Origin of the sequence: Fictibacillus halophilus (assembly GCF_016401385.1) — a bacterium.
GTDB classification, from domain to species: domain Bacteria; phylum Bacillota; class Bacilli; order Bacillales; family Fictibacillaceae; genus Fictibacillus; species Fictibacillus halophilus.
This window is the reverse complement of sequence record NZ_JAEACF010000001.1, coordinates 288357-346027: the sequence shown is the minus strand read 5'-3', so window position 1 is coordinate 346027 and position 57671 is coordinate 288357. Positions and strand designations below refer to the sequence as shown.

The window sequence follows — 57671 nt, the reverse complement described above, 5'->3', positions numbered from 1 at the left end:
CCTTTTTGAACAATGATCTTGTCTTTGTAGATCATCGTCTCAATTTCAGCTTGAAATAAATATAACGCGCCACTAATAGCAAGTAAGATTAAAAAAGGTGCAAAGATAATCCCACCATAAAAATGCCATCTCCAAAACGTCTGGTAGAGACTGTTAGATGTCTTTGATGGATTTTCATTGCTTTCTGGTAGCTTGTAAGCTGTTGCTTGCATATTTATATTCTCCTTATTCGTACTCAATATGGAAAAGTATAAACAACAAGCATGAAATGGTAATCACTCTAAAGGGTGATTACGAAAATAAAAATGTGTCCATTGTATGACGCTTTAAATTAAACGATACCGTTATCGTAAGCATAGCTTGCTAATTGGACACGATTTTCTAGATGCAGTTTTCCTAAAATATTCTTCATATGGGTTTTGACAGTATTCTCAGAAATATTGAGTACTTTCGAGATTTCCTTATTCGAATGCCCCTTTGCTACCAGTTGTAATACATCCTGTTCCCTGGCAGAAAGTGTTTGCTCAGCTTGTCCATCCTTCTTGAATTCTTTCCATATTCGAAAAGCCATCTCTTTCGACATCGGAATTTCATCCATAGCATATGCTTTCAAACCGTTCAGCATATCTTCTGTGTTCAAATTTTTGAGAAGGTATCCTTGTGCACCACGCTTTAAAGCTTCAAACCAGTCCGTAATGTCATAAGAAACCGTCATAATCACTACTTTTACGTTTGGAAACTGCTTCTTAATTTCTTTAGTTGCCTCAAAACCATTCATCTTCGGCATCGATATATCCATAAGAACAAGATCTGGCATAAGAGCTTTAGTCTTCTCTACTGCTTGTAAACCATTAGATGCTTCACCTACTATCTCAAACTCGGTCTGACACTCAAGAATCTCTTTGACACCTTCTCGAGCAAGATGATGATCATCGACAATCAATAAACGAATAGGCTGCGTCATGCATTTTCCTCCTTCTCTACCGTAACCGTCGTTTTCCCTTCCGTGCTGGCGATTTTTAATTTCCAGTCCATAGAATACGCTCTGTCTTGTAAAATTTTTAGTCCGAATCCATCTGTAGGCTTTTGAGAATCAAATCCTGATCCTTGATCCTCAACGGTACATATCCATCCTTTTGGAGTAGTTGTCGTATTCAACCATATTTCGTTCGTATCAGCGTGTTTGATAACATTGATGATTGCTTCACGTACACAAGCAAACAACTCGATTTTTTCCTTTGAAGTTAGATCATCGTCATTCAAACTCCACTCGCGATGTATCTTGAAGTCATGCTGACTCTCCATTTCATTGAAGAATGCATTTAATGATCGTGTCCACGAAATATCAGCTTGAGCTGGTACGTTTCGAAGATTTTGAATGGCACTTCGCGTATCATCGTGAATGTGCTGCAAGGTTTTTTTTAGTTTATGATACGATTTATCATCTCTACTAAACTCACTTTCTAGCTTATTCACTTGAACAGAGAGAAAAAATAAAGACTGAGCGATACCATCATGCAGCTCTTTCGCAATTTTCTCCCGTTCTTCTAAGACCGCCTTCTCAGAACGTTCTCTCTGAAGCTCTTGCTGCATGCGCTCTAATCTTCCAAACAAGATATTCAAAAAATAAAGCGTAACAAGAAATACGATGATGGCAGACAGCCAGTTTCCCGTGTTCATGGATATATAAGGCAATAGAACCGTATGTCTAACGTATTCCCATAAACCAACGGAAATCGTTGGAATGAGCAGGATCAACCACTTAATTTGTCTGTACGTCATCTGCCGGACTTCCCTTCATTTCTCACAAATTCTATAAACATAATAAATCATACCATAAAAAAAACCGACGCAAGGTACGCCGGTCGATCAACTTATTCCTGCATTTTTCTTCAGTCTTTCAGCAATCTGCATAAAATCTTCATGAGAGATACCTGGCGCGAACTCTTCTGATATGGAGCGTAATTCAGGCATTGGAGCACCTGCTGGAGCACCGATTACAGTCTCAAGCGGCCCTCCTAACGGATGCTGACCAGCCCAGATTAAAGCGATATCTCGATAATCGGTATCACTGAACGTATATAACTTTCGGTGTACTCCTTCTGCTTCAAATTTTCGTGTTGTTTCAAATGCTGAGTTCTCTAGATCAGGAACTGGAAGCATCTTCTTAATATCAACTCCTGTTACCATCTCAATCGCTTTTGCATATGCCAAAACGTGCACACCACCGCGTACAAGAAGATAACCAATCATCTCTCTGGCAACAGGGTTACTCGTCATCTCATAAACTCTCATCTTATGGGTTCTGGCTCCACACTCTAAGAAGAAGTTGTGAAGGAGATCAAGAAGTAGATTCCCACTGCTGAATACATAATCTCCGTTCCAAGCTTTTCCCATTGAATCAAACGGGAACGATGTTTGTGCTGTTCCAATAAAATGCTGTGTGTTCCTCTTATCGGTAGCTGCTGCCATCGGTGCGTCGTTGACATCTCCAGGATGTGTCGTACCATAGATCATCATATTAATCGTATGTGAAACAAGCTCGACATGCCCAAATTCTTCTGCCGTAATACTCGAGACGAGATCAAAAAAAGGTTTTAATTTTCCTCTTTTTCTAAAGTTAAAAGATTGATACATATAGTTATTAAGTGTCGACATCTCACCAAAACGACCGCCTAGCAATTCTTGAACTGCAGCAGCGGCATTCGCATCAGGATTCGTAGGTGTTGGCAGTTCGATCGCCAGCCGGTTAAAGCGTTTAAACATGAAATTCCCTCCTCACGATTGCATGTCGTTTAAGGGTATGTGATGTCAAGATTGTACTATACCAATTATCTCATGAGTAGTTATTGATGAGACGAAGCAGATGGAAAGGCTGGATAGAGTTCATCACCATTCCATGATGTAGATAAAATCACAATAATTATTTCAAATAGTATTTAAAATTTAAAGGATAGTATTTCATGCGTACCGAAAAGTAAATAACAGAAGATTATGAATGATTTCGTTGCTCTCTGTCGAAATACCTACATCATTTTCACAATTTAATGAAAAATTTGTAAACTGCATATGGCATTTCGTCTATATTTCCATTACTATATGTAGTATAAATACTTTTATATATCAAACGTTGGCTGATTCATTTTTTATTCTTTCCATGATTTTAATGTTGAAAGAGGTGCGAGCGGTGGACATAACAGAAAGTCTAATCACATATATGGATGATAACTTGCCTACTTACTTACATGATTGGCACCAGAGAATCGTGATATCGAATCATGATGTACATAAAGAAAAAGTTATAGATAATGCCCTGCATATGGTTGAGCTAGTTAAACAGTCCTTACGACGTAAACTATCTCCCGAAGAAATTATGCGCCTCGCACATGAAGTAGCTGTACAGCGGTTGGAAGCTAAGATCAATATAGGTGAATTTGTATACAATGTAAACCTTGGAAGAAGTGAGATTGTCCGTTTCGTGACGGGCTCTGGCATATCCATTGAACAGTTACAACCTGTAATTGAAACGATCAATTCCCTTTTTGATGAGTTTTTATATCATGCGGTTAAGAAGTATACTCAGCTAAAGGATATTGAGATTGAGGAAAAAACAGTATTCATTGACCAAAGTCACAAAGAACGTTTAACCATTTTAGGACAAATGTCATCGAGTTTTGTACATGAGTTCAGAAATCCATTGACAGCTGTAATGGGATTTGTAAAGCTCATGCAGCAAGAAGATCCAAACATGAAATACATTGATATCATCAGTCATGAATTAACACAATTAAACTTTCGTATCTCTCAATTTCTTCACGCCTCAAGAAAAGGAGTACAAGAACGAGAAGCGGAGGATTTTGCTTTAGAAGATTTGTTCACAGATATTCTAGATTTTATGTACCCGAGTTTAGTGGATGCAGATGTGACAGTAATTCCCCGCATTGATCCTACGATTACGCTGCGGGCACACAAGGACGAGTTGAAACAAGTTCTGCTTAATCTCATCATGAACTCGATCGATGCGTTGCGCCAAATGAGACAGAATCGACGAATCATGATTTTTAGTAAGATCGAAAATAACGATAACGTACATATTACTATTTCTAATAACGGCCCAGCTATTCCACCCGAAACAATCAGTACGATTTTTGAGCCGTTCTTTACAACAAAAGAATTAGGTACAGGTATTGGACTATTTGTATGTAAAAAAATTATTGAAAAACATAACGGGTCCATCAGTTGTTCATCCGATGATAACATAACGACCTTCACTATCGTTCTTCCCCTTCAAGGTACTGATACCACACTGGCAGAAGAAAACTCACAAATAGAAATATAGAAAGGAACTTGGCCATCCAAGTTCCTTATTTAGTTTCATGCAACTAAGGCTTTAGGACAACCTTTATACATTCATCTTCGTGTTTGTTAAACTTCTTATCCGCTTTTTCTAAAGGTACTTTGTGCGTAATCATTTCGGTGGGGTCAAACGTATCAAGAAAAGTAATAGCTCTCTTTAAATTGCCTCCTAGGTCAAAGAATAGTACTCTTTACCCTGCAGCATTAAAAATACGTCTAAAACAGACAGTTTAAAGCTTAGCACCTACAAAGGTTGATCTTCAGCCAATAAAAATAGCCTTTTGCCGCTGGCAAAGACTATTTAAACACTATTTAATGCATCTCTTCCCGATATAACGGCATCGAACAGCATCGGAAAGAACCACCTGATTTTATGATTTCAGAAATATCCACTTCTAAAACTTCATACCCTCTTTCACGAAGTGCTGTATTAACGTTCTTATTAACAGGAAGGCTCAAAACCTTCTTGTTTCCGATAGATAATACGTTCGTACCCATCGTAAATTGTTCCTCTTTCTCTACTTCAATCACATTAAATTTTGAAGCAAGCATTTGATAGTCTTTTTCTCCAAAAGCATGTCTATAGATCAAGGCATCTTTCTCAGACAAAATGTTAAATACACAATCCAGATGCAAAAAGATGGGATCAAATGGTACAGCCACGACATTCAAATGAGGCAGCTGTGATTGAAGTTCTTGAATGGTTTCCTCAGACGTTCTTCCACTCACACCGATATAAACGGTATCGCCATGGACGATTACATCTCCGCCCTCAATCCGGTCTCCATCAATCAAAGAAAGATTAATCTGGTGTTCTAATAACCAGTTTCGCAAGACCTTCTCTTCTCCATCTCGAATATTGCTTCCCATACGTGATACGAAAACCGTTTCACCGATCGTAAATCCTATATCACGAGTGAAAACTTGTTCAGGAAACTTTTCCATCGCAGGCAGTTTATAAACGTCTACACCGTTTGCTTTCATCGTCTCCACAAAATGCTGATGCTGTTTCATTGCTCGTTTCATGTTGATGTTATCTTTTGCAAAATGACGCTGCGTTTCATTAATAATTTCATCGATCTTCATATATCTCGGTTCACACACAATTACTTTCTTTAATGTGCCGTATTCACTATCACAGTTCACGTGTTTGTATTCTCCTTTTATTACGGTAGCCATCTATAATCCTCCATGCGCTCATAAGGTATTTATAAGGCTCTTCCCTAAATCAATAGTCCCGTAAACGTTTTTTGCATCTTTCACTAGTTTATTTATATTTTTTCCAAAAATAGCTGAAAGTTAACTTCTTTTTAAAATATTTAAATAAAATGCAAAACAACAGCTGACCCCAAGGTACTTCGTAAGTACCTTTTTGAATCAGCTGTTGTCATTATTGCCACCACTCATCATGAAGAGAAGCGGGAAGCTGTCTTTTATGTTCTGTTTGAAGATACCGCTCTTCAATTTTCTTTGCTGCGTCATCAGAAACGGCTTTACCTTCTAGATAATCATCTAGTTCATCGTACGTTATTCCTAATTCGGTTTCATCTGCTTGCTGTGGTTTTTCATCTAAAAGGTCAGCCGTTGGTTGTTTGACATACAGTCTTTCTGGTGCCCCTAATTCTTTTAACAACATTTTACCTTGACGCTTTGTTAAACCCGCCAGTGGAAGTATGTCTGCTCCTCCATCACCGTACTTCGTAAAGAATCCTGTTATCGCTTCAGCGGCGTGATCTGTCCCGATTACTAATAAATTCCCCTGACCAGCAATTGCATACTGGGTAATCATCCTTACTCTTGCTTTAACATTACCTTTATTAAAGTCAGAAAGCGGCTGTGAAGCATTCGTTTTATAGCTTTCTGCAAAGACATCTACCGTTTTTTTAACATCAAAAGAAATTCGATCATCGGGATTAATAAAAGACAGTGCGAGCTCAGCATCCTCTTCATCTCTTTGTGTTCCATATGGCAGGCGCACGGCAACAAACTTTACGATATGACCTGATTCTCTCAACTCTTCTACTGCGATCTGCGCCAGCCGGCCTGCTAATGTAGAGTCTTGACCACCACTGATACCAAGCACGAAACCTTTTGCCTTTGATTGAATGAGGTATTGTTTTAAAAAGTTTACCCTGCTTTCTATTTCAGTCGAAGCTACAATATTTGATTTTGTATGAAGATCATTCATGATTCTTTGCTGCAAAGACATCGATAATCCCTCCTGTCATTTATACAGTTCATGTTTTTTTATATATTCATAACAAGCATCAGGTAAAAGATACCTTGGCTCGCCACCCTTAGAAAATTCATCACGGATATAAGTGCTGCTGATTTCCATAGACAGTCCTTTATCAATCAGATGAAATTTTGTGCCATCATCGTGGTTTCTTAGGATGGGCGAGCGAGAAATCGTTTTGACCATATTGATATCGTCCCTTGCCATCACAATAAATTTATTGCTCGCAATTAACTCTTCATCATACTTCCATTTACCATCTGCAATATCAACCAAAAGATCTGCTCCCATAATGAAGTAAACTTCATCATCAGGATATTTTTCTTTAAAATGTTCCATTGTGTAATACGTATACACTTCCCAAGCTTCTTGAAGCATTTCATGATCATCAGCTATAAATGTATGATTATTTGAGATTTCTAGCTGAAGCATCTCCCAGCGATGAGTATCTGAGGTTTTCATCGTTTTATCTTTTCGTTTACTTGAGCATGGCAGGAAAATCACTTTATCTAGCTTACAGCGATGTGCAACGGTACTTGCTGTCCATAGATGGACATTCGTTATAGGGTCAAAAGATGATCCATAGATTCCAATCTTACCCATTGTGAGATTCTCCTTCTCCGATTAATAACATAACTTTTGTTTGCACGTCTTGAATGTTCTTCATCTTGTTATCCCAGCATTCTTGACTGAGGTCAACTGGATATTCTTCGGGATGCATCGTCCGTTTGTATTCGTCCCATAATACTTCTAGATTTTCTTTTGCAAAGAGCTGTATCTCTTTAAGAGTGGGAGTTTCATAGACTACGTTACCTTCTACAAAAATATCCTGATGAAGCTCTTTCGCTTTAAAGTTCGTTACAAATTTACTGATAAACGTATGAACGGGATGAAACATTTTAAGTCGAGGCTCTTCTTCGGGCGTTTCATTGTCAAGTGCAATATAATCACCTTCAGATTTGTTATTCTGTGTATTGATGATTCGATAAACTTTTTTCAAACCAGGAGTTGTCACTTTTTCAGGATTCCCACTAATTTTTATCGTGTCTACCATGTCTCCTTGTTCGTCCTCAATAGAGACGAGTTTGTAGACTGCTCCTAAAGCTGGCTGGTCATAAGCTGTGATCAATTTTGTACCGATTCCCCACGAATCGATCTTTGCACCTTGCGCTTTTAGATTGATGATCGTATTCTCATCTAGATCATTCGAAGCAATAATCTTAGTATCTGTGAATCCTGCCTCGTCAAGCATCTTTCTCGCTTCTTTTGAAAGGTAAGCGAGATCTCCACTATCTAAACGAATTCCCTGAAAATTAATTTTGTTTCCTAACTCTTTAGCAACCTTAATCGCTGTAGGCACTCCAGATCGCAATGTATCATACGTATCTACTAAAAACACACAGTCTTTATGACGTCGGGCATATTTATGAAATGCCGTATATTCATCGCGGTACGTCTGAACAAGAGCATGTGCGTGAGTACCTGCGACTGGTATGCCGAATCGTTTTCCTGCTCTTACATTTGATGTGGCTTCAAAACCACCTATAAACGCAGCTCTTGTTCCCCATATCGCTGCATCCATCTCTTGTGCCCTACGTGTTCCAAATTCCATCACTCGTTCTTCCCCAACCACTTGTTTAATGCGGGATGCTTTTGTAGCGATAAGTGTCTGGTAGTTCACGATATTTAAGATAGCCGTTTCAATAAGCTGCGCTTCTGCTAATGGTGCTTCTATTCGTATGATAGGTTCGTTTGCAAAGACCAATTCTCCCTCAACCATAGAGCGAACAGTTCCCGTAAATTTTATTTGCTGCAGATACTCCAAATAATCTTCTTCGTACCCTAGTTCCTCCCGAAGGTAATCGATATCGCTTGTTGTAAACTTGAAATTCTTCAGATAATCTATGATTCTCTCTAATCCAGCAAATACAGCATATCCGTTCCCGAAAGGAAGTTTACGAAAGAAGACTTCGAAAACAGCCTTTTTATTATGAATATTGTCTTCCCAGTATGTTTCGGCCATATTAATCTGGTAAAGATCAGTGTGCAGCGCTAAACTATCATCAGCATATTTATTGTTCATTTCCATTACCTCCAAGAATGATTTAGATAACTTTTGCGTTCAAACAGCTCTTAAAATGTCCTAATGCCCACTCATGTCCTGCTTGGTTGAAGCTCGCTACTGCTTTTTCATGAACAACGATCTTAAGTCCGGCATTGTAAGCATCGACAGCTGTATGAAGACAGCAGATGTCTGTGCACACTCCTACGATGTGAACCTCTGTAATTCCACGTTCGCGAAGCTTCATTAGTAAATCTGTTCCCGCAAAGGCACTATATCGGGTCTTATCCATCCAATAAACATTTGATTTCGTTTTATGTGTTTCATATACTTTTTGTAAATTGCCATATAGCTCTCGACCTGGTGTACCTTCGATGTTGTGTGGAGGAAAAAGCTCGTTCTCCGGATGAAATTGATCATCGGTATGATGCTGATCAATGGCAAAAACAACAAAATCACCGTTCTTTATAAAGTCTTCCGTGACAGAGGTGATCTCACTTTCTATGTCCTGACCTGGTTTCCCACAAGTTAGAGCACCTTCATCTGCCACAAAATCAAATGTGTAGTCAATATTAATCAAAGCTTTTTTCATCGTAACTGCCTCCTAATATTGTTTTTTGTCTAACTATTAACAATTTGTTAATTATAAAACATAAAAAAATATGGTTAGTAACGTGCTGTATAGATCGGCTTTATAACATCCATCTCAATGAATGTATATAGTTTTGTTGCTCTCTTTGAAGTTCTTGTTGTTGTTTTTCCTTGTACTTCTTGAATAAAAGGAAGAGATTTAATCTTTCTTGAAAATGATTGATCACTTAGTATCGCCGGATCATTTGTTACTGTTTTTAAAACAGCCTGAAGTTCAGAATAAGTAAAGTACTCAGGTAGAAAGTTCTTAGCTACAGTCGTTTGCAGTAGATCGTTTGTGATTACTTGGATCGCATCTTCAATGATTTGTTTATGATCAAACGCTAGATCCAGATCCAGTACATCATTTATTGAGAACAGTTCAATATCAGCCGCATCATCTTGTGCTTTTCTTAGCGATAGATACGTATCAGGAACAATCGCATAATGTGCGTTCGAGATGATCCATCCTCTAGGATCTCGACCTGGTTTGTCGTAAACACCGAAATGTTTAATATGAATTCCAGAGATATTTGTCTCTTCTTCTAGCTCTCGTTTAGCTGCTTGAAAGCCGGTTTCATCGTCTTGCACAAAACCTCCGGGAATCGCCCACTTGTTTGCCTCAATGTTCATATTTCCTTCTGAATCAACCCCAGCTCTTTTAATCAGCATAATCTTGAGGTCCATCGTCGGAGGTTTATAGGCCTCATTTTTTTCTGAAGATATTGTAAAAACGCAAATATCGGAAGTGTAACCATCTGGTGTACGATATTTTTTGATGTCGTATTGTTTCAAAGCTTGCTTATTAGACAATGGTGCCCCTCCTTTTTAATTAACAAATTGTTTATTGTTAATTTATTTATATTCTATTTACCTCATTTTGTCAACAGTTAAACTTTATTTTTTAGAAAGGCTGTTTTCGTATTCATTGTAGCTTTTGATGGTAGTTGATTTCCGTTCCAGGTTGCTCGCTTTCCGAGGGGCAGGCGGTGAGCCACAGTTTTACGTTTCACTTTTAAGTGTCTCACCTGCCCGCCTGTCCCGCAAGGAAGGCTTCGGCAGCGACACATCGCACGAAGAAAATTTGAAGTTAAATTTTCGAGGAGTCTCGCACCTTGCACTCCAATCAACTTCTCTAGAAGCGAAAAAACCACCCGAGCAGAAAAATCCACCCGGATGGCTATTTCTATTGTGTATGCATAACCTCTTTTTTATACTTGGAATCAGCCTTTATTTTCCGGCCGAACAAAGCTCATCTTTTCTTTGTAAGCTGCTAAAAATGGAAGGTCCGGGTAATGCTTCTCTACAAGATTAAAAACTTCTTGAATCAACAGCTCTAACTCTTTTAAAGTCTCATGAACATTTTGAATTAAAATACGGGATAGTCGTTCATCCAAATTCTCGGGCTTTATTGTAAAAATCTCACTGTATTTGTGCATCCACTTAAATGACGGATGATGAATATACAATTTATTTAAACCGAATAGTGTTCCGAGAAGTTTCTTCTGTACACCAACCATCAGATCATACAACATGATCCACTCATTCCTATCCAACAGAGCATAGCGGTTGTTCCACCTGCTCCATAAAGCTAGATTTTCTTCTATCATGTTTTGTGCTAATTGATCTGGATAGACTTTAACTTCCTTTTTCAGTTCATTAATCACTCGATCTCCGTACAAACTCGCCCCATAAAACACGGATGAAGCCATGCACTGTTTGCCGTAATCCACTTCGAACTTCTCCACCACTTCTTTTATCCACTTTTTTGCTGTAGATGTTAAGAAACTGCTGATCTCAAACTTTACATTTTGAGGTGTTAAATAGCTCTCTGCCCATTCTTCTTCTTCAAAAGGATGCAATTCAATGATTGATCCACCGATTCTATCAATAGGTATCATTCTGTCTTCATCAGTTGGAGGTTCCGACCAGAAAATATTCAGTTCTATATCCGAGTGTTCGTCTTCCCAGCCTCTTGAAACAGAGCCAGCCAATAATACAGCCTGCACTTTTTTGTTTTCTTTATAAATAGCTGCCATTTTACTAGCCATATCTTTTAACTTCAAATTTTAACTCTCCTATTTTCATCTAACTTAACTTGCTCTCTGAGCCTACTAACATATGTCATTTATTGATACTATAAGATTATCATATTTTATGCAGCTATCGTTTATTAGGAGTAGATATGAAAAGTATAAAGAAATATGCTATACCTCAGGAAACATTGGAAAAATGGAGCGAAATTTTCGTACCAGATCGTGATCTATTCTATTTTAAAAGTAAACCAGACAATTTTCCTTCTCATAAAATAACGAAAATGAATCAAACTGTGTTTACACTGGACATTAGAACCTCTTTTCTTACATGGAGTATTGATCAAAAAGCTGAATATATAAGCGTGATGTCCAATGAGGAGTTCCATGCTCTACCTACGTTGGAAAGGGATCATATAATTGCGGAACAAAAAGCACTTAACAGAGGGCTTGTTTTTACAGAGGATGAATTAAAAGATTTGATGAAGAATTTAAATTCGTTAGAAGTTGATGATCATCTAAAGATATTAAAACGAGGTGCTTCGTTTCAAAATCTTGTGATTCTTCAAAAGTGCAACTGGGATCAATTGTCGAAAGATGCTCAACACGCCATCTTAATGAACTATGCAGATGAGTGGATTGGCGAACATGCCTTGAATCAAGAAATACGTGAGAACTATCAAACCCACTACCCAGAATTATACCCGTACATGGACACGTTTCCAGAAGAAAACGGTCCTAACTGTCTTGCGGCTGTCGCTTCAGCGGTCCGCTCTTCTACCGATGATATCAAGTGCTGGATGCAGATTGGACCCTTCTTAAATCTGTTAGAGGAAAATCACTATCATCTTAATGAGACTTCTTCTGTCCAATCCAGGGATGTATTAATATGGTTTAATCATCAAAATCAAGCTGTGCATGCTGCTTATCTTTTAAGTGAAGAGCATGCATTTAACAAACATGGCCAAACGATGTTTAACCCATGGCAAGTTATTCAAATTAGCGAACTTAAAAAAGCATGGGCTAACTTTACATGTAAAATATATAGAAAAGTCTAATTCAGAACGGTGTGGTGGGATGTTAAAAACAACAAGAATTCTATTTCGAGAGATGGTTGCTGAAGATTGGAAAGCGATTCACCAATATGCCTCAAAAGAGATAGTTTCTCAATACCAGCCTTGGGGACCGAATCAAGAAGATGACTCTATAGCGTACGTAAATGAAGTGATTAACGATGCAAAGAAGAAACCTCGAATACGTTATGCCTTTGCGGTCGTTGAAAAACAATCAAACATGTTGATCGGAGGTGGAGAAATACAGATCACCTCTTTAACAAATCGTGTGGGTGAGATCGGTTATGTAATTCATCCCGATTATTGGGGTAAAGGATTTGCAACAGAAACTGGACGACTATTGCTTAAGTTTGGTTTTGAAAATCTTCAGCTTCATCGCATTTTTGCAACATGCGACCCTAGAAATCAAGCATCAGAAAAGGTTTTGAAGAAACTAGACATGAAGTTAGAGGGTAAAATGCGTGAAACCATCCTACTTAAAGATGGATGGCGTGACTCTTTGCTATTCAGTATGCTGAAGCACGAATGGCTAGATAAAAAAGGACTCAATTAAGAGTCCTTTTCTACGTTTTATTTATGATGAAACGGACATTTCCCTGTTATCGGTTCTACGTCGTCTCCAATAAAGTATTGTTTCCATTCACGGTGCTCCGGGTCCCCATAATGACTGATGTTCGGATGCTTCGGGAGGTTATCCCACTTCTCGACCCGCTCTCGAACTTTTTCACGAGACATCGCTCCACCTGGTGATGTTCCCTCTAAGCCATCAAAAATTCGGCGAGGCTGAAATCCAAGAACTAAGCTGTTGCCAAGATCTCTTGTTTTTCTTTGTTTGTATGCGGGTGCGTTCCCGAATACGAAATATGGCTCATTATCAAACGAAAAAGCAAATAAGTGATGGTCAGGATCTTTCGGTATATGTTCTGGCCAAGGCTGATTGTCTGTTTCGTGCAATGACTGAAGCATCTTCCAAAAATAATCGCGATAATAAGGAATGTCTTTCTCTTCTTTCTCCGGCTCGACAAACACAAATAGTCCGTGACGAATTAATTTAGGTGCGTCAAAAAGTTTGTTAAATTCTCGAATCGCTTCAGGCAGGTTCGACCAATCATCATGCGTCACATACGCATAACGAAGCTCCCCCTTATTCTCAGCGGCCATTCCAAAATAACAAGGAAAGGTCTTATTTGTCACCGTCTCATGAAAAGTTTTATACTCTTCAATAACCCATGCTGGCACTTTTTCAGGATTCGTCATATCTTCTTTTTTCAGCAAACTTAATTGTTTCGTCTCCACTTAACCACTCCTCTAATCTGTTAGTGAGGAATTTCCCTTAAGCCACTTTGTTAAAACATAAATGTTACTTCTTCTTTTTTCCAGTTCATCATGTTTTCTAATTGCTCTAGATGACCAGCTAACCAGACCATTTCTTGTTGAAATCTTTTGGGTGGCTCTCCTTCATGAGGAATAACATCGATCCACCACGTACTTTCCATATACCAAACCAATCTTAAAGACATCACTAATCTTTCAACTGATAATTCATTTGTATTATTGTATCCTGTAAGAAATGCCTGGACAGCTTTACGATTTAGCGTATTATTTTGCAGACACGTTGAGATGATCAGTCTCCCGATATCCATTTCTAAATAGTCATAGTTCATCCGATCAAAATCCAGAATCGCCGTTATATGATTCTCCGAAAACAGCAAATTATCTACCCAAAGATCCCGATGACACCAGCCAGGAGTGAGATTTTCAAACTGCTCTATATTAAACGTTAAGGTTGCAGTCTTTTGAAAATCCATCAAAGAGCGGATTTGGTCTAATCCTTGTTCGTCACACTTATTTAATTCAGTTTGCCAATACTCCACACGTTCTTCTATAGAAGGAAGCTTAAATAACGTTTCTGATTTTGCTGATAACGTTCCATCATTTAATAAGTTATGAAGCTTTCCAACTTCTTCACCAAGAGATTGAATCTGTTCATTCGAAACATGACCAGGGGCAATTAAGCGTCCTTCCATAAAGCGCATAACCGTAAAAAGTTCACCTTCTGCTGACTTTTGTAAAAGATCACCTTTATACGACAAGAGTTCAGGACAGGCTAAACCTTTTGAAAACAATCTATTTTGAGTTTGAAGAGCAGATTGAATCGTTTGGAGATCATACAATTTTATTCGCTCTCGATTGTATTGTTTTATCAGATAAACACCTTGATTTGTTTCAATCTTCCATTTTTGATTGAGCCACCCTCGTTTAATGGGTGTGTATTTCTCCACTTCAAAACCAAAACGGGTTTCTACTTCCTCTTTTAAAGAAGTCCAAAGACTTTCATTCGTTATCCCTGTCTCCACTACAATCACTTCTTTCTCTGTATTACTGGAGCTCTTGCCATTTTGTCCAAAGCGCTTCATCTCTTTTTATGTAATTTCCTGCATCACGGTCCATGTATCCGTTCACAATGAATTCTCTGCGAATGGTACAAAAATCTTCATGATATGTTTTAATAAATTCGTTGATTTCTCGTTCCGTATAGGACTGATTCTCGTTTAGCTGCCGAACTAAATATTCTAGCACCACTAGCTTTTTCTTCTTTTGTGAAGGAATGTTCTTCAAACGTCCATCTTTGTTTAGAAATGCGTTTAAAACACTTTTTTGGTAACTTTCTAGGCTAGTTGTCATTATGGTTGTTCCTTTCTTTACATGAATTGATCGTCCATTTTTCAATGTCTTTAAATCCTAATCTCTTATAGATGCGGCCAGCTTCTGGGTTGTCATAGAATAAAGTAAGTGTCTTATTTTGTTGAAAAAGGTTATTCATCAGGTGTTCTACACAGATGCTTGCCAATCCTTTTCCCTTTTTTTCGGATAGAGTGCAAACCCCTGAAGCCATAGCTGCGACTGTTGTCTCGCAAACTGTAGATGCTGATGAGATCAACTTGTCATCTTCTTCGATAACGAATATCCTAGACCATCCATTCTTCATCTGATCAATAAAGGACTCCGGATTATACTCCCTCTTAAATTCAGGAATTTCCTGATAAAAAGAGATAAGCTGAGGAACTTCTTCTTCGCTTAAACATCTGACTAAATCAGAGTGGTGAAGATTTTGTATAGGATCACATTTTGCATAATAATAAATCTCGCGTTTCGAAAAACCGGCTGTAATCAGTGGTTCTATTTGGTTCGTTAAACTCTTTATTCCATTAACTTCTTTTTCATTTATATCTCTATTGATGATGTCTGCAAACTGCTGTAGATTACAGTCTGTTTCCCAATACGGTGTATATTTGTTCTTAAATTTACACAGCACAGCGATTAGCTCACCATCGGTACCGAACTGACCCCATAGTGTTTGAATCTTGTCTTCGTACCCATATGATTCTATACCCCACAATGTAAACAGGTTCTCTGCTGGCTTTTTGCCCAGAAGTCTCATTACTTTTTCATGATCACTTTGATTTAATTCTCTCATATCGTTACACCCTCAACTTAAACAGATTGGGATTGTCTATTCCGTTCAAAACCTAAATAACGTGTGCCTTGAAAAGTGAGTGTTCCTTTATCCTCTTCAACTAACATGCCATATTCTTGTGCCTTAACGTGGAATTCCATTCTGTCCCCACTCTCCACTTGAAAGGTCGCATAGTACCATGTTGAAGCAGACGTTTCATTAGAACCACCGCTTACTTCACTTCTTTTCGTAACGACTTCTGCCGCGACAGATAATACGGATTGCTTGTTGTTGCTATTCCACTGACTAATTCCTTTAACGATTACGATAACAAAAATACTTATAACGATCACAAATACAGCACCAATAAAAATGGGCATAATATCAAACATTAAATCTCCGCTGCCGCCAAATCCTGGTTCTCCAAAATCCTCCATATTCATCCCCCTCCTCACACCTTATTACCATAATATTACATACGAAAGTGAAAAAACAGAAGTTTCAGATTAAATGCATGCCTTTTACGGTACGTGTTCTTATTTTTGTTACACGTTCACCGGTAAATGCTGTCTTTCCACCTGAAGTAGCGACGCGACCACCGGTAACATGGTAATAACCACCTGAACAAAGTCTCTTTCCACCGATAAATTGAAACTCACCACCTAAAAGCACACAAAAAAGGACTCCCTTGGTTTAAAAGGAAGTCCTCATTTTATAGTTATTGAACAGCTGCTTCTTTATTTTGGCGTATTTCATAAAGTGCATTTCGTACTTTTCCAAACTCAGAGGCATGTGGACGGTCATCTCCATCTCCATAACCGTAATCTACCATTCTATTTCGGTTCAAACATAGCTTTGTAAGCTCTGGCTTAAAGAAATCAAATAGCTTAAAACGATCTTCTAGATGTGAAAATCTCACTTGGTAGGCTTCAATACTGTCTACCAAATGTAACCAGAACGCTTTTTCTTCTATTAAATCGTTACGCACCATAACGTTTGATAGATAACGCAGATGACAGATAAATAGTCCCGTGAAAATAAATTGAGTTAATCCTTCAGGTGGTTCACTTCGTAATACAGCGCGCAGCTCTTCTGGTACACCCTCTAATTCTTTGAAAGGCTGATCGGAGATGTTCACGTCATCTACGTAATCTTTTACTGCTAATCTCTCAGGTTGATAGTCTTTTAAAATTAGTATGGTGTTCTGACCATGTGGAGAAAATACAGTTCCATATTGATAGAGAAAATGCAGCAACGGAGGCATCACAACACTGAAGAACTTCTTCATCCAATCGTCAGCACTTAACCCAGACTTTTCAATCAGACTTTGTACATAAGGCTTTCCGTTTCCATCCACATGATGAAGTGCAGCAAGCGTGATCGGTTGTTCACCGTCTTTTAGATACGAGTAGATGCTTTCACGCCAGATTGTTCCTAGCATCTCTAAGTATTGATAAGGTGCTCCTTTTAGCTTGCTATAGTGAGGATGATCTACATTAATACTCGCTACCTCTCCCGGAAGCACCACTTCACATTCATCACGTAAAAATGAGTCACCCTCAAAAATTCCTTTAATGTGCTCTGTAACGCGCGGTGCGATCAGTGTTCGTTCTGACGGAAGTCCTCGATACACGAGCGTATTTAAAATACTCATCGGAAGCTTAACGTGTGACTTCAACGGGTTAGTTACATTTACAAACGTTCGAACAGATTGTTGAGGCAAATAATGATCGGTTCCTTCTTCTAAAGGAACAATCATGCCTGTCGCTAGATCCTCAGGAAAGTTTTGAACCAATACGTTATTCCACTGCCATTCATGTACCGGCATAAAATAATAATCTAGCGGTAACTTTCCGTTTTCCCGTAAAATCTCATTAAAGCGCTGAACAAGAACACCATCTAATTCTCTCATAATAAGTTTTTCATAATGAAGTTCCTGTACAGATTGAAACTGAGCACGATCGCGATGAACGGCAATCCAGAACAGCTTTGTTTCATTCTGATTCTCAGGAGCGTATTTGTTATAGTCATGAAATCCAAAACCGATACGACCTTTGTTATACGTGATCCATGGATGACCTGACATCTCGCCCTCTAGCTCGGCATAATCAAGATCAACTAATTGGTCAGACGTTCTTTTATGATTGTTTAAAAGATTCGCATCGGCAATAAGTGTATGGTTTAATTCCTTGATAAGGTGACCCGCTGTTTCTGAAGACATGCCGATGATCAGCTGGATATCCATCAAAAAGCGAATCGCATCCGTTGCAGGTTTCCATTCACCGTTCTCAAGCACCTCGATTGATTCTGGATCTACATCGAAGCTTTCAAAGTAACGTTTTTGGGCAGTAAAACGATATTTGCGTTCTTCAGTCACTGTAAATACATAACCCTCTTCTTTTTGCTCTGGGAAAATCATCTCTTCATACATATATTCTGCAAGCATCTTAGCTAACAAACTTTTGTTCACTTTTTCCCACGTATCTTTTTTTAACATGGATTCTGTTTCATTTATATAAAGCATGTTTTTCCTCCTTATGTAAGTGAAGTTTTTCTCTCTTTCTTTCTCTCGTGTACGTTCCCCATAAGAAAATCAGTAAGTGGAGAACGACGAACAAACTGGCATAAATAAATACATCCGAAATCGAACGTGTGTTAACGATGGATGATGCTGCAACAGGAGCCAGCAATAATCCAACATTTTGAATCGAAGAGATCTTGCTATAGTCGGCATGCATATTTTCACTCCACTTAAAAACAAATACGTCTAATTTCGCGAGACACCAAGCCGCTCCCATACCGAACATACACCGGAACGCGATCAGTCCTGCGATACTCGTTTCGATTCCTTGAAGAATCAAACCAACAATGATCATTGTTGTCGCTCCAACATAGCCGTACCATCCTAATCGCTCACTGTATTTCCGGATAAGCGGCAATGTGACAATCGCCATCAGACTAGGAATTAAATACAACGAACTGCTCATCATCGTATTCGTGCTGTATACATCTTCCGTGTATGTTGTAAAAAATGGCCGTATCATATTTACTGCGAGATGAAGTGTTAATACGATGCCGCCAAAAAACAGGAATTGAGTTAGCAAGCTTACATGATTTGTATGTTCTAATTCTGGTTCTACTACTGCGCTTTTGCTTACGTTTCTTAAGAAATATAGGCTAAAGAGTGCCATTAAACATTCAATGATTCCAACAATCCAGAAAATCAGTAAAGGATTTTCCATTCCTATAACCCATCCAGACGAAATAGTCGCTGTAACGATTGCCCCTTGCAAGACCGCATGATAGCTGGCTGCAGCTCCTGTTGTCGAATTTCGATTCTCTGTGATTAAAAGGGTATATAGCAAAAAGTAACTGCTTTTAAAGATCAACAGAAGTACACTTGCTGCTACAAACATTTCAAAGCTTTGTGAGATCCCCATCAAAAAGCAAGAAATTCCGGTTCCCCATTGTCCGATGATCAACATTGTAGAACTGTTATTTCTTTTGTGTGCAATCAAACCCCAGATGGGAGTACAGACCACAACGACGAGTCTGCACGTCATAATGTAGAACCCTGTCAGGTCCGGATCATTTATTCCATATACCTTTTTAAAAAATTGAGGATAAAAAGGCGATAGCAACATTTCTGTGCATACGAATAGAAAGACACAACACAATAAAAAAAGGTTTAACGAACGGTTGCGGGTTTCCATGAAGGTTCCGTTCCAAAGTTCTGAAACACATTTTTTGTAGTAACAGGATATATTTCCTTCTCAAACAATGTATTGATAATAACTGCGTTTCTATGTGCGCCAAGGCCAAGGTCTGGAGCACCTACACCGTGAGTATGAAGCTCGCCGTTTTGAATAAAAATATGGTTATTCGGAAGGCCTTTTGTCTCCAACCGATAATCGCTAGTAATTTGATAGCGGTTTTTGAAATCCCACTGAATCTGGTCCTGCATCTTCATTAAGAAATGCGGGAATGATGGAGCATAGCCTGTCCCTAAAATGATGACATCAGATTTCAATTCAAACACTTCTCCTGTAACGTTCTGACGTAGTGTAAGCAAGTGAGTATCCTCACACTTTTCAAGATGAACAAGTTCGGTCATCGCCTGTAGATGAATATCAGGCTTATGTTGTCCAACTGATTTTTCATAAAGAAGATCATAAATATCTGAGATCGTGTTCATGCTGATTCCTTTGTAGAGAAGATCTTGCTTTCTCAACAGTTCGTCCTTTTTAGATGGAGGCAGCTGGTAAAAGAAATTTGTATAATCCGGCGAAAAATACTCAAGACCAAGCTTCGAATATTCCATCGGGAAAAAGCCTTTTGATCGCGTAAACCAATTTAACGAATACGCATCATTATCCTGATGCTGTGCTAGATCATAAAACACTTCTGCTGCACTCTGACCAGAACCGACGACTGTCACTGAGTTTCCGTTAAGAATCTCTTCTTTTCGATCTAAGTATTGTGAAGAGTGGATGACCTTTGCACCAAGCTTCTTCTCTATATGAGAAGGTACAGAAGGAATCGTCCCGATGCCGACAGCAAGATGTCTCGTATAATACGTCTCTGTTTTTCCTGTTTCTTCAGATCTGACAATCACTTCGTACACAGAACTATCCGTATCTTCGACCGGTTGAATGTGCTCAACTCCCATACCAAAGCGGCAAGAATCAAGCTGACTGGCTGTCCAACGGCAATAGTGGTTGTATTCTTTTCTCGGGATATGAAAGTTCTCTAAGAAATAAAAGTGGTACAATCTATTATGTTTCTGTAAATAGTTTAGAAACGTGTATTTGCTTCTCACATTTGCCATGCTTACTAAATCCGCAAAGAATGGTACTTGTAATGTAGTACCATCGATCAGCATGCCACTATGCCAATTGAACTCTGTTTTCTTTTCAAAAAAGAGCGCTTTTTTGCCTTCCGTTTCATCAAGCATCGCCGCAAGTCCAAGATTGAATGGACCGATGCCGACACCGATGATGTCATATATCTCTTTATGTTGTGACGGTTTGAAAGACATCTTTCCATCTCCTCTCAAAAGTTTCTCTATGACAATACATAAGCATTCCCGTTTTATCCGGCAGCTCGATTGCTTTTACTTTTTCAAAACCGCACTTTTCAAATACATGTATCATCTTTTCATTCCGAATATCAGGTTCAGCGATTACCTTCTCAGTCCCTTTTGATAAAAATTGAAAATGCACGATCGCACGTAATAAAGGAAGTGCGTAACCCTTTCCAATAAAGGCTTCTACACCGATCAAAAGATGGATTCCCTGATCTTCAGGATGTGGCTCATAGCAATTTTCCACCACATCACCCTTGACCCAGTATGCTTCCCAATAGCTCATCGGAACTCCGTCTATTAAGCCTAGGTAAAGTGTTTGATGCTGATCTGCCAAAAAAGTTTCTAAATGCTTTCTGTATTCTTCAAACGAGACATCCAGTTTCCAGTATGGAATCACATACGGTTGCTGCTGCCACTTATGGAGAAGTGATACATCTCGCTCCAAATCTACTTTTACAAACGATAACGTCTTTTGGATGGTGAGATCATAGAAACTAAATTCTGGCTGCATCTGATTTCAACACCTTTTGTAATGGGTTTGGAATCTTCGTGTAGACAGACTGTGTTTCCAGTGAACCTACAAGCTCATCCATATCATGAAAACGAGTAAGCAAGTTCGCTTTACAAGGAAGTTCTTTTGCATCTAGTAAGCTTCTAATCAGGCTTGATTTTCCGTCAGTTAACGTATCATGGTGCATCAAGCGATGACGCAGCATGTTCATAAGTTCTTCTTCTTCGACAAGATTTGCTGCTCCAAAGCCATTAATCAAACCAAAAAGATGGTTCATGAAAAAATAATAACGGAAGCGCTCGATCGCGACCTCGTCGCTGCAGATCGTTACACTCTTACGGTTAAGGCTTGGAAGCTGTTCAACGAGCAAATCGGCTTTTGATTCGCTGTAATAGTAACCTTGATTATCACGGTAATAAAAACGCTTCGGATAGCCATTCTCCAATTGAACGATCGAGTTCTGCTGATGTGCCTCGAGCGCAACACCGTATCTTTCATACAGCCACAGCATTGGATCTAGAGCGATTGATAAATATTGTTCGAACCAATCTTTGCTGACATCTTCTGTCGTTCTGTTCTCCCTTTGAGCGATGTCATGAATGATTGAGGCAATTCTAGAGTTCCCTCCAAAACCGTGGTCCTGACAAAGTCCTGCTATTAAACTCGCATTTTTATCATTATCGTAAAAAGGATTCTCTCTGATCACCACTTCAAAGCCAGATATTTCTTTATCAGTTGGGATATTTAAGAATGCCGGATCTTTTATGATCTGAAATGCTGGATAGATCTCCTTCATCTCTTGTCCGATTTTTGATTGCATAAGTCGCGAAACTTCTACTCCTCTGTGCAGTTCTTTTTCCAGATTAACGCGCAGTGAATTCGTAATCTTCACAGGTACAGAGAATTTGAACATATATTTGAATTTTGGACTGTATACAGAACGCATAGAAGATGTTGCTGAGAACAGCTCACCGAATGGACCGATGTAGCTCAACTTGCCATCTTTGATTAATGTTTGAACATTGAGATCATTCAGTAACACTGGAACTTGTAATGGATGTGCAGGTAGGAAGATCGACTCTTCATCAAGCTCGTTTTGTTTGACGAACTTCTCATCTCGTTGAAGAAGCATTCTAGTAATCTCTTCAGCTATCACCTCATCTGCTGTATCCTGATCTACAATGGATCTATCCGCCTTAAAGAAATGTAGCTGGAATGTTCCTTTAAGTTCTGGGGAATAGAGAGATTCCTCTTCATCACTCATTCCTTGCTTGCTTTTTGGAGTCGGGTGAAGCAGATGACCAAACAAAAGCGACTGCTCTGCTTCAATGAATGTAAATTCACTGCTTTCTAGATTTACGGAGTCATCTTCACGTGCTTCTAAGTACCGTTGGATGTTCTTCTTGCTAAGTATCGTCCGCAGCATCAATTCATCTTCTGCATCCTCACGATCTTGTTTCAGCAATAATTCTTTAGAAAGAATGGAGACAAGCGAAATGTAATCAAGTGCTATCATGTTTTCACTGTTCTGATAAAGAATAGGAAAGTGGAACAGATGTCTGCCTGTTAAAGACCAATGCTTGATTGCCGCAAAGATGGCTGAACCTTGTTTCTTGAGTTCAATCTTCACCCATCTGTTCGGAGTCTCCCCACTCCATCCTAAATGATCAACCGTATCTTCAACGTTAACAAATGCTTGTGTTTCTCGAAGATAGCAGTTTAAAAAACTCTGTATGCTTGCATTTTCTGCTCGTTGTTTATGATTTGTCATTGGGTGATCCCCCTGTTTTCGTACTCAGCTGCAAATTGAGAAATGCTATGAAGAATATCTTCAATATCCACGATTGTTGTTCGTGGATTCAGTAACGTAAACTTTAAAAAGACTTCATCCTTCACTTTTGTTTTCGCGACCAGAGCTGTTCCTGTATAAAGAATTTTTTTATAGATATACGTATTCAGTTCATTTAATGAATCTGACGCTGCGTCATTAAAACGGAATACAATCGCATTAATCTCAGGCTTTATGTTGCACACTTCAATCTGTGGGTGCTGATCCATCACACCTGCTGCCTGTTTTGCAAGATGAAGCGTATAATCAATCATATTGGCGAAGTTCTTTTCGCCGACGATGCGTAATGACATGAAAAGCTTCAACGCATCAAAACGCCTTGTTGTTTGAACCGATTTGCTTACTAGGTGAACGAGGCCATCTTCTTCATCGTTCTCGGGATTTAAATAGTCTGCATGATGTGCGATATATTTGAAATTTGCTCTATCTTTTACGAAGAACGCACCACAGCTGATCGGTTGATAAAACTGCTTATGAAAATCTATCGTAATGGAATCCGCTTGCTCAATTCCTGCTAACTTATGAAAATGCTTTTTACTTAGAAGTAACGCACCCCCGTAAGCTGCATCAACATGAAGCCACAATCCATGGTTTTGAGCAATAGCAGCAACCTCTTGAATTGGGTCAATACTGCCGAAATCCGTTGTTCCGGCTGTTGCTACTACACACATAGGGATAAGTCCGCCACTTTTCAAGCGCTCGATCTCTTCCATTAATTTAGCTGTGTTTAACTTTTTACATTCATCCGTTTCAATCGTTACGACGGCCTGTTCACCTAACCCTAATTGAAAAGCTGACTTCTTCACGGTAAAGTGAGCATCTTCGGAACATAGAATACGAAGCTTATGCGACTCTGGTGGCAATCCTTGAGCTTTAACATTCCATCCCCATCGTTTATTACAAAAGAAATCTCGAGCGAGTAACAATCCCATATAGTTCGATTGAGTCCCACCACTCGTGAATGTTCCGTCTGCTGATGAAGGAAGAGCAAGCTTGTTACTTACCCATTTGATCAGCCGCTCTTCTAAGTAAGTTGCCGTTGAGCTTTGATCCCACGAATCCATTGATTGATTGAGTGTTCCTATGATCATTTCAGCAGCAATGGCGGGGATAAGCGGTGGACAATGAAGGTGTCCCATACTTGTCGGATGAGAAACATGAATGCTGTTTCTCACGATCTTCTCCAAAACATCGTTTAATACGGTTACTGGTTTTTCTCCATCACTCGAAGTGAGTGTTAGTTCGTTTATCTCTTTCTCAATCTCTGCAGGTAGCACGCCGTTAAAAGCATCTGAATTCCCTTTATAAAACTTGCTTAACAGCTGTTTTGTTTCAACGATGATATGCTGAAAGCTCTGTATACCTGCTTCACTATCATTAAGGAAAAAGCGATCAAAATCAGTTGTGTTCATCTAGCACCTCTATTTTAGTGCGGCTCTTACCGCATCTGTAAATATTGCGATTACTTCGTCCAGTTGTTCCTCTGTTATGATAAGTGGTGGCAAGAATCGGACTACACTCCCATGCCTTCCGCCTACTTCTAAGATTAATCCTCTGTTAAAGCATTCTCGTTGAATACGGCTAGCGAGTTCAGGGTTTGCGGCATATGTTCCTTTTAATCCAGTTGGAATGCGCGGGTTCACAATTTCTGCTCCTACCATCAATCCTCGACCTCGAACATCACCGATCTCAGGAATCTCATTTTGTAGGATCGAAAGTTCAAGCATAAGCTTCTCGCCAAGTTCAGCAGCATGCTGTGATAAGTTGTTTTCTTTAATATGACGCAGCGTTGCTGTTCCAGCTGCCATCGCCATCTGGTTTCCTCTAAACGTTCCGATATGCGCACCAGGACCCCATTTATCCAGTTCACGATCATAGATCACGACAGATAATGGCAAGCTTCCACCGATCGCTTTGGACAGAACGACTACATCCGGTACGATTCCTGCATGCTGAAAAGCAAATAGCTTCCCTGTACGACCTATTCCTGTCTGCACTTCATCAATAATCAATGGAATGTTACGCTCTTTCGTGATGCGGCGGATCTCACGCAGCCACTCAACTGGTGCCGGAATAGATCCACCTTCTCCTTGTACAACTTCTAAGATCATAGCCGCTGGAGGAAGGATTCCGCTTTCAGGATCATATAAAAGGTTCTCGATATAGTTAGCACTGATTTTCCACGTGTCTTCTCCACCCATTCCGAACGGACAGCGGTATTCATATGGATATGGCATAAAGTGTACATCTGGCATCAATCCTTGCACGCTCTGTTTCGGCCCTAAGTTACCAGATAGCGCCATCGTTCCGTGCGTAGCACCGTGATAGCCTCCTTGGAATGATAGGATGCTTCTTCTACCAGTTGCTGTTTTTACAAGCTTGATTGCTGCTTCAATTGCATCTCCTCCAGTCGGTCCACAGAATTGAATCTTTGCACGTTTTGCGAATTCTTCTGGTAAACTATCAAACACTTCACTTACGAATTCCTCTTTTACTGGCGTCGTTAAATCCAGTGTATGTAAAGGGCGCTTGTCATGAAGCACTTTCTCGATAGCGTCTATGACTACCGGGTGATTATGCCCAAGCGCAAGAGTTCCTGCTCCTGCCAGACAATCTATATATGTTTTCCCATCAGCATCTTTCACATAGATGCCTTCTGCTTCTTCAATGGCAATCGGAATGCGGCGTGGATAAGATCTTGCATTTGATTCTCGTTTTTCTTGTTGTTTTAAGTATTTTTCGTTCATTTCTATTTGTAACATGCTCATCATTTATTCCTCCTAGTAGATTATCCGACACATTATTGAAAATGATTCTCATTATTGATTACATGTATAACCTTAATTGATAATGATTATCATCGTCAATGATAAATTGTCCCTAACTTCTTTCCAGTTCTTTTTAGCGCTGGTTATGAGTCATAGGTCTTAAGTCCTTCTATTTTTTACTGAATAAATTAAGTTCTGAAGAGGATTCTTTGATAATGGATAATTATTGATACTTTTTTAGAAAAAAAAACGACCAGCCTCAGCCGGTCGCTTCTATCCCTCTTCTATTGTTTATCCAACACATCAATCATGCGGAGCGCTACACTTCTGCTTGATTGTGGATTTTGTCCTGTAACAAGTGTGCCGTCTGTTACGGCGAAATCTTCCCATTTTCCTGCTCGTTGAAATTCTGCTCCTAGTTCACGAAGCTTTGTTTCGAGTAAGAAAGGAACTTCTTTCGTCAGCTGCATCTCTTCTTCCTCTTCATCGGTAAATGCAGTAACTGTCTTTCCTTTTACTATTGGTGTACCGTCTTTAAGAGTTGCCGTTGTAAGTCCAGCAGGGCCATGACAGACACTTCCGATTACTTTGTTTGTTTGTGCCATCTGACTTACTACTTCTTTTAATGCATCACTCTTCGGGAAATCGAAGACTGTTCCATGACCACCCGGTAGATAAATCGCATCATAACTCACCGCATCATCAGCACTAAGTTCTGCAGTGCCTTCAAGATGTGAAAGTGCTTCTTTATAGGTTTCTTTATCCACACCCTCTAAGCTGTTCGGATCTAGCGGGACATCTCCACCTTTAATACTTTTAACAGTAATATCATATCCTTTGTCACGAAACTCGTTGAAAGGAACCGCAAACTCCTCTAACCAGAGCCCTGTCTTGTTATTACCAATGTTTTGATGGTTCGTTACGACGATCAATACTCGTTTTGTCATTGTTACACTCCCTTTCATTCCATTACGTTTATCATTTTTCCCGAATCTGATGATTTAAAACACATTGATTTGCTAAAGGCAGCGAATATATAGGAGGCTTGTCGAAAAGCCTATAAACTGCTTTTTACGGCCCATAAACTTTTTTGGCGGCCTATAAACTCAAATCATCAAAAAAAGTCCTCCCGAAAAACAGGAAGACTTTCACATACTTTATTCAAATTGTTTATAGAACTCCGGATCATCGGGATTTGCGCCGTTACGTTTATTTTGGTTTAGCGCAGCTATACGCGTCATATCTTCATTTGATAGTTCAAAGTCAAAAAGTTCGATGTTTTCTTCAATCCTATGCTGCGTTACAGATTTAGGAATTGTGACTACACCGTTCTGAAGATCCCAGCGTAAAATAATTTGAGCGACTGATTTATTGTATTTATCTGCAAGCTCTACTAAAGTTGGTTCATCGAAGATCTCTCCTTTTAATAGAGGTCTCCATGCTTCTAGTTGGATGCCTTGCTCTTTACAAAATGCCAACAATTTTTCCTGAGTCAGACGAGGATGGTACTCTACTTGGTTCACCATTGGCTTAATCTCTGCTTCTCTCATCAAATCTTCAAGATGATGCTGTTTGAAGTTGCTGACACCGATCGCTTTAGCTCGGCCCTCATTATAGATCTTCTCCAGAGCCTTCCATGTTTCAATATACTTTCCTGGAACTGGCCAGTGAACAAGGTATAGATCAACGTAATCTAGCCCTAGTCTTTCTAAACTTTCATCAAATGCTGATAAGGTTTTTTCATAGCCTTGATCGGTGTTCCAAACTTTTGTTGTGATAAAAAGTTCTTCTCTTGGAACGTTTGATTCATTTATCGCTTGACCGACACCAGCTTCATTTTCATATAAACTTGCCGTATCAATGCTTCGATATCCTGCATCAATCGCCCACTTTATGGACTGGATGACTTCATCACCATCTTTAGCTTTGTAGACTCCTAGCCCAACCCATGGCATTTGAACACCATTATGTAGAACTGCACGATCATGAATACTGCTTGGCATAATGAATCCCTCCTTGTTCACATTTTGGCACAATTTTAATAAAAGTTAAAAACATTAAACTCTTAGAAGTCTACCCGCTGTTTCTGCTAAACGTTCATGAGCATTATCTATAATGGATGATTCGCTCCATGTAAATCCATCATTTTCGTATCTAGGAATCACATGCATGTGAAAATGAGTAAGATCACTAAACTTTCCCCCATTTTGGTTGATCGTAATCCCATCAGGGTTAAAACAGCTCTCTAACTTCTTCGATATGTATTTTGCCGCTTCCATCACAGCATGTGTTTCTTCTTTCGTCAGCTCTGTTAATTCCTTCACATGTCTCTTCGGAAGAATTAACGTGTGTCCTTCGTTAAAAGGATCAATATCCAAAAAACATTGCACCCACTCATCTTCATAAACCGTATGTATAGGTAAAACTTTATTTGCTAATTCACATCCTAAACAACTCATCTAAATCAACCCTTTCAGCCTAGCCAATAATAATCCGTGTGCAAGTTCACTATCTTTCCAAATCCCTTGTTCAATATTTCGGAATGCTCGTTCAACTGGAATATGAAAAGCTTGAATGGTCGCTTCCTTTTTCTCTAGCATTTGAGATTTGTAATCCAAAATATCTTTTGTAAAATAAACATGCGTAACTGTATTACTCAAACAAGCACTAGGCTGTATACTTCCTAGGAAAACTGAGTCTCCACAAACGATACCCGTTTCCTCAAGCAACTCTCTTTTTGCGGCTTCCATGGAATCTTCATTTTCGTTCATTCCACCACCTGGAAGTTGAATAATAACTTGATCTACTGCCGGTCGATATTGGCTGATCAATATCAGAGAATCGTTTTCTAATGCGACCATTACGGCAGCTTCATAAGGTATCTCTTTTAACGTGATAGTTCCAAATTCATCCTCGAAGACTTCAACCTCTTTATCTCTGCTCTGATATACAAGTTCTTTATTCAAAATTACCCCACCCTTTTACATCAGTTTCCTCTTAACATTATCCAAACTTGGAAACATTTTCAACTATGGGATCACTGGTAATCACATCCAGTTAATATTTAAATAAATAGTGGAAATAATTTCTAGTGAGTTGGTAGAATATTGATATGGGAACTTTATCTCGATTCTTTCGTATTACGTCTAACTAGCTACGGAGGAGATTGCATTGAAAAAGAAAATCGGAATAACTTTTATTATACTTTCGTTCGTTCTGTGGATTCTAATACCGGTCATACCTTTCTTATCATTTAGTGCAGCCGTTAAAACAGCCATCGTGAGTGGATTATTTATCGGTGGAGAAGTTTTCTTCTGGCTCGGTGCGCTATTAGCAGGAAAAGATATAGTAAAAAACTTCATTCAAAAGTATTGGAGAAGAGGCAAAAAAGACGAGGATCCCTCTTAAAAGATTTGACGATTAATTAGGTTCTAATGAAAATAGCAGAATCATTAAAGTAGGTGAAGAAATGGAAGAACTGCTTCTAGGCTTTATTTACACATTCTTGATAGTAATTACGTTTGAAACATTGTTTACTAGAATACTAAATAAAGGTGTGAAGCATTCTGCCAAAAGAATTGTTGTTCTTGCACTCCAGTGCTTGGTCATCACTTGGATTCTTTATCAAATGTACACATAAAGCCCGTCAGCTATAGCTGTACAGGCTTTTTTCGTTGAACCGTAAATGGAACGGCTGCTGACTTTAAAATGAGAACGCCAGAGATCATGTAAAGAAATGATGCGATATAAAACAAGCTTCCGATCGTCAAAAAATCGATCAGATATCCTGTTAACATAACAGCGATCGCTCCCCATACACTTGTCCAAAGGTGATAGCTTCCTATTTTCTTACCTGCCTCTACGCCTTCAGACTGCCTCGCAAGAACTGTTTTCTCCGATGTTTTTTGTACAGCACCTAAAATCCCCATAACAATCTGGACCAAATAAAGAGCAGTAACCGTTTCAATGATTGGTATTATCAGCATGATTCCAGCCATACCCCATGTATGCACCAGAATGAAGGTGCGGTCACCTAGTCGATCAGAGAGTCTGCCAATGATAGGATGAACAAGCGCGCCGGTCAATGCAAACAATCCGTAAGCTAACCCGAACTGCGAATAGCTGTCACCAATGTTACGAATGAGGAGTAGGTAGAAGGGAAAGACCATCGAGCTTGCCGTCATTAAAAGACTTTGTGCCGTTACAAATGTACGATAATTCATTTTGAGTACTCCTCATAAAAAAGATTTTTAAATCGTTCTTTAGGATCTAGCTCCCGTTTCTTCTTGAAGAAATCATCGATACGCGGGTATGCTCGTTTCAGCTGTTTCTCTGTCGGATATGAGTAATAAGGTAAGTAATAGCTTCCATCGTGATCTAGCGTTACGTCAATCATCTTCTGAATGACTTTTTCTGTTTTCTTTATCTCTTTATCTGAACGGCCTTGATTGATCAATAAAACAAGAGCAAACATATCGTCCTTCGCATAAGACAACACAGCATCCTCATCATGCTCGACGTACCGAATCGTGATGTTTAACAGGTTCAGATCCTCTTTTTCTAACACCTTTCTCAGATCGTCAATATAAGAAGCAAACTCATCAACAGGTACAAAATATTCTTGCAGCACTTCTGTTCGATTGGCATTTTCATATTCCATAAACGTACTATCTGATCTCATTACGTTATTTCTCGATTGATATCTGCCATTGCTATTTTGAAAGTGTTTCTTTTGAGTCTCCCAGAATACATCTTTTCCCCAATTACTATAACGTGACATGCCTAACATGAACTTTGGAAGGGCGACTTTTTCTTCTTCATATAACTTTGAATATCTACTTAGCTTCCTTTGATTGTCTGCCAATACATAGTCCGTCACGTACATTTCTTTTAAAAAGGTCTTAGGCGCAACAGACAAACGTGCAAGATGCATCTTCACATTATCATCGTTCTTAACCTTTTCCTTAAAATGCTCTTCGTATGATTTGTAATCCATTGTGGATATGCGATGTTTATACAGTTCATCCTCAGCCAATTGCAATGTCACATCGAGTATGACTCCAAAAAGACCGTAGCCGCCTATTACATATGAAAAGTATTCACTGTTCTCTTCACGACTCACAGAAATAATTTCTCCATCCGGCTTTAGCAATCGAAAGGAATCGACTGTATCGATTAGAGAACCATACCGGATATCCCGCCCATGAACGTTGACACTAAGTGCACCGCCAACTGTAAATATATTTTGTGACTGCATGACTTGAATCGATAGACCGTACGGATTAATTTTCTTTTGAATATCTGCCCATGTGACGCCACTTTGAACCGTTATTGTTTTTTCTTTAGGGTTGAAGTTCAATATCTCGTTGTATCTCTTCATGTCGAGAAGCGTTCCATGTGGATAGAGGGTATGGCCTCCCTGACTATGTTGCATGCCAGCGATTGAGATCGTCTTTTCTTTTTTCACCAAATTTTGCAGCTCCTCAGTAGATTGCGAGCTCTTAACCTCTTTCATCTTTGTTGGCAAGAGCTTTCCCGCGTCTTCTATTACCACTGTTTCCTGTTGGTGTGAATGGATGGAGGTACTTGTATAAAAAGCGAACCCATATAAAGAAATCCCGATCAGTAGATATTTTCCTTTCATAACATCACCACCAATATTTAAAGTGTAATTTTACACATTTATTATAAAATGATACCTATGATATTGGCAATATTTTTTTTAAGGTGACGTTTAGAAGTTTATAAAGTATAAGAATTTAGACGCTTCTTCATCTTAAAAATGGTGATTCGTACAAGCACTCTTACTTACATTTCATATAGTAATAGTGGGGGTGATACGATTGGGTAAAAAAAGAAAAGAACTATTAGAAGCATTTAATTCTCTAGGTGCGAACGGCACAGAGACTGAAGCTGAAGTGACTGCTGAAAACGGTGCTGAAGCTGGTACTGTAGAAGCTTTACGCTCTCTTTTGGGTGATGGTCTAAAACGTAAGAAGTCTAAGAAAGCTCCTGCTGTAAAGTCTAAAAAGTCTTCTAAGAAATCCAAGAAATCTAATGGAAATGATGCCGGTGGAAATACTGGTGAAACTCCTGGTGAAATTCCTGGTGGAACTGCTCCTGACAGCTGTTGGGAATAATCCTAAAAATTAAAAAAAGCTCCCTCGCGTAAGGGAGCTTTTTCATGAGTATATCTTGTTAACTCAAAACTTTTTTTAGAGTGTTTTGTTTTAAATACGTAAGTGTAGCAGCTCCTAATAGGTTTGCTGCAATTAATAAAGCATCTTCATTAATCTTGAACTTCGGGTGGTGGTGTGGATATACTTCTTCCCAGGCTTCATCAAGAGCACCGGTAAAAAAGAACGTGCCTGGAACTCTTTCTAAGTAGTATGCATAATCTTCTCCACCCATTTGCGGTTCAATTTCTTCAAGTTCTACAACACCTGGAACTTTTCTCGCTACATCCACTACAAACTCCGTGTCCTCTTTATGGTTTACAACCGCCGGATATCCTCGTTTAAATACATATTCATAGGAAGCATCGGATGCAAGACACGTACCTTTTGCGATTCGATCGATTTCTTGCTCGATGGCAATTCGTACTTCTTCCTTAAATGTGCGAACTGTTCCTGTTAATTTTGCTGTATCTGCAATAACGTTGAATGCATTCTTCGCTTCAAACGCACCAACAGATACAACTGCTGCATCCAATGGATTTACTCTACGACTGACAATTTGTTGAAGGTTTGAAACAAGCTGTGCTCCAATAACAATGCTATCTTTTGTTTTATGAGGCTGAGCACCGTGACCACCCTTCCCTTGAACCTTTATGGTAAAAGAGTCGGCTGCAGCCATAACTGGACCTGTCCGATAACCAATGGTTCCTGTTGGCATCGTTGCCCAAAGATGTGTTCCATAGATCACATCCACTCCATCTAGGCAACCATCCTCAATCATTGCAATCGCTCCACCAGGTGCTAGTTCCTCAGCATGCTGATGAATAAAGACGATCGTACCCTCCACTTCATCCTTCAGCTCAGTTAGAACCTTTGCAAGTACTAGAAGCGATGCAGTGTGACCGTCATGCCCGCATGCATGCATAACACCAGGCACTTTAGATTTGTATGAAGATTCATTTTCTTCCTGAATTGGAAGTGCATCAAAATCTGCTCGAAGTGCCACTGTCTTACCTGGTTTTCCACCTTTTAACGTAGCGACTACGCCTCGACCGCCGACTCCCGTTCGTACATCTAACCCTAATTTCTCATGATACGAAGCAATAAAGGCTGGTGTTTCGACTTCTTCAAATGACAGTTCAGGATTTTGGTGAAGATGTCTGCGAATCGCCACCATTTCATTTTGATAGTTTGCCAAACGGCTGAATAATTGTTCCATTCCTGTTCACTCCTCTTATCATCTACATTCTTATATATTCGCCAGGTCCTAGTGGAAGTCCTAGCACAAGATAACAGCAAATAAAACACATTAAAAATTCGATTTTTATAAGGGTGCATCAAGGATATTAAAGTCCAGATATTAAAGTCCGCATTCCCATACTGTTAACAAACTATTTTTCAAGAGAGATCAGGACTCCTCCTTGCAGAATATTCATTCATTTCTAAATTTACCTTACTCTATTTTTTCGCTATAATAAATACATTGTTTGCTTAGAAACCGATTCTCATATCAAGACAAGGGAGAGAACACCATGGATCTTTTATTAAAAGAAAGTCTGAAAGCAAGCTATAACGAGCAAGCTGATTCTCGGAATAAAGTAGAGATCGAGAGTTGGAAGGTAAGTGAACTTGATTCATTTGTTACAGCTATTAGAAAAGAAGGCTTTCATTCACTTCTTGATATCGGAGCAGGCTCTGGTCAGCACGGTAAGTATTTGTTAGACCATAAGCTCGATGTAACATGCATAGACCTCTCTCCTAACATGGTCGAAACATGCCGAGCCAAAGGGTTAAAAGCTAAAATCATGGATTATTATACGTTGAATTTCGAGTCAGAATCTTTTGAGTCTGTATGGGCCATGAACACGCTGCTTCATGTCCCGAAGGTCAGTCTTCCTGCAGTGCTTAAAAACATTCATACCGTCCTCACTCAGGATGGATTGTTTTACATGGGTGTTTACGGTGGGAAAGATTCAGAAGGCGTGTGGGAAGAAGATTCATACATACCTAAGCGTTTCTTTTCGTTTTATACAGATGAAAATTTATTAAAAGTGGTATCTCCTCTTTTTGAGGTGATAGACTTTCACATCGTTCCAGAAGCTGGTGGTGGATTAGATTTTCAATCACTGCTCTTGCGCAAGAAAACAATTGTAGATTAGAAAAAGCTCCTCTTATGAGGGGCTTAAATGTTCCGCTTATATCGGATTGATATGTAATTGTCACTTGATTCACTGATCTTTTCTGATTGTGCTACAAATCCTTTTGCTTCGTAGAAAGGAATAGCTTTTTCATTATCTTTTTGCGCGGATAGCCATTGTTCCTTAATACCTAAATCCTTTTGATAATCAGTGTAATAGTGTAATAGCTTTGATCCAATTCCTCGGTTTCTCTTGTTCGGATCCATGTAGAATACAAAGATTTCACCTATCTCTTCACTAATCGTTCCACCGCCGATCGCACCTACTACTTCTCCATCTTCTTTTGCTACAAAGTATCCATGCCAGCCTTTGCTGAACTCGGTCACTTCGGTTTCAATTCTTCTCTCGTTATAATACTCTTCAATGACTCTGTTCACATACACTTCATCTTCTAAATAACCATAAGTTGCACGCCATCCTTCTCTGCAGACTCTTGCTATCCCTTTCACTTCAGCTAAACCTGCTTTCATGAAAGTTACCCCTTCTGTAATCGCTATTTTATCCATTTTTCACCCCTCTTTTTTTATGTGAACCACCCCATTATACCCTATTTTTGGTAAAATAGAGGTAGACAACTCAGTCAATCATGGACTCACTTTTAATGAGAAAGGCGGATGGTCATTTGACAAATTTAATTACGAAAAATGAACATGTTTATAACATGCTAGATTCTCTTTTACGGGATGAGGGAGCGTTCTGGAACTCTTTTTATGAAGACAGAAATAAGAAGGTTCCTTTTTTCGTGGACGCACCAGATGAAAACCTTGTGAACTATGTGGAACGTGGCTTAATAAAGCCTGGCCGAGTGTTAGAACTTGGATGCGGCCCTGGTCGAAATGCAATCTTCTTAGCTCAGCTCGGGTTCGAAGTGGATGCTGTAGATCTTTCGAGCGAGGGACTAGATTGGGCTCGTGAACGCGCTATTGAAAAAGGCGTTGAAGTGAAATTTATACAAGGAAGTATCTTTGAGATTAACCTACCACACAAGGAGTATGATCTTATCTATGATTCTGGTTGCTTCCATCACGTGCCTCCACATCGTCGTGTTAGTTATTTGAACCTTTTAAACAACTGTTTAAAAGAAGGCGGGCACTTCGCAATTACATGCTTTGATGCAGTGGGTATGGGATTAGATATACCTGACATGGACGTGTACAAGGATCGCTCGATGCAAGGCGGATTAGGTTATACGTTTGAGCGGATGCGAGAAGTTTTTTCTGACTTTAAAGAGGTTGAATTACGGAAGATGAAGGAAATGACGCAGCAAGCAGATACATTCGGTTTACCATTTTTAAATGCAGGGTTGTTTAGACGTTAAAAAAACACTTGGAGCTTTGACTCCAAGTGTTTTTTAATGGTTAAGTGAAGGCGAATTTGGTGTGAGAGTTAGGTTATAGTTCATGAACGTTTATAGGCTTTTCGACAACCCTCACGCAAAACACAAACAAATTCACATATCTAAACTAAAACAACCGATTCAACACCACAAAATCCCGCCACTCTTCTGGCAGCATCTCTACATACTTTCTCGTTAAAAAACGGTCATCCACTAAAACGAGCGTACCCCTATCTTCTTCTGACCGGATAACACGGCCCCCTGCCTGCAGCACTTTATTCATGCCTGGATACACGTATGCGAAGTCGTAACCATTCTTACCTGCACGCTGAAAATAATCCTTCATCGTATCACGCTCTAATCCTACTTGTGGCAATCCTACACCAATGATTACCGCACCTGTAAGTCTATCTCCTTTTAGATCAATTCCTTCTGAGAAGATGCCTCCCATGACTGCCAGCCCAACAAGCGACTTCTCACTTACAGACTCATAATGAGATAAAAATGTCTCCCGCTCTTCTTCTTTCATGGCAGGATGCTGAATAATAAGGTTGAAGGCTTGATCTTCTTCTATCATTCGTTCATATATATCTGTCATATACCGATAGGATGGAAAGAAAACAAGATAGTTGCCTGGTCTGTTAACGACCAAGTCTTTGATCATACCCACAATTGGATCTATCGTTTTTTCCCGGTCTCTAAATCGTGTAGACAGAGGTTGAACAAACACATCCAGCTGCTCTTTTTCGTAAGGAGAAGGCATCCGAATGATGTAATCGTCTTCCTCCCCTCCAAGCATTTCTCGAAAATACGATAGCGGTGAGAGTGTTGCTGAAAAATATATACGTGAACCGTATTTTTTACCGGTCTGAAAAAGAAGCTGTGATGGGTCCATACAAAACAGGCGAACTTTGACTTCACTTTTAAACGTGGAGATGAACGTAACGAATCGTTCATCGTAAAATTGTGAAATCTTAACCCATTGCAGCGCTTCAAAAAAAGCCTCTAATAGCTGTTCATCACTACCACCACTGGCTAGGACTTGCTCAGCCTGAATTAAAAAAGCTTCTAAACTTTCTAGTAATTTTTCCTGCAAATCTGCTACAGCAACATCTTTGTCTTCGTGTTCTTTTTTTATTAATAAAAGTTCGTGATTGACTGCTTTTGCCGTATTCCAAACCCCGTCATGCTTTCCCTTATATTCTCTGGCAAGTTGTAAGAATGAAGATTTCGAGATTTCTGCTGAATACATGCCGCGCGCACGATCTACTAGATTGTGCGCCTCATCCATAAGGAGAACCGTACGCTTTTTCTGTTCTTCAAACAATCTTTTGAAAGAGACTCTCGGATCAAATACATAATTATAATCACAGATTACGCTGTCTGATGCATACGCAAGATCTACAGAAAATTCAAACGGACAAACTTTGTGCTTTTGTGCATATTCAGAGATTACTGCTCGATCCATCACCGTCTCATTTTTCAAGATATCAAGTACTGCTCCATTAATTCTGTCAAAATATCCATCAGCAAACTCACAATACGAAGGTTCACAACGGGTTTCTTCTTTAAAACATACTTTATCTTTAGCCGTGATGGTCGTACTTTGGAGAAACAGTCCATTCTCTTTCATCAACAAAAGTGCTTCTTCTGCGTTTTTTCGGTTCAGTGTTTTTGCTGTTAAATAAAAAATCTTTTCTGCTTTTTCTTGTCCGATCGCTTTAACAGCTGGAAAAAGTGTCGAAATGGTTTTTCCTGTACCAGTTGGCGCATTCGCAAATAATGTCTTTTTATCCAAAATCGTTTTATAGATTGCACCAGCAAAGTTACGCTGGCCATTGCGATATGACGGATATGGAAAAGCTAGATCTTCTATACTTTTATTCCTTTTTTGCTGATTTTCAAGACGCAACTCGGCAAATGGTGCATACGTTTTTATAAGTTGACACATGAAATTCTCTAGCTCTGTAAACGTAACATTCTCTTGAAATTTCTTCTGCTCACCAGAATCAACATGTACATACGTAAGCTGTACCGTAACTTTCTCTATATTTTCTTTTTCCATGTATATGTAGGCATAAACCTTTGCTTGAGCCCAGTGAACAGGATAGGATTCATCTGTAATCTCACTTAGATTTCGCGCAGTTGATTTGATCTCGTCGATCGTGACTGTATCATTACGCAAAAGAAGACCGTCACATCGGCCTTCTACCCAATATTCAAGATTATTATGGAGATAGCTCGTTTGTAGAAATACTTCTGCCAGGTCACTCTCTTCATATGTTTTTTGTATCGTTTGATGAGCTTTCGTTCCTTCTACTAAGGATGAGGTTGACTTAAAGCCAGATTCGATACTACCCGAACGGTATACATATTCAACTAAAGACCGAACAGAGATCTTAACAGCATCAGTCATGGTTTCACCTACCCTTATTTCCCAATAGATTTTATGTATTAATTGTAGCACAACTGCTTCTTTAAACTTTTACAACAATAAAAAAAAGCCCCCTTATTCAGAGGACTGTCTCACAACAGCGTCATCATTTAAATCTGCCGTACAGCTTTGACATTTAACGGCTCTCAATGGGATTGTAGATAAACAATATTTGCATTCTTTTGTATCCGGCGCCTTTACTTCTTCTTTCCTCTTTAGACGGTTAATCTGCTTCACTACTAAGAATATGACTAAAGCAATGATAAAAAAGTTGATCAGCGTGTTTATGAATAATCCGTAATTAAGTGTCGCCGCTCCCGCTTTCTGGGCATCTGCTAAGGTGGCATAGTCGCCTTTTCCTAAATTTATGTAGAGATTACTGAAATCTACTTTTCCAAGTAAAAGACCAATCGGAGGCATGATGACATCATCAACGAGTGAAGTGACGATTTTACTAAATGCTGCTCCGATGATTACACCGATGGCAAGATCGATCACGTTGCCACGCATAATAAATGTTTTAAATTCGTTCCACATGTACCCTAATTCCTTTCTGTATGACTAGTATATGTATAACCATACAGCATCTACTTTCAAACGTCATCCGATATCAATTCACGTCACCTTTTTTCAATTTCACTGTCAGAATATCCTTCACATCTATGCATATATCTGCTTCATACGTTAGTTGTATAAGTGCGACACTTTCAATCGTTGCATGAAAAGGCTCTAAGTTCCTTGCTGAATAATCAAACGCTTTAACTAAGTCTTCATGTGATAAGTTCATTACTAGCGTGCAATGAGGCACCCAATAATCAGGAATATATAATGATTGTTGATTTATCTCTTTCTTAAATTGGTCATGATATCGCTGATGAAAATCTGTCAGCACACTGTTTTTAGTTGGTGCTGCATATAAAGTTCCGCTGTTTAGGAATATGGCTAGGGTTGGAAAGAAAAGAGGTACAGCACCAATGTCGTTAAAGTAATTCTGGAAAGATACTATGAAAGACTCAATATCAATGTCTGGATGCGTACTAAGTGTCACATGTGGTCGCATACCATGACCCACGATTCCTTCTTTTCCAAGTCCATCCCTGAGATCATTTATCTTCTGTTCAGTCTCACTGTCTAAATAAGCAATTACACCGTACATGTTATCAGCTCCAATAAAGTTTTGTTCATAAAATTCGATCAACTTAGTTAGTTCTAGTGTAATTATACAACAAACCACATTTTGGTAAATATTTTCTTCCATAAAATAAGGCTTCCGCTCTTGTCCCGAAAAAATGGGCTAATTCCGCCCAAACCTTTAACTTGTACCTCTAATATTCTGTCATTGTAAAGAAGGAGGTGGGTTAAATGGGATATAAGTCTTACGGAAACAGCTTTGCTTTAATCGTAGTTCTATTTATCTTGTTAATCATCGTTGGGTGTTGTTGGTGCGGTGGTTACGGTGGCGGACACGGCTGGTGCTAATCAGTTCATTTCCTGATTGGAAATCACTACTGATTCATCCGATGTGATCAATTGCATTAAAACCTTTTGCTTTAACAACCCCTCGTATGATAACAGAGAGAGAACCTAGAGAGAGAAAAATAGAGAGAGAAAAGACCTGCGCTCTTGTGTGTGCAGGTCTTTATATGTATAGCTACAAGAGAACTTTCGCCCTATTGTAACGACCACTTTAGTTTTCTAGTATAACTATATACATATATTACAAATTCCTAACATTACATTAATATTTTTCCATTATTGTAAACCTGTAGCCCGAAACTCATGTATCAAAAATTATTTTTACAGGAGGAAAAGATGAAATTTTATTGGAAAAAGCTGTTGCCGTCTGCCCTTGCCCTCATTTTAGTGAGCAGCACATTATCACCCTTTAGAACGTCTGCATTAGGTGAATTTGATCTCGTTTCTGAAGTTGTACAAACCCCCATTAATGAGTACCGCGCAAATATTGCGCCTGGTGTAGAAGAAAAGCAATACAGCTTTGAAAGTAAAGAAGGTAAAAAGATTGAGAGTTTTGTAGTTGAAGTAGATGTACATAATCCGAATGTTGCCATTGAAGCCGGAACACCTAATGATGAAGATGCATTTAGCCTACAGCCTGTAAGAGCACAAGCGAATGCGGCCAATGGAGAGAATCACCAAGTAGTTGCAGCAGTAAACGCTGATTTTTATAACATGGCTACCGGGGAACCACATGGCGTGGTTTATAAAGACGGGCGCGCTATTAAAGGGACAAGCGGGCGATCATGGAACTTTTTTGGGATAAAGAAGGACGGAAACGCTGTTATCGGTAATTCTACAGAATTCGAATCAATGAAAACCGATCTTCAAGAAGCTCTCGGCGGTAACGCGATCCTAGTCAGAAACAGCCAAATCTATCAAACTCCTCAAACCGGTCAGGATAAAGAGCCACGTACAGCAGTTGGTATTAAAGAAGACGGTGATGTTTTCTTTGTTGTCATTGACGGCAGACAAGAACCCTATTCATCAGGTATTTCAATGAAAGACTTAGCTCAATTAATGATTGATCATGGCGCTGTTCACGCTCTCAATCTTGACGGAGGCGGCTCCTCTACTTTTACTACCCGCAAACTTGGTGAAGATGTAATAGAAGTGGACAACCAGCCCTCTGACAGAAATGAAAGAAGTGTAGCCAACTCTTGGCTTGTTGTTACAAAAGAGCCTTCTGATCATGTCTTTCATTCTGCCCACATCGAACCTTATGACAAATCGTTCACTCCTGGCTCAACGATTGATTTTGACGCAAAAGGGATGGACAAGTCTAAAGCTTCTGCACCACTCCCACAATCAGGGTTAGCATGGGAAGTATCTGATCCTTCGTTTGGATCCATTAATGAAGACGGAACTTTTGTCTCAAGTGGAAAAACGGGTCAATTTCATATTCTGTTAAAACATAATGGTATAGAAGTTGGAAAAAGCATCATTGAAATCGAGACACCGAATGAATTATTCTTTGGTTCTTCTGAATTAACTGTAGCTAAAAACAGTAAAAAAGAGATAGATCTCGTAGCAAGATTTCAAAAAAGAAATGTGAAGTGGAACCTTCATGATATTGCATTTGATATTCCAGATGGTATGGGAACCATTGATGAAAAAGGAATTCTTCATACGGGTGATCAAAATGTGAAAGGAACCATCACGGCTCGATTAAAAGGCACACCTCTTGAAGCAAATTTAAACGTATCTGTTGGACAGCTTCCTATCGTACTTCATAACTTTGAGGATGCATTAGGCAGCTGGAAAACGTCCACTGCAGGACGTGGAGAAAAAGGAACCTTATCACTTTCCGAATTCCCAGATCAAGTACGCTTTGACAATCAGTCATTAAAGCTGGATTTTGATTTTTCAAGTGCGCAAACAGGAACAACGCTCGGTGTTTATGCAGGACCTGGATTAAATACTCCTGTTGAAGGTAATCCTTCAAGCTTTGGCATGTGGGTATATGGAACGCCAGAGGCACAAGGATATTGGCTAAGAATGCTGATTGTAGATGGTAACGGAAAAAATCAGACGATCAATCTAACAGGTGAAAAGCCGGGAATCGACTGGACAGGCTGGAAATACATCGAGGCGGAGATTCCATCATCGTTTACAGGTCCGTTCAAGTTATCAGGAACACAAACGATTCGCTTGATGTCTACGAAATCTGGAATCACTGGCCCTATGACAAAAGGATCCATCTATGTTGATAACATTCGTGCCGTTTACGGTGAAAAGGTGGATGACCTCTACCCTCCTGTCATTCAATCTGTTAGCACGGACGACAAGATTTTTACAAAAAATGATGTAACCATCACGGCAAGAGTGAACGAATATGAAGAAGATCCTTATAAAACTGGTATTGATTGGGACAAAATCCGTATACTCGTAGATGGTAAGAATTATGCAGAAGCAGAAGGACACTTTTCTTATGACATGGACGGATCCGTTTCATTAAGTGGTTATCGCTGGGCAGATGGAACACACAATGTAACGTTGATTGTTCCCGATAAATTCGGAAATCAAGCTGTTCATACAAGCTACTTTTCGGTAAATACAGGATCAGCAAAGATTGAACTTGTAAAGTCACAAGAAGAAGCATATTTAGGTGATACCTTTAATCTCGGAGTGAAAATGACACATACGGATGAGATTACTTCTGCTGCTATTCGTATGCAGATGGATAAAGGATTTCCGGTTAAAAATGTTGTGTTTTCTGAACCTTTTCAGGACAGTACTTCAAATTACGATTCAGAAACCGGAATCTTAACTCTTAATCTAATCAACAACGGTGAAACATCTTCAATGGCAGATGTTGCAACGATACAGTTAGATATTCCTGCATCCACAAAGGAAGGCAGCGAAATGAAGTATGAAATGTTAGAAGGAAGTATGATTTTTAGTCAGCCGAAAGCGGAAAACTTTATTTCTACGTTTTCCATGAATCCAGCTCGTGTCCCAGTAAAAGCAGCAATCAGTTTGACACATGAGCCAATTTTATTAGGAAAACCAACAAAGCTTTCGGTAAAAGATAATAAAGATGAGCCCGTTGTAGATGCTGAACTGTTTGCACATATCGATGGTGAGAACGATCCCGTCTCCTTTGGAAAAACAGATCTCAACGGAACTTTGTCGGTGGATTCTTTTACAGGTGAAGTGAAAAAGATTACGCTGTATGCAGTTAAGGATGGCAAGTATTCCTTTAAGATCAACACACAAACATACCCAGCACTTGCGACCGAAACAGAATTTAAGAATATGATATCGACTCCAACAGGTAACCCTTATCAGACGAAGGGGTTTACTTGGATGTCGAGCCCTCTTGCAGGTGATCAATCAGCAGTTGTGCAGTATGCAAAAAAGAAAGACTATGAGCAAAAAGGCATGGCGTCATTAAAGACTCAAAAAGCAAGTGGAAGTAACCAATTGTTTTCAGGAGAATTGGACATCAAGAAAAACGGTATAGTGCGTGTTAATAAAGTAGAGCTGCAGAAATTACAGCAAGACACTACTTATGTATACCGTGTTGGTGATGGAGATCATTGGTCAGAGTTCATGGAATTCACAACATTAAAAAGGATGCAAAGCTTTGAGTTTGCGGTACTAGGGGATACACAATCACCTTCCGACCTTACTCACTTTAATAAAATTCTTGGAGATCTCAACAATAAAGATTTATCATTTATGATTCACGTTGGTGATTTGATCGACGAATCTTCTAAGTTTAAACAATGGGATGATTCGTTAGCAGCGCTGAGTCAGTACAGCAACATTCGCGCAACTGACTTAGTTACGGCCTTAGGGAACCATGAGTACATGGGTGATGCAGACGGATCGCTGGCAAAAGCAATCTTAAACTTACCGAAGAATGGACCGGATGTAGATAAAGGCGGAACCTATTCAGTGGATTACAACAACATGCATATTGCTGTACTTGGATACACATCTGATGCTGATATATTAAATCAACAGCTAGAGTGGTTGAAACAAGATATGAAGAATTCGGATAAACCTTGGAAAATTCTTGTGACTCATAAACCGCCATATTACACCAACCCGTTCGGCGGTAACGAGATTATGAAAGAAAAGATTCCTCCTGTAGCAGACGAACTTGGAATCGATCTTGTTTTCTCGGGCCACGATCATTCTTATGGCAGAACAAAGAAACTGAAAGACGGAAAAGAAGATACGAATGGCACGATATATGTAGTAGCCGGAACGACAGGTAACAAGCATTATGACGCTGTAGCTGATGAGAAGTTTGAGTTTGTAAACATGGATAACATTGCCGTGTCCATGCACGCAAAAGTAGATAAAGACAAAATCACCTTTAGGACTACTTCTTCTGATGGAGAGTTGATCGATGAATTCACGGTAATAAACGAGGATTATGAAGAAGAGTAAATAAGAGAAAAGCTGGTTGAAAGCAGTCATTTGTTGACCTTTCAGCCAGCTTCTTTCTTTGATTGTATGATTTTGCAAATGAGGTTTTTTTGCTCGATTACATTAAAACATACACTAAAAAACATCGCAGGAGCCACTCTGCAATGTTCGGATAACCACTTTGATGGAGCTTTTTTCATTCTATAGATTTATTACTTTTTTAAGTAATGTATCCTTCTGTTCTAGCTTAACCGCTTTTTTCCTCTCCTTTCCCGCCACCTCATAAACAGCCAGTTCAGGGTTTTCTTTTAATAGAGTTGCCGTACTCACTTGACACTCGATCAGAAGAAAAACAAGCTCTTCTTTTATTTCTTGTTTTAAAATTTGTACGTCATCCGTTCCATGAAAGCTTACAGATGAACCTATGACTACATACTCTCCAACTGATGTGAAGTTTGTGTCTTCGCTACTATTAGCAGCATGCTGTTCTACTTTTTTCTTTCTTACTACAGAATGAGGCTGCAGCACATAAGTCAAGTCTTCCACCATGGCGCTTGCTGTTGGAAGTTTTCCTGCTCCTGCTCCTTGAACCGTAACTTTTCCTGCGAGACTCGTATCGATCGTAATGGCATTTTGAACGTCTTCCACACCATATAATGGGTGATCTGCGTCAACCAAAACGGGTTTTACTGATGAAATGAATTGGTCGCGGTCACGGCGGATCCGCGCCAAATGCTTCACCTTATATCCCCAGTCTTTGAATACCGAGATTTGCTCTCTCGTTACTTCTGTTATTCCTTTGCGTTCTACATCCTCCCATTTTGGCGTCTCACCAAACGACAACTCACTTAAAATCATTAACTTATAAAATGCATCATGACCTTCTATATCATTTGTCGGGTCAGCCTCTGCATAACCTAGTTCTTGCGCAGATTTCAACACCTCATGAAAGGGAAGACCTTTTTCCCTCATATTCGTTAAAATGTAGTTGGATGTGCCATTAAGTATAGCTTCAACTGCATGAATTTCGTTCACTTGAAGAAGCTGAGAGATGCTCCGAATGATTGGTGTTCCACCTGCTGTTGTCGCTTCGAATCCAACAAAACGATCACGTGTTTCCGCTTTATCGAGCAATGTTCTTCCATGTCTCGCAAACATGACTTTGTTTGCGGTGATCACATGACAGCCTTTATCAAGTGCACGACTCAAATAAGTAAAACCTGGCTCTTCTCCCACGATTGCTTCAAACACGACCTCTAGTCCATCAATATTGAGGATCTCATCAAAATCAGTAGTTATTAAAACATGTTCATCCACTTCACGTTTTTTTCTTCCATCTTTAACTAATATCCCTTCGATCACAACCTCTTTACCCAGCACAGCTTGAAGTTGTTCTCTATGCGTTTTCAGTGCTTCATATACACCTTGACCAACGGTTCCAAAACCTAGCAGCGCCGCTTTAATAGGTGCCATATTGCAGCCTCCCTTCTTGTCTCAATGCTTCTCTTACATGTGGTCCCCATTTTTCAAATTCAACTAAAAATCCATCATGACCAAAGTCTGTTTCTATAGAATAGTAGGTTCCGAATCTAGTATGTTTTACAAAATTCTCAATCACCTCAGGAGGATATAGAAGGTCTCCTTCATAGCCAAAAGCATGTACTTCAGCTTGAATTTGTGATGCTGCCCGCTCCCAGCCACCAAGCTTATCGCCAATATCGAAAGCGTTCATGGCATATAGAAGAGATACATAGCTATCCACATCAAACCTTTTGGTCAACTTTTCCCCCTGATACGTAAGATAGGAATCTACTTGAAAGAACGGTTTACCTTCGTCATTTTTTTCTTTGATCTCTCTATTAAATCTCTCATTAAATAGCTTAGGCTGACGGTATGTTAATAACCCCGCCATACGTGCGATCTCCAATCCTGCTAATTTCTCATCGCTTTTATAATGGCCACTCTTATACACAGGATCACTTTCTATCGCGTGAAGGGCAAGTCTATTAAAAGCGACGCCATAATCACTTAAAAAAGGAGTTGCCGCAAAGATAAACACTTTTTCTAAGAAATACGGAAACTGCACAGCCCACTCAAGTGCCTGCATACCGCCGAGTGAACCTCCCATGACGGCAAGAAGTCTAGGAATCCCTAAAATGCTAAGTGCCTGTCGCTGCGCGCGAACCATATCTCTTACCGTTACAAAAGGAAATGACTTTCCATAGTGTTCTCCGGTTTCAGGATTCGTCTTTGCTGGACCAGTTGAACCGCTGCATCCTCCGAGCACATTAAATGTGATTACTTGAAACTGGTTTGTGTCAATATATTGATCAGGACCAACTAATCCACGCCACCATCCTGGATCTTGTTCTGATCCGTATGCATACTGATTTCCAGTTAACGCGTGGCAGAGTAAGACAACAGGGCCTTTAGCGTTACCTGTCTTCTCAAAAGCTAATTCGGCGTTCGGAATTACTTTTCCTGACTCTAGAGCAAAGTCACCGATTCTAACCTTCCCTATCTTTCTCGAAGTTTCAAGCAAGTTTTTGTAACTCACGGGCTTTCAGCTCTCTTCGCAATATTTTTCCGCTGATCTTTGTTTTTGGAAGCTCTTCTACGATTTCGATCTCGCGAGGTGCAGCATGTGCAGCTAATTCACCTCTAACAAAGATTCGGATTTCATCCAAAAGCTCTTTACTCTCTCTAAATCCATCTTTTAAAACGATAAAGGCTTTTACGATCTCTCCGCGAATCGGATCAGGCTTGCCGATTACTCCAGCTTCGGCAACTGCTTTGTGTTCGATCAGTTTGCTTTCGACTTCAAATGGTCCGATTCGTTCTCCGGAGGAATTAATCATGTCATCTGAACGTCCTTGGAAAAAGATATAATCATCTTCGTCTTTTATGGCAAGATCTCCAGACACATACCACTCGCCCCAGCTAAAATACGAATCATATTTTTCAGGATTCTGCCAAACTTCTCTCATGATTGCTGGCCATGGTGCCTTGATCGCTAAATGACCTACGGCATACGGAGGCAGTTCATTTCCGTCTTCATCCAATACGGTTGCGGTTATGCCGGGAAATGCTTTTCCCATTGAACCTGGCTTTATCGGCTCTGTTGGAAGGTTTACAATAAGCTGAGCGCCAGTTTCAGTCATCCACCACGTATCATGAATTCTTTTTCCAAGCACGTTCTGACCCCAATAGATGACTTCTGGATTCAATGGTTCGCCTACACTCAAAATGTGTCGGAGCTTTGAAAGGTCATAGCGTTCTGGAAGCTGATTTCCTTTTGCCATCAACATCCGAAATGCAGTTGGTGCACTATACCATACTGTTACACCTGTTTTTTGTAAGGTTTCATACCAAGTTTCTGCTTTAAATCGTCCACCGTGAACAACAATGGTGGCTCCGTTTAATAATGGTGCAAAAACGCCATACACCGTTCCTGTCACCCATCCAGGATGAGCAGTGCACCAATACACATCATCTTCTTGAATATCTAACACCCATCTACCTGTAAGATATTGCTGTACCATCGCTCGATGAGCATGGATGATTCCTTTAGGTTTTCCAGTAGAACCGGATGTGTAGTGGATGTTTAGACCATGTTCAGGATCTACCCACTCAATCTGACTCTCTGTGTTCTCTACACTCTTCAATTCTTTTTGAAGCGAGATTTCTCCGTTTTCTCCTTCACCATCTGTTAAAAAAACCGTATGAAGGCTTGGCAGATCTTCTCTTGGTACTCGCTTATACAACTCTTCATCTGTGATTAAGAACGTTCCTTCACAGTCACTGATCCGGTCTCTTACCGCATCCGACATGAATGCTTCAAATAATGGACCCACAATTGCTCCTAGCTTAATAGCAGCTAACATTGCGATATGACAATGATGGTGTTTTGGCAAGAAGACAAAAACAAAATCTCCGCTCTTTACACCATGCTTTTTTAAAACCGCCGCCCACTGGTCAGTCGTTTTCTTTAACTCGTTATAACGAATTTTAATATCCTGTGAGTCGTCAATATAGTGAAGAGCTGTTTTCTCACCTCTTCCTTCTTCAACATGACGGTCTACACATTCATACGCCATATTCGTCTTACCATCACTTCGCCTATTGAATCTTTCGGTAAAAGTTTCCCAAGAAAAGGATGTATCCCTTTGGTCTTCTGAAATATTATGTGTTCCTCCGACTGGATCAATGGTGACTAGTTTTGTCATTGATGTTCACCTGCTGCTTTCTTTTCAACGTTTAATAAGTTTAAGATATGTGCTTTTAGTTTAGAGAGGTAAGCGTCTCCTCGGGTTCTTGGTTTTTCTTTATCTACCTCAATTTCGCTGTACAATTCACCTGGCTGACCTTTTAAGATGAGAATTCGATCACAGAGATAGAGCGCCTCATCAATATCGTGAGTGACTAAAATCATCGTTGTTTTCTTTTTTTGCCATATGGATAACAGAAGGTCTTGAAGCTGCATTTTTGTAAAAGCATCTAACGCACTGAACGGTTCATCTAACAAGAGGATTTCAGGTTCAGTGATAAGCGCTCGTGCTATTGCTGTTCGCTGTGCCATCCCACCTGATAAGTCTTTCGGGTAATGGTTTTCAAAATCCGTTAATCCTACCAGGTCCAAATACGTTTTATATTTATCACTGTGTCTCTCTTCTTTTTCCAAACCAAATGAAATGTTCTTCTTTACAGACAACCATGGCAGAAGGCGAGGTTCTTGAAACATCATACCGATCTGGTTGTTCGATCCATTCTCTATTGAAATCGTTCCTTCATATTGTTGATCGAGACCTGATAACACGCGGAGCAATGTGCTTTTCCCACAGCCGCTCGTGCCTAGAATCCCAATGACCTCACCTTCCTTCACAGAAAGATTAATGTCTTGAAATCCAGCCGTACGTTGATTAAATGTTCGTTCTAAACGATTCACTTTCAGCATCTGTTTCCCCTCCTTCTATCCTTGGTTAGTTATACTGTCTTGCCATTTTAGTGAGCGATGTTCGACCCATTTTAGTACTGCGTCCGTTATTTTACCTAAAGCTGCAAATAGCAAAATGCTCGCAATGACGGTGTCTGGTGAGTACGTGTTCTGACCTACTACTAGCAGATAGCCTAGTCCTTCACTTGCTCCCATAAGCTCTGCCGCTACTACAAACATCCATCCAAGCCCGAGACCGCTACGCATACCCGTAATAAACGATGGCAATGCAGCAGGCAAAATAATGCGTTTTGTTAGCTGGTAGGGTGTTAACTGATAAATTCTTCCGACCTCGATGAGCTTGCGGTCAACACCTTGAATTCCAGCAACAATATTTAAATAGACAGGAAAGAATACACCAACTGCGATTAGCGAAATCTTAGAAGGTTCGCCGATCCCCATCCAAAGAATAAAGAGCGGTACCCAAGCTAGAGAAGGTATAGAACGAATGGCTTGAAACAACGGATCTAATAGTCTTTCTGCTGTTTTTGCATAACCAACGATCGCGCCAATTACGACCGCTGCTCCCGTTCCAATCGTAAATCCTAAGAATACCCGGGTCAGTGTAATAGAGATATGGCCGAACAGTGATCCATCTTGATACATACTAATAATTTTCTCTAAAATAATGGTTGGTGCAGGCAACAGGTGCGCAGCCAGAAGTCCCATTCTAGCGGCGATTTCCCACGCAACTAATAGAATGATAGGCAGGATCGAACCTACCAAAATCCCTTTACCTAATTGAAATAAACCTTTCGATGAAGAGAGCTTTTGAGGGGAAGCTCTCTGTGCTACTTTCCACTTATGTGTTTCAGAAATCATCGACACTTCCTCCTCTCTCTCATTTATTGGTTGATCACTTTTTCTGCGAACTTCGGATTGATCAATTTTTTCACAAGATCTTCGATGTTAGTATCTTTTTTGACAATCTCTTCTTTTTGGAGAACTTCGCCTGCAGCCGATATAGCTTTTTCATGCTGTGATCCTGGAACAGGTTCCTCGAAGTTGTTTCGTTGGAGTTGTTTTTTTGCGACATCTTCTTTAATCCCCGCTTCTTCAGATAAAAGTTTTGCTGCTTCCTCTGGATTTTCAATCGTCCATTTTCTTGCTTTTTCGTATAGTTCAATCACTTGTTCTACTTGCTTCGGATGGTTCTTAGCAAATTCAGAGCGTACATTCAACGTGCCATACGTATTAAAATCTGGATTGCGGTAAATATACGTTGCACCAGATTCAACTTCTGTTCTAGCCATATGTGGATCTAAACCAGCCCAAGCATCCACTTGCCCTTTTAGTAGAGCGTTCGCCCCATCTGCATGTTGTAGATTTACAATTTGTACATCCTTTGCAGAAAGGCCAGCATCTGCAAGTGCTCGTAGTAAAAAGATGTGCGGATCCGTACCAAACGTTGCAGCTACTTTTTTGCCTTTCAAATCCTTTACATCTTTAATCGTTGAACCATCTGCACCGACAAGCGCTGTCCATTCTGGCTGAGAATAGATATAAACCGACTCAATTGGAGCACCTTTGTCTTTTGCGATTAAAGCTGCCGCACCAGCTGTCGATCCAAAATCAACGCTATCTGAATTTAAAAACTCAAGCGCTTTATTACTTCCTTGACTTTGAACCCATTCTACTTCTATGCCTTCTTTTTTAAACGCCTCTTCTGCCCAGCCAAACTTTTTAAGTGCCAGACTTGTTGGAGAGTAAAAGGCATAATCAAGTCTGATCTTCTCTGGCTTTTCACCTTCTTTAGCACTGCTAGAACAGCCCGCTAACACTAAAGCGCCAGCTATGCTTAAAGCCAGTGCTGCTTTCTGCCAAATCTTCTTCATGTATTTCCCTCCACGTTTATCCCTTTTTGTATGATTATTTTTGTGAGTTACTTTTGAAAGTCGTTGACTTGTGCTCCATCAGCAATTCTATTTTTAAAGTTCACACGCATACGTTGAAATGGTACCTCTTAGTCGTTGTGCTTCTTTATACGTACATCTGTTATGCACCACATCAATTCCAGCTTCTTTCGCTATTCTTGCGGCTTCTGGGGAGATGACACCTTCTTGTAGCCAGAACACTTTTGGCTGTGTGATCGCTGCTTCTTTTGCAAGCTCAATCGCTGCTTCTGGACTTCTAAATACTTGAACGACATCAATCGGAAACGGAATGGATTTTAAATCTGGATATGCTTTTTCATCAAGTACTTCCGTTTCTCTTGGATTAACAGGAACGATTTTATAGCCAAGACGCTGCATTTTTCTAGCTAATCTATGGCTAGGTCTTGCTGGGTTGGAACTGAGTCCAACAATCGCTAGTGTTTTGGGACGCTGAATTTCCTGACCGTTCTCTACTGCTCTATATAGTGAGGATTGCAATGCCCAGCGGATAACACCTTCATCATTAATCGTGATCTCCGTATTATCCGATCCGATCCCTGTTGCCGTTTGTATCGCACGATCAAGATCATTCGTAAGATCTTTTACGGATTCAAGTCCAATCGATAACCGAATAAGTTCTTCTGTTACGCCAGTTGCTACTAATTCGTCTCCGCTCAGCTGCTGATGAGTGGTAGAAGCAGGGTGGATGATCAATGATTTTGCATCCCCAACATTTGCAACGTGTGACCATAATGAAATGTTGTTGATGACCTTACGACCTGCATCACGCCCACCCTTGATTCCAAAGTTTACGATCGAACCAAAACCATTGCTTAAATATTTTTTAGCAAGCTCATGACTTCTGTGCGAAGAAAGACCAGGGTATGAAACCCAATCTACCGCTGGATGTTTTTCCAGATATTCAGCCACTTCTTGTGCGTTTTTCGCATGTTTTTCCACTCGTAAGTGAAGTGTTTCTAAACCTTGTAAAAGAAGAAATGCATTGTGTGGACTCAAGCATGCTCCAAAATCTCTTAACAGCTGTACGCGTAATTTAGTCGCAAAAGCTAACGTTCCAAAGTCATTTGCGTATCTTAATCCGTTATAGCTGTTATCTGGCTCAGTGAATCCTGGATATTTCTCTGAGTTCCAATTAAAGCGTCCTCCGTCTACCACAACACCGCCAATGGCTGTTCCATGTCCGCCGATCCACTTTGTTGCTGAATGGATTACGATGTCCGCTCCAAAGCTTATCGGTTTTGTTACATATGGCGTTGCAAATGTATTATCAATAATTAGAGGTACACCGTTCTCATGCGCAATATCTGCCACTGCCTCAATATCTAATACGTTAAGACTCGGGTTACCGATCGTTTCAGCAAAAAATGCTTTCGTGTTTGGAGTAACCGCTTTTCTGAAATTCTCTGGATCCTCTGCATCTACAAACTTTACGTTAATTCCGTATTTCGGAAGAGTAGTAGAAAATAGGTTGTAAGTTCCTCCGTATAGATTCGTAGCTGCAATAATTTCATCTCCTGCATGTGCGATGTTTAAAACGGCAAGCGCGATTGCTGACATTCCAGAAGAAGTAGCTACAGCTGCAACCCCATCTTCTAGAAGAGCAACCCTTTTCTCGAAAACATCAACCGTTGGATTTCCGATTCGACTGTAGATATTTCCTGGCTCGTCGAGTGCGAAAAGGCTTTGCGCATGATCTGTATCAGAAAAAACATAGGAAGTAGTCTGGTAGACAGGTACTGCTCGTGATCCTGTCGTTGGGTCAGGCGCTTGCCCCCCATGTAATAGCAATGTTTCAATATCGTATCCATCAAAAGATTTTGTCATTATAATCGCTCCTTCTTATTATCCAAATTAAATCTATAGGAAAACTAGGGATAAAGATTAATGCTTTTCCCTTTTGCTATATTCGATTTTAAAAATGAAATAAGTGACTAAGTGATGTTTGTACGTGAAGTATGATAAGGGGAAAAAAGAAAAACCCCCTTCCTAAGAAGAGGGTTTTGGTCCTCCTCTTATCTTTCAGATCAAAAAAGATCTGTAGGAATTGGCACCTTTCCAAACCAAATGTGGTTTGTTGGTTGCCGGGCTTCATCGGGCCTAGTCCCTCCGCCTCTCTGGATAAGAGATATTCAAATTATGTTTAACACATTAACGTGCTGATGTTTGTTTTGTTCTTGAATAGGATTATAGAGTAAGATGTTTTAAAAAGTCAACCGTTTTTTGAAAAATCATAAAAGTAATACAATAGAATGAGTGTTCAACTGTCAGCTTTGAATTAAGATTATGCCCATGCTATGCCGGTTATGCTAATTTTGTTCCACTTTTTTCATCCAACCATTTAAACTCTTCGATCTTTTTTACAAGTACCGTTATTCGATTGGCAATTGCTTCTCTTTCTCCGTAACGAATTTTCTGTTCAGAGGTTAATTCATCAGTCTGAAGCAGATGCCAATGAAGAACAGTTAGATCAGTAAGTTGAATAAACTCTTCTTGTTTCACTCGACGCTTTATAGCTAGATCTCCATTAGAATAACCTTCTAAAAATCCATCAGCTATTCTTTTCAAACGGTCTTCAAATCGATCAAATTCATGTCGCGCATAACGCGGTGCATTAAAGAATGTTGGGAACAAGGTACGGTAATTATTAAGAAAATTCCCCGCGAGCGAATCTCCGCTATATAAGATTGGTACAGGATCGATCAAACAGACAGTACCATCTGAATGCAGCAATATATTCTCTGGAGATGTATCTTGATTAGTAAGTACAACCGTATGATTTTCGATCTCTCTATCTTCCATGCAGGCTTGAAGATCAACTAAAGCTGATGAAGAAATCGACCCCTCATACGTATCTATAAAATTCTTAAAATCATTTATGTAATCAGTGTTTTCTTTCTTCATAGATTCTGAAACATCTGAGTGGTATTTCCCTTCAATATGTTTTCCGTTCCATGAGAGATAACCGAACCCTTTTAAGCCATGATGTGCAGCATTCATCTTGCGAAAGAACTCACCAAGTTCTGCTCCGATATGAAACGCTTCTACAGCCGTTAGTTGATCAAGCTTGATCGCCTTTCCCGCATAAGATTCAACGGTAAATGTTCTGTCTTTTTCTACATGATAGTTGAAAAAAGCAGGGCAGATTCCTGGTTTAACTTGATTAGCTAGCTCATAATATGCTCTAGTCCCTGCATATTCTGAGTGAATGGCTTCTTCATCAAACTCAACGTTCCTTCCATAGGCCTCCGTTTTCGGAAAACGTACGACCACAGCATCCCCAGTGCGCAGCTGAACAAAATAAGCAAGATGCCAAGCTCCTTCACCTAAATATTGAACCTGAGTCGGATCTTTAAGTTCCTCTAACCCGCTTTTTTGCAGTGCATAATCAATCAAGTCAAATGTCTCTTTCATAAGAAGTTCCTCTTTCTAAAATTGAAAATACGTTTCATGAAGCATATATTCGGTAAATGTCGAAAAAAATCCTTTTTTCTTAAGTTATCTTGTAGGTCTGAAGTCTTATGGAGGGATAAGAAACGGCGTTCAAGAGAAAATAAAAAGCGGAGGAGCTTCCATTTTTCATATGGCGCTCGTATTTTTCATATGGCGCTCGTATTTTTCATATGGCGCTCGTATTTTTCATATGGCGCTCGTATTTTTCATATGGCGCTCGTCCAGCATGCTTGTCAGCCGCTGGACGAGCTTTTTTAGAGCTTACATACAAAATTCGGTCGCCATCAATTTACATATGTGACGATTTCTTCTACTGCTTTTCGCGCGAGTTTTTTTGGTTGATCTTGTGGATGTCCGAGTGAAATAACCATGTTAATCTGTTTCTTTGATGGAATATGTAAGAAGTCGCGAATCGCATCTTGCGCCAACAATACGGGGCCAGTCATTGGGCAAGTCCCAAGTCCGCGAGCATGGGCTGCGAGCATCAAGTTTTGAATTGCTAAGCAGCTGCTCTTGATTCCTTCTTCTTCCCAGACTGTTTCTTCGGCAAGTTCGATCGGATCAAAGATTTTTTCACGAAACTTAGATTCGTAAGGAGTGGCTAAACAGATGATTAATACGGGTGCTCCAGAGAACGCCGTTGCATAAGGACCGAAAGAGCGCGTCAGCAATTTCGCTTCCTTCGTTTTGCCGTTTTCTTCAGCCCTTGCTGCCAATTTATGAATAGCATCCCACGTCATCTCTTCGATTTTCTTTACTTTATCTTTGTTTCGGATTACGATAAATTCCCACGTTTGTGAGTTCGTGTCGCTCGGCGCATAACGAGCGCAATCCATGATTTCATAAATGTCTTCTTCAGCAACTGCTTGATCCGTAAACTTTCGGACACTTCTTCTGCCGTGCACGATTTCTTTAAAATCTTCGTATTTCATGATTGTCTCCTCTGGCACATGTATTGGATATTCTATCTGTATTATACAAAAGATTGGAACTCTCTACAAAATACGTAAAAGAACAGTGCCTATTTTGCACTGTTCTCAGTTGTTTCTATTTCTTTTTTAGTTTTAATCCTTAATCCGATCAAGATAAGTGCAGCTCCTAATAATACGCTAACGATATGAATCGGATCCATATTAAGTGACTCTCTTTGGACATTTAACTTCTCTACATACATTCCGAGCAGATAGGTACTGATCAGAACGATTAGTCCAGCGGTAATGAGTCCAGCTTTCACATATGGTTTCATGGTAAAGCCACCTTTTCGCTTTTACATTCAACTTATTCTTAGGAAAAGATAGAATACCATTATTATTAAAAAACATAATAAAATTACTAATTTGCTTTTGCAAGATTCATCCGTTCTTCAACGAAAGAACGCACTTCATCCTCCGCTTTTTTCTTGATAACAAATTCTACATACCTTTCACCCGTATGAAAGCGAACTAACCCCCAGCTCGGGTAACCTGGGTTTTCAGCTTGAATTCCTGTAATCCAATCTACTGAATCGATCTGATTCCAATCATAAAATTTAGTAGCCGATACAACGCCTTTCTTACCGATTGCACCACGCCATATTTGAGTAAAATAAAGCAGTGTGAGGAACACCAGTAAGCAAATCATTAAAACATTAACGGGCATTGAAAGTTTCAACAAACCAAACCCTTGTGTGATGATGACCACAATCATAATCTCATGTGTCCAAAAGTTCTTCTGAGTATACTCTCCACTATAAGAAAGTCCATAGACAGGAACTGCTCTTTTTTTGTCCTTCACATTTTTCAAAAGGTAAAAAACAGCTGCAATGATTCCTATCACGATCAAGATTCCAAAAAATACATTTAAGAAGAGTTCCATGTATTAACACCCCACGTATCTTATATATATAAATACGATTAAAGAATGGAAAAAGTTTCAAAATATTAAAAAGACACCTTCAAAAGGTGCCCTTTAAATCAAACTGTTATTTTCGTTCAACCATAACTAAAATCTTGCCATCTTGTAGATCTTGCATATAACTCTCAGCATCACTTTCAGAAACGTCCATATTTAGAAGAATTTCTTTCATATCCGTTTCATCGTTATCAAACATAGAAGCAAAAGGTCCTGCTGCAAGAAGTGGACCTATGCCTGGCGTACCCAATCCCGGAACGGCGATACCTCCCCCGATACCAGTCAGAAAGCCAGCGATTGTGCCGTATGTTGCACTATCTGCATCATCTTCTGTAATTTTTCTTTCGTTCACATGGGTTTCGTCTGCAACGCTATCAATCATTTCATCATCTTTTGCAACGATCGAAATTTCAGATGGATGATAACCTTTTTCGACCAAAGCTTTGATGGCTCCAACCGCTTCTTCTTCTTTTGTGTATGTACCGATGATATCTTTTTTCATTTGGTTTCCCTCCAAACGTTTCTTTACAAGTAGGTTCCCCTGTTAACCATTTTTTAAACGAAGCTCAATCTTGTTCAAACCAACCTTTTTTCTTGAACCAAATGGACATGCTTGCACCCAATAAGACCATAAAACCGAGTACATAAAAGTAACCATTCTTCGTTTGAAGCTCTGGCATGTTTACAAAATTCATTCCATAAAGACCCGCAATGAACGTTAACGGCATGAAGATTGTTGTAATTACGGTTAAGGTTTTCATGATATTGTTCATACGGTAAGAGTTAAGAGAGATGTAATTATCGCGTATATCCGATGTCATTTCTCTGGCGGAAGTCATCATATCTGTCAACCTCAGTAGATGATCGTATATATCATGAAAGTACGATCTTTCTTCCGCATCTAAGCCTACCCGTTTTGACTCAAGCATTCGATACAGCAACTCGCGCATAGGTACAACTGTTTTTCTTAATGTTAAGAGATCTCCTCTTATATCAAAGATCTGGTTTATGATTTTTGGTGCTTCATCATCTTCATTGCTTTCAATAGAAATTACCCGTTCTTCTAATTCATGCATAATGGGAAAATACATATCTACCAGTTTATCCATTAGCTTATGAAGAAGTTCATTTTTACCCAGTTCAGGTGGAATAGTCTCTAGTTCACTTAAATACTTCCATACAAAATCAATCTCTGGAACGTTTGTTTTATGAAACGTAACAACACTGTTTTTTGTTGTAAAAATATCAACCTCAGTTGCTTCAAGTGTCTTATTGTCTAGAGCGTGCAACACATAAAACAGGTGGTTTTCATAAAATTCAACCTTTGGTCGTTGCAAGGC

General features: G+C 39.6%; 58 protein-coding genes and 1 riboswitch (2 of these 59 cut by a window edge). Of the genes, 10 read left to right on the top strand and 48 right to left on the bottom strand.

All coding sequences use genetic code 11. From position 1 onward, the window contains the following. The 4 genes from I5J82_RS01845 to I5J82_RS01830 all read right to left on the bottom strand — a co-directional run. Positions 1–212, bottom strand: partial view of a PepSY-associated TM helix domain-containing protein gene (locus I5J82_RS01845; protein ID WP_198766411.1) — the beginning only. Its footprint begins 1162 nt before the window's first position; 212 of the gene's 1374 nt are visible here — the first part of the coding sequence; it begins with the start codon at positions 210–212; the stop codon falls past the left edge of the window. Positions 213–331: 119 nt separating this feature from the next. After that, complete coding sequence (locus I5J82_RS01840) at positions 332–964, bottom strand: response regulator (protein ID WP_198766410.1); 633 nt, start codon at positions 962–964, stop codon at positions 332–334. Beyond that, positions 961–1782 carry a sensor histidine kinase gene (locus I5J82_RS01835; RefSeq protein WP_198766409.1) on the bottom strand — a complete coding sequence of 274 codons (822 nt, stop codon included), beginning with the start codon at positions 1780–1782 and terminating at the stop codon, positions 961–963. Before I5J82_RS01835 ends, I5J82_RS01840 begins: the two co-directional genes overlap by 4 nt. Positions 1783–1869: 87 nt before the next feature. Continuing rightward, positions 1870–2766, bottom strand: a complete 897-nt coding sequence (locus I5J82_RS01830; RefSeq protein ID WP_066391910.1) for a manganese catalase family protein — start codon at positions 2764–2766, stop codon at positions 1870–1872. 421 nt (positions 2767–3187) lie between these two features. Here I5J82_RS01830 and I5J82_RS01825 point away from each other — a divergent pair, with 421 nt between their 5' ends. Next, complete coding sequence (locus tag I5J82_RS01825) at positions 3188–4339, top strand: histidine kinase N-terminal domain-containing protein (RefSeq protein ID WP_332873619.1); 1152 nt, start codon at positions 3188–3190, stop codon at positions 4337–4339. A gap of 329 nt (positions 4340–4668) precedes the next feature. Here the strand turns inward: I5J82_RS01825 and I5J82_RS01820 are convergent, their stop codons facing one another. From I5J82_RS01820 to I5J82_RS01790, 7 genes are all read right to left on the bottom strand, one after another. Beyond that, positions 4669–5535, bottom strand: a complete 867-nt coding sequence (locus I5J82_RS01820) for a dimethylarginine dimethylaminohydrolase family protein (RefSeq protein WP_198766408.1) — start codon at positions 5533–5535, stop codon at positions 4669–4671. Positions 5536–5746: 211 nt separating this feature from the next. Then, positions 5747–6565, bottom strand: coding sequence for an ammonia-dependent NAD(+) synthetase (nadE, locus tag I5J82_RS01815; RefSeq protein ID WP_198766407.1), 819 nt, complete (start codon positions 6563–6565; stop codon positions 5747–5749). A 15-nt stretch (positions 6566–6580) separates the two neighbouring features. Next, entirely contained in the window at positions 6581–7195 is a 615-nt protein-coding gene (gene nadD, locus I5J82_RS01810) for a nicotinate (nicotinamide) nucleotide adenylyltransferase (RefSeq protein WP_198766406.1), read from the bottom strand. Then, the gene (locus I5J82_RS01805; protein ID WP_198766405.1) at positions 7188–8675 is read right to left on the bottom strand and encodes a nicotinate phosphoribosyltransferase; all 1488 of its coding nucleotides are present in this window, start codon (positions 8673–8675) and stop codon (positions 7188–7190) included. Before I5J82_RS01805 ends, nadD begins: the two co-directional genes overlap by 8 nt. A gap of 22 nt (positions 8676–8697) precedes the next feature. Beyond that, positions 8698–9246 (bottom strand): cysteine hydrolase family protein, encoded by a 549-nt coding sequence (locus I5J82_RS01800; protein WP_198766404.1) that lies wholly within the window; start codon positions 9244–9246, stop codon positions 8698–8700. Between the two features lie 74 nt (positions 9247–9320). Next, entirely contained in the window at positions 9321–10097 is a 777-nt protein-coding gene (locus tag I5J82_RS01795) for an NUDIX domain-containing protein (protein ID WP_198766403.1), read from the bottom strand. A gap of 410 nt (positions 10098–10507) precedes the next feature. Then, entirely contained in the window at positions 10508–11350 is an 843-nt protein-coding gene (locus I5J82_RS01790) for a DUF4037 domain-containing protein (protein WP_198766402.1), read from the bottom strand. Between the two features lie 119 nt (positions 11351–11469). Between I5J82_RS01790 and I5J82_RS01785 the strand changes: the two genes are divergently transcribed. Both I5J82_RS01785 and I5J82_RS01780 read left to right on the top strand, forming a co-directional pair. Next, positions 11470–12375, top strand: a complete 906-nt coding sequence (locus I5J82_RS01785) for a hypothetical protein (RefSeq protein WP_198766401.1) — start codon at positions 11470–11472, stop codon at positions 12373–12375. A 19-nt stretch (positions 12376–12394) separates the two neighbouring features. Next, the gene (locus tag I5J82_RS01780) at positions 12395–12943 is read left to right on the top strand and encodes a GNAT family N-acetyltransferase (protein ID WP_198766400.1); all 549 of its coding nucleotides are present in this window, start codon (positions 12395–12397) and stop codon (positions 12941–12943) included. Positions 12944–12960: 17 nt separating this feature from the next. Here I5J82_RS01780 and I5J82_RS01775 read toward each other — a convergent pair whose 3' ends face one another. The 17 genes from I5J82_RS01775 to I5J82_RS01695 all read right to left on the bottom strand — a co-directional run bounded on the left by I5J82_RS01775 (position 12961) and on the right by I5J82_RS01695 (position 29027). Further along, positions 12961–13647: a YqcI/YcgG family protein gene (locus tag I5J82_RS01775; RefSeq protein ID WP_198768875.1), complete on the bottom strand. Its 687-nt coding sequence runs from the start codon at positions 13645–13647 to the stop codon at positions 12961–12963. 89 nt (positions 13648–13736) lie between these two features. Then, positions 13737–14747 (bottom strand): phosphotransferase, encoded by a 1011-nt coding sequence (locus I5J82_RS01770; RefSeq protein ID WP_332873618.1) that lies wholly within the window; start codon positions 14745–14747, stop codon positions 13737–13739. Positions 14748–14769: 22 nt separating this feature from the next. Continuing rightward, positions 14770–15075: a DUF2087 domain-containing protein gene (locus tag I5J82_RS01765; protein WP_198766398.1), complete on the bottom strand. Its 306-nt coding sequence runs from the start codon at positions 15073–15075 to the stop codon at positions 14770–14772. After that, the gene (locus I5J82_RS01760; RefSeq protein ID WP_198766397.1) at positions 15065–15868 is read right to left on the bottom strand and encodes a GNAT family N-acetyltransferase; all 804 of its coding nucleotides are present in this window, start codon (positions 15866–15868) and stop codon (positions 15065–15067) included. Before I5J82_RS01760 ends, I5J82_RS01765 begins: the two co-directional genes overlap by 11 nt. A gap of 17 nt (positions 15869–15885) precedes the next feature. Continuing rightward, positions 15886–16284 (bottom strand): DUF2500 domain-containing protein, encoded by a 399-nt coding sequence (locus I5J82_RS01755; protein WP_198766396.1) that lies wholly within the window; start codon positions 16282–16284, stop codon positions 15886–15888. A 64-nt stretch (positions 16285–16348) separates the two neighbouring features. After that, positions 16349–16519, bottom strand: a complete 171-nt coding sequence (locus I5J82_RS01750; RefSeq protein ID WP_198766395.1) for a hypothetical protein — start codon at positions 16517–16519, stop codon at positions 16349–16351. A 46-nt stretch (positions 16520–16565) separates the two neighbouring features. After that, a complete protein-coding gene (locus I5J82_RS01745; RefSeq protein WP_198766394.1) occupies positions 16566–18371 on the bottom strand; it encodes an IucA/IucC family protein in 1806 nt (601 codons plus the stop codon). Continuing rightward, a complete protein-coding gene (locus I5J82_RS01740) occupies positions 18355–19560 on the bottom strand; it encodes an MFS transporter (protein ID WP_198766393.1) in 1206 nt (401 codons plus the stop codon). Before I5J82_RS01740 ends, I5J82_RS01745 begins: the two co-directional genes overlap by 17 nt. Then, positions 19536–20885: a lysine N(6)-hydroxylase/L-ornithine N(5)-oxygenase family protein gene (locus I5J82_RS01735; RefSeq protein ID WP_198766392.1), complete on the bottom strand. Its 1350-nt coding sequence runs from the start codon at positions 20883–20885 to the stop codon at positions 19536–19538. Before I5J82_RS01735 ends, I5J82_RS01740 begins: the two co-directional genes overlap by 25 nt. Further along, positions 20860–21444 carry a GNAT family N-acetyltransferase gene (locus I5J82_RS01730; RefSeq protein ID WP_233096378.1) on the bottom strand — a complete coding sequence of 195 codons (585 nt, stop codon included), beginning with the start codon at positions 21442–21444 and terminating at the stop codon, positions 20860–20862. Before I5J82_RS01730 ends, I5J82_RS01735 begins: the two co-directional genes overlap by 26 nt. Further along, on the bottom strand, positions 21428–23215 hold the full coding sequence (locus I5J82_RS01725; protein ID WP_198766391.1) for an IucA/IucC family protein: 1788 nt from the start codon (positions 23213–23215) through the stop codon (positions 21428–21430). Before I5J82_RS01725 ends, I5J82_RS01730 begins: the two co-directional genes overlap by 17 nt. Further along, positions 23212–24705 (bottom strand): pyridoxal phosphate-dependent decarboxylase family protein, encoded by a 1494-nt coding sequence (locus I5J82_RS01720; protein ID WP_198766390.1) that lies wholly within the window; start codon positions 24703–24705, stop codon positions 23212–23214. Before I5J82_RS01720 ends, I5J82_RS01725 begins: the two co-directional genes overlap by 4 nt. 9 nt (positions 24706–24714) lie before the next feature. Continuing rightward, positions 24715–26061: an aspartate aminotransferase family protein gene (locus I5J82_RS01715; protein WP_198766389.1), complete on the bottom strand. Its 1347-nt coding sequence runs from the start codon at positions 26059–26061 to the stop codon at positions 24715–24717. Positions 26062–26345: 284 nt separating this feature from the next. Then, positions 26346–27008 (bottom strand): type 1 glutamine amidotransferase domain-containing protein, encoded by a 663-nt coding sequence (locus I5J82_RS01710; protein ID WP_198766388.1) that lies wholly within the window; start codon positions 27006–27008, stop codon positions 26346–26348. A gap of 210 nt (positions 27009–27218) precedes the next feature. Further along, a complete protein-coding gene (locus tag I5J82_RS01705; protein ID WP_198766387.1) occupies positions 27219–28064 on the bottom strand; it encodes an aldo/keto reductase in 846 nt (281 codons plus the stop codon). 54 nt (positions 28065–28118) lie between these two features. Continuing rightward, complete coding sequence (locus I5J82_RS01700; RefSeq protein WP_198766386.1) at positions 28119–28520, bottom strand: HIT family protein; 402 nt, start codon at positions 28518–28520, stop codon at positions 28119–28121. After that, the gene (locus tag I5J82_RS01695; protein ID WP_198766385.1) at positions 28521–29027 is read right to left on the bottom strand and encodes an NUDIX hydrolase; all 507 of its coding nucleotides are present in this window, start codon (positions 29025–29027) and stop codon (positions 28521–28523) included. Positions 29028–29232: 205 nt separating this feature from the next. Between I5J82_RS01695 and I5J82_RS01690 the strand changes: the two genes are divergently transcribed. Together I5J82_RS01690 and I5J82_RS01685 are read left to right on the top strand one after the other, a co-directional pair. Beyond that, positions 29233–29469, top strand: coding sequence for a transporter suffix domain-containing protein (locus tag I5J82_RS01690; protein WP_186320583.1), 237 nt, complete (start codon positions 29233–29235; stop codon positions 29467–29469). A 61-nt stretch (positions 29470–29530) separates the two neighbouring features. Next, a complete protein-coding gene (locus I5J82_RS01685; RefSeq protein ID WP_198766384.1) occupies positions 29531–29701 on the top strand; it encodes a hypothetical protein in 171 nt (56 codons plus the stop codon). A gap of 10 nt (positions 29702–29711) precedes the next feature. On the opposite strand, the gene I5J82_RS01680 is transcribed toward I5J82_RS01685, so the two are convergent. Both I5J82_RS01680 and I5J82_RS01675 read right to left on the bottom strand, forming a co-directional pair. Next, positions 29712–30284 (bottom strand): MFS transporter, encoded by a 573-nt coding sequence (locus I5J82_RS01680; RefSeq protein WP_198766383.1) that lies wholly within the window; start codon positions 30282–30284, stop codon positions 29712–29714. Next, the gene (locus I5J82_RS01675) at positions 30281–31705 is read right to left on the bottom strand and encodes an FAD-binding oxidoreductase (RefSeq protein WP_198766382.1); all 1425 of its coding nucleotides are present in this window, start codon (positions 31703–31705) and stop codon (positions 30281–30283) included. Before I5J82_RS01675 ends, I5J82_RS01680 begins: the two co-directional genes overlap by 4 nt. Before the next feature lie 199 nt (positions 31706–31904). Here I5J82_RS01675 and I5J82_RS01670 point away from each other — a divergent pair, with 199 nt between their 5' ends. Next, on the top strand, positions 31905–32201 hold the full coding sequence (locus I5J82_RS01670) for a hypothetical protein (protein ID WP_198766381.1): 297 nt from the start codon (positions 31905–31907) through the stop codon (positions 32199–32201). 58 nt (positions 32202–32259) lie between these two features. Here I5J82_RS01670 and I5J82_RS01665 read toward each other — a convergent pair whose 3' ends face one another. After that, a complete protein-coding gene (locus tag I5J82_RS01665; RefSeq protein ID WP_198766380.1) occupies positions 32260–33456 on the bottom strand; it encodes a M20 family metallopeptidase in 1197 nt (398 codons plus the stop codon). A 313-nt stretch (positions 33457–33769) separates the two neighbouring features. Here I5J82_RS01665 and I5J82_RS01660 point away from each other — a divergent pair, with 313 nt between their 5' ends. Beyond that, positions 33770–34396, top strand: a complete 627-nt coding sequence (locus I5J82_RS01660) for a class I SAM-dependent methyltransferase (RefSeq protein WP_198766379.1) — start codon at positions 33770–33772, stop codon at positions 34394–34396. Positions 34397–34419: 23 nt separating this feature from the next. Here I5J82_RS01660 and I5J82_RS01655 read toward each other — a convergent pair whose 3' ends face one another. Then, positions 34420–34941, bottom strand: coding sequence for a GNAT family N-acetyltransferase (locus I5J82_RS01655; protein ID WP_233096377.1), 522 nt, complete (start codon positions 34939–34941; stop codon positions 34420–34422). A gap of 116 nt (positions 34942–35057) precedes the next feature. Here I5J82_RS01655 and I5J82_RS01650 point away from each other — a divergent pair, with 116 nt between their 5' ends. Further along, positions 35058–35753 (top strand): class I SAM-dependent methyltransferase, encoded by a 696-nt coding sequence (locus I5J82_RS01650; protein WP_233096376.1) that lies wholly within the window; start codon positions 35058–35060, stop codon positions 35751–35753. Positions 35754–35898: 145 nt separating this feature from the next. Here the strand turns inward: I5J82_RS01650 and I5J82_RS01645 are convergent, their stop codons facing one another. The 3 genes from I5J82_RS01645 to I5J82_RS01635 form a co-directional block, all read right to left on the bottom strand. Further along, complete coding sequence (locus tag I5J82_RS01645) at positions 35899–38187, bottom strand: ATP-dependent DNA helicase (RefSeq protein ID WP_198766377.1); 2289 nt, start codon at positions 38185–38187, stop codon at positions 35899–35901. A 93-nt stretch (positions 38188–38280) separates the two neighbouring features. Next, positions 38281–38742: a large conductance mechanosensitive channel protein MscL gene (mscL, locus tag I5J82_RS01640; protein ID WP_198766376.1), complete on the bottom strand. Its 462-nt coding sequence runs from the start codon at positions 38740–38742 to the stop codon at positions 38281–38283. Positions 38743–38815: 73 nt separating this feature from the next. Beyond that, a complete protein-coding gene (locus I5J82_RS01635; protein WP_198766375.1) occupies positions 38816–39463 on the bottom strand; it encodes a 2'-5' RNA ligase family protein in 648 nt (215 codons plus the stop codon). 104 nt (positions 39464–39567) lie between these two features. Here I5J82_RS01635 and I5J82_RS01630 point away from each other — a divergent pair, with 104 nt between their 5' ends. Continuing rightward, positions 39568–39684 (top strand): YjcZ family sporulation protein, encoded by a 117-nt coding sequence (locus I5J82_RS01630; protein WP_197127025.1) that lies wholly within the window; start codon positions 39568–39570, stop codon positions 39682–39684. A 333-nt stretch (positions 39685–40017) separates the two neighbouring features. Beyond that, positions 40018–44124, top strand: a complete 4107-nt coding sequence (locus I5J82_RS01625) for a phosphodiester glycosidase family protein (RefSeq protein ID WP_198766374.1) — start codon at positions 40018–40020, stop codon at positions 44122–44124. A gap of 180 nt (positions 44125–44304) precedes the next feature. Here the strand turns inward: I5J82_RS01625 and I5J82_RS01620 are convergent, their stop codons facing one another. The 13 genes from I5J82_RS01620 to corA form a co-directional block, all read right to left on the bottom strand. Then, complete coding sequence (locus I5J82_RS01620) at positions 44305–45576, bottom strand: homoserine dehydrogenase (RefSeq protein WP_198766373.1); 1272 nt, start codon at positions 45574–45576, stop codon at positions 44305–44307. Further along, positions 45563–46645: a homoserine O-acetyltransferase MetX gene (gene metX / locus I5J82_RS01615; RefSeq protein WP_198766372.1), complete on the bottom strand. Its 1083-nt coding sequence runs from the start codon at positions 46643–46645 to the stop codon at positions 45563–45565. Before metX ends, I5J82_RS01620 begins: the two co-directional genes overlap by 14 nt. Further along, positions 46638–48329, bottom strand: coding sequence for an acetate--CoA ligase (gene acsA, locus I5J82_RS01610; RefSeq protein WP_198766371.1), 1692 nt, complete (start codon positions 48327–48329; stop codon positions 46638–46640). Before acsA ends, metX begins: the two co-directional genes overlap by 8 nt. After that, on the bottom strand, positions 48326–49057 hold the full coding sequence (locus tag I5J82_RS01605; RefSeq protein ID WP_198766370.1) for an ABC transporter ATP-binding protein: 732 nt from the start codon (positions 49055–49057) through the stop codon (positions 48326–48328). The genes acsA and I5J82_RS01605 overlap by 4 nt, the downstream gene beginning before the upstream one ends. 15 nt (positions 49058–49072) lie before the next feature. Further along, positions 49073–49918, bottom strand: a complete 846-nt coding sequence (locus I5J82_RS01600) for an ABC transporter permease (RefSeq protein ID WP_198766369.1) — start codon at positions 49916–49918, stop codon at positions 49073–49075. A gap of 23 nt (positions 49919–49941) precedes the next feature. Then, positions 49942–50931, bottom strand: coding sequence for an aliphatic sulfonate ABC transporter substrate-binding protein (locus tag I5J82_RS01595; protein ID WP_198766368.1), 990 nt, complete (start codon positions 50929–50931; stop codon positions 49942–49944). 93 nt (positions 50932–51024) lie between these two features. After that, the gene (locus tag I5J82_RS01590; protein WP_198766367.1) at positions 51025–52815 is read right to left on the bottom strand and encodes a PLP-dependent aspartate aminotransferase family protein; all 1791 of its coding nucleotides are present in this window, start codon (positions 52813–52815) and stop codon (positions 51025–51027) included. A 185-nt stretch (positions 52816–53000) separates the two neighbouring features. After that, a riboswitch (SAM riboswitch) is annotated at positions 53001–53116 on the bottom strand. Positions 53117–53292: 176 nt separating this feature from the next. Then, the gene (locus I5J82_RS01585) at positions 53293–54402 is read right to left on the bottom strand and encodes a hypothetical protein (RefSeq protein WP_198766366.1); all 1110 of its coding nucleotides are present in this window, start codon (positions 54400–54402) and stop codon (positions 53293–53295) included. Between the two features lie 323 nt (positions 54403–54725). After that, positions 54726–55373, bottom strand: a complete 648-nt coding sequence (locus I5J82_RS01580; RefSeq protein ID WP_198766365.1) for a nitroreductase family protein — start codon at positions 55371–55373, stop codon at positions 54726–54728. Positions 55374–55462: 89 nt separating this feature from the next. After that, the gene (locus I5J82_RS01575) at positions 55463–55687 is read right to left on the bottom strand and encodes a hypothetical protein (RefSeq protein WP_198766364.1); all 225 of its coding nucleotides are present in this window, start codon (positions 55685–55687) and stop codon (positions 55463–55465) included. Positions 55688–55773: 86 nt separating this feature from the next. Further along, positions 55774–56295, bottom strand: a complete 522-nt coding sequence (locus I5J82_RS01570) for a hypothetical protein (protein WP_198766363.1) — start codon at positions 56293–56295, stop codon at positions 55774–55776. Between the two features lie 106 nt (positions 56296–56401). Further along, complete coding sequence (locus tag I5J82_RS01565) at positions 56402–56833, bottom strand: YflT domain-containing protein (RefSeq protein ID WP_198766362.1); 432 nt, start codon at positions 56831–56833, stop codon at positions 56402–56404. Positions 56834–56897: 64 nt separating this feature from the next. After that, positions 56898–57671 carry the 3' portion of a magnesium/cobalt transporter CorA gene (gene corA, locus I5J82_RS01560; RefSeq protein ID WP_198766361.1) on the bottom strand. The gene runs 180 nt beyond the window's last position, so only the last 774 of its 954 coding nucleotides appear in the window; the start codon falls outside the window, past its right edge — the gene reads right to left on this strand; the stop codon is at positions 56898–56900.

What these genes read in the sequence shown, in the direction of transcription:
- I5J82_RS01835 (WP_198766409.1), bottom strand. Translation starts at nt 1,782, where the DNA reads ATGACGTACAGACAAATTAAGTGGTTGATCCTGCTCATTCCAACGATT.
- I5J82_RS01800 (WP_198766404.1), bottom strand. Translation starts at nt 9,246, where the DNA reads ATGAAAAAAGCTTTGATTAATATTGACTACACATTTGATTTTGTGGCA.
- I5J82_RS01745 (WP_198766394.1), bottom strand. Translation starts at nt 18,371, where the DNA reads ATGCTTTATATAAATGAAACAGAATCCATGTTAAAAAAAGATACGTGG.
- I5J82_RS01645 (WP_198766377.1), bottom strand. Translation starts at nt 38,187, where the DNA reads ATGACTGATGCTGTTAAGATCTCTGTTCGGTCTTTAGTTGAATATGTA.
- I5J82_RS01740 (WP_198766393.1), bottom strand. Translation starts at nt 19,560, where the DNA reads ATGGAAACCCGCAACCGTTCGTTAAACCTTTTTTTATTGTGTTGTGTC.
- mscL (WP_198766376.1), bottom strand. Translation starts at nt 38,742, where the DNA reads ATGTGGAACGAATTTAAAACATTTATTATGCGTGGCAACGTGATCGAT.
- I5J82_RS01710 (WP_198766388.1), bottom strand. Translation starts at nt 27,008, where the DNA reads ATGACAAAACGAGTATTGATCGTCGTAACGAACCATCAAAACATTGGT.
- I5J82_RS01655 (WP_233096377.1), bottom strand. Translation starts at nt 34,941, where the DNA reads ATGGATAAAATAGCGATTACAGAAGGGGTAACTTTCATGAAAGCAGGT.
- I5J82_RS01665 (WP_198766380.1), bottom strand. Translation starts at nt 33,456, where the DNA reads ATGGAACAATTATTCAGCCGTTTGGCAAACTATCAAAATGAAATGGTG.
- I5J82_RS01840 (WP_198766410.1), bottom strand. Translation starts at nt 964, where the DNA reads ATGACGCAGCCTATTCGTTTATTGATTGTCGATGATCATCATCTTGCT.
- I5J82_RS01625 (WP_198766374.1), top strand. Translation starts at nt 40,018, where the DNA reads ATGAAATTTTATTGGAAAAAGCTGTTGCCGTCTGCCCTTGCCCTCATT.
- I5J82_RS01700 (WP_198766386.1), bottom strand. Translation starts at nt 28,520, where the DNA reads ATGAGTTGTTTAGGATGTGAATTAGCAAATAAAGTTTTACCTATACAT.
- nadD (WP_198766406.1), bottom strand. Translation starts at nt 7,195, where the DNA reads ATGGGTAAGATTGGAATCTATGGATCATCTTTTGACCCTATAACGAAT.
- I5J82_RS01575 (WP_198766364.1), bottom strand. Translation starts at nt 55,687, where the DNA reads ATGAAACCATATGTGAAAGCTGGACTCATTACCGCTGGACTAATCGTT.
- I5J82_RS01720 (WP_198766390.1), bottom strand. Translation starts at nt 24,705, where the DNA reads ATGAACACAACTGATTTTGATCGCTTTTTCCTTAATGATAGTGAAGCA.
- I5J82_RS01660 (WP_198766379.1), top strand. Translation starts at nt 33,770, where the DNA reads ATGGATCTTTTATTAAAAGAAAGTCTGAAAGCAAGCTATAACGAGCAA.
- I5J82_RS01830 (WP_066391910.1), bottom strand. Translation starts at nt 2,766, where the DNA reads ATGTTTAAACGCTTTAACCGGCTGGCGATCGAACTGCCAACACCTACG.
- I5J82_RS01730 (WP_233096378.1), bottom strand. Translation starts at nt 21,444, where the DNA reads ATGCAGCCAGAATTTAGTTTCTATGATCTCACCATCCAAAAGACGTTA.
- I5J82_RS01635 (WP_198766375.1), bottom strand. Translation starts at nt 39,463, where the DNA reads ATGGAAGAAAATATTTACCAAAATGTGGTTTGTTGTATAATTACACTA.
- nadE (WP_198766407.1), bottom strand. Translation starts at nt 6,565, where the DNA reads ATGTCTTTGCAGCAAAGAATCATGAATGATCTTCATACAAAATCAAAT.
- I5J82_RS01600 (WP_198766369.1), bottom strand. Translation starts at nt 49,918, where the DNA reads ATGATTTCTGAAACACATAAGTGGAAAGTAGCACAGAGAGCTTCCCCT.
- I5J82_RS01785 (WP_198766401.1), top strand. Translation starts at nt 11,470, where the DNA reads ATGAAAAGTATAAAGAAATATGCTATACCTCAGGAAACATTGGAAAAA.
- I5J82_RS01595 (WP_198766368.1), bottom strand. Translation starts at nt 50,931, where the DNA reads ATGAAGAAGATTTGGCAGAAAGCAGCACTGGCTTTAAGCATAGCTGGC.
- I5J82_RS01605 (WP_198766370.1), bottom strand. Translation starts at nt 49,057, where the DNA reads ATGCTGAAAGTGAATCGTTTAGAACGAACATTTAATCAACGTACGGCT.
- I5J82_RS01680 (WP_198766383.1), bottom strand. Translation starts at nt 30,284, where the DNA reads ATGAATTATCGTACATTTGTAACGGCACAAAGTCTTTTAATGACGGCA.
- I5J82_RS01735 (WP_198766392.1), bottom strand. Translation starts at nt 20,885, where the DNA reads ATGTCTTTCAAACCGTCACAACATAAAGAGATATATGACATCATCGGT.
- I5J82_RS01780 (WP_198766400.1), top strand. Translation starts at nt 12,395, where the DNA reads ATGTTAAAAACAACAAGAATTCTATTTCGAGAGATGGTTGCTGAAGAT.
- acsA (WP_198766371.1), bottom strand. Translation starts at nt 48,329, where the DNA reads ATGACAAAACTAGTCACCATTGATCCAGTCGGAGGAACACATAATATT.
- I5J82_RS01765 (WP_198766398.1), bottom strand. Translation starts at nt 15,075, where the DNA reads ATGACAACTAGCCTAGAAAGTTACCAAAAAAGTGTTTTAAACGCATTT.
- I5J82_RS01685 (WP_198766384.1), top strand. Translation starts at nt 29,531, where the DNA reads ATGGAAGAACTGCTTCTAGGCTTTATTTACACATTCTTGATAGTAATT.
- I5J82_RS01620 (WP_198766373.1), bottom strand. Translation starts at nt 45,576, where the DNA reads ATGGCACCTATTAAAGCGGCGCTGCTAGGTTTTGGAACCGTTGGTCAA.
- I5J82_RS01565 (WP_198766362.1), bottom strand. Translation starts at nt 56,833, where the DNA reads ATGAAAAAAGATATCATCGGTACATACACAAAAGAAGAAGAAGCGGTT.
- I5J82_RS01590 (WP_198766367.1), bottom strand. Translation starts at nt 52,815, where the DNA reads ATGACAAAATCTTTTGATGGATACGATATTGAAACATTGCTATTACAT.
- I5J82_RS01570 (WP_198766363.1), bottom strand. Translation starts at nt 56,295, where the DNA reads ATGGAACTCTTCTTAAATGTATTTTTTGGAATCTTGATCGTGATAGGA.
- I5J82_RS01805 (WP_198766405.1), bottom strand. Translation starts at nt 8,675, where the DNA reads ATGAACAATAAATATGCTGATGATAGTTTAGCGCTGCACACTGATCTT.
- I5J82_RS01585 (WP_198766366.1), bottom strand. Translation starts at nt 54,402, where the DNA reads ATGAAAGAGACATTTGACTTGATTGATTATGCACTGCAAAAAAGCGGG.
- I5J82_RS01775 (WP_198768875.1), bottom strand. Translation starts at nt 13,647, where the DNA reads ATGACGAATCCTGAAAAAGTGCCAGCATGGGTTATTGAAGAGTATAAA.
- I5J82_RS01580 (WP_198766365.1), bottom strand. Translation starts at nt 55,373, where the DNA reads ATGAAATACGAAGATTTTAAAGAAATCGTGCACGGCAGAAGAAGTGTC.
- I5J82_RS01820 (WP_198766408.1), bottom strand. Translation starts at nt 5,535, where the DNA reads ATGGCTACCGTAATAAAAGGAGAATACAAACACGTGAACTGTGATAGT.
- I5J82_RS01630 (WP_197127025.1), top strand. Translation starts at nt 39,568, where the DNA reads ATGGGATATAAGTCTTACGGAAACAGCTTTGCTTTAATCGTAGTTCTA.
- I5J82_RS01755 (WP_198766396.1), bottom strand. Translation starts at nt 16,284, where the DNA reads ATGGAGGATTTTGGAGAACCAGGATTTGGCGGCAGCGGAGATTTAATG.
- I5J82_RS01705 (WP_198766387.1), bottom strand. Translation starts at nt 28,064, where the DNA reads ATGCCAAGCAGTATTCATGATCGTGCAGTTCTACATAATGGTGTTCAA.
- I5J82_RS01675 (WP_198766382.1), bottom strand. Translation starts at nt 31,705, where the DNA reads ATGAAAGGAAAATATCTACTGATCGGGATTTCTTTATATGGGTTCGCT.
- I5J82_RS01760 (WP_198766397.1), bottom strand. Translation starts at nt 15,868, where the DNA reads ATGAGAGAATTAAATCAAAGTGATCATGAAAAAGTAATGAGACTTCTG.
- I5J82_RS01725 (WP_198766391.1), bottom strand. Translation starts at nt 23,215, where the DNA reads ATGACAAATCATAAACAACGAGCAGAAAATGCAAGCATACAGAGTTTT.
- I5J82_RS01715 (WP_198766389.1), bottom strand. Translation starts at nt 26,061, where the DNA reads ATGAGCATGTTACAAATAGAAATGAACGAAAAATACTTAAAACAACAA.